Source organism: Mucilaginibacter hurinus, assembly GCF_003324525.1.
In the GTDB taxonomy this organism is placed as follows: domain Bacteria; phylum Bacteroidota; class Bacteroidia; order Sphingobacteriales; family Sphingobacteriaceae; genus Mucilaginibacter; species Mucilaginibacter hurinus.
Genome location: NZ_QGDC01000003.1, coordinates 1 through 57,671 on the forward strand (window position 1 = coordinate 1; position 57,671 = coordinate 57,671).

At 43.2% G+C, this 57,671-nt stretch carries 44 protein-coding genes (1 of these 44 running past the window's edge); 26 read left to right on the top strand and 18 right to left on the bottom strand.

From position 1 onward, the window contains the following. The first annotated feature begins 645 nt into the window (after positions 1–645). The 9 genes from DJ568_RS05795 to cdaA all read left to right on the top strand — a co-directional run bounded on the left by DJ568_RS05795 (position 646) and on the right by cdaA (position 10,285). Positions 646–1,578, top strand: a complete 933-nt coding sequence (locus DJ568_RS05795) for an outer membrane protein assembly factor BamD (RefSeq protein WP_114004320.1) — start codon at positions 646–648, stop codon at positions 1,576–1,578. A gap of 7 nt (positions 1,579–1,585) precedes the next feature. Then, entirely contained in the window at positions 1,586–1,918 is a 333-nt protein-coding gene (locus DJ568_RS05800; RefSeq protein ID WP_114004321.1) for a DNA-directed RNA polymerase subunit omega, read from the top strand. A 122-nt stretch (positions 1,919–2,040) separates the two neighbouring features. Continuing rightward, positions 2,041–3,243: a bifunctional phosphopantothenoylcysteine decarboxylase/phosphopantothenate--cysteine ligase CoaBC gene (gene coaBC, locus DJ568_RS05805; RefSeq protein ID WP_114004322.1), complete on the top strand. Its 1,203-nt coding sequence runs from the start codon at positions 2,041–2,043 to the stop codon at positions 3,241–3,243. Further along, a complete protein-coding gene (gene porD / locus DJ568_RS05810; RefSeq protein WP_114004323.1) occupies positions 3,240–4,136 on the top strand; it encodes a type IX secretion system protein PorD in 897 nt (298 codons plus the stop codon). The genes coaBC and porD overlap by 4 nt, the downstream gene beginning before the upstream one ends. 107 nt (positions 4,137–4,243) lie before the next feature. Beyond that, positions 4,244–4,627: a BlaI/MecI/CopY family transcriptional regulator gene (locus tag DJ568_RS05815; RefSeq protein WP_114004324.1), complete on the top strand. Its 384-nt coding sequence runs from the start codon at positions 4,244–4,246 to the stop codon at positions 4,625–4,627. A 4-nt stretch (positions 4,628–4,631) separates the two neighbouring features. Next, the gene (locus DJ568_RS05820) at positions 4,632–6,638 is read left to right on the top strand and encodes a M56 family metallopeptidase (protein WP_114004325.1); all 2,007 of its coding nucleotides are present in this window, start codon (positions 4,632–4,634) and stop codon (positions 6,636–6,638) included. A gap of 79 nt (positions 6,639–6,717) precedes the next feature. After that, positions 6,718–8,379 (top strand): DNA repair protein RecN, encoded by a 1,662-nt coding sequence (gene recN / locus DJ568_RS05825; RefSeq protein WP_114004326.1) that lies wholly within the window; start codon positions 6,718–6,720, stop codon positions 8,377–8,379. Between the two features lie 143 nt (positions 8,380–8,522). Then, positions 8,523–9,335, top strand: coding sequence for an enoyl-ACP reductase FabI (locus tag DJ568_RS05830; protein ID WP_114004327.1), 813 nt, complete (start codon positions 8,523–8,525; stop codon positions 9,333–9,335). A 158-nt stretch (positions 9,336–9,493) separates the two neighbouring features. Continuing rightward, positions 9,494–10,285, top strand: a complete 792-nt coding sequence (gene cdaA, locus DJ568_RS05835) for a diadenylate cyclase CdaA (RefSeq protein ID WP_114004328.1) — start codon at positions 9,494–9,496, stop codon at positions 10,283–10,285. Positions 10,286–10,379: 94 nt separating this feature from the next. On the opposite strand, the gene DJ568_RS05840 is transcribed toward cdaA, so the two are convergent. After that, positions 10,380–10,745: a hypothetical protein gene (locus DJ568_RS05840; RefSeq protein WP_114004329.1), complete on the bottom strand. Its 366-nt coding sequence runs from the start codon at positions 10,743–10,745 to the stop codon at positions 10,380–10,382. Positions 10,746–10,831: 86 nt separating this feature from the next. Beyond that, positions 10,832–13,315, bottom strand: coding sequence for a M1 family aminopeptidase (locus tag DJ568_RS05845; RefSeq protein ID WP_114004330.1), 2,484 nt, complete (start codon positions 13,313–13,315; stop codon positions 10,832–10,834). A 188-nt stretch (positions 13,316–13,503) separates the two neighbouring features. On the opposite strand from DJ568_RS05845, the gene DJ568_RS05850 reads away from it, so the two are divergent. Together DJ568_RS05850 and DJ568_RS05855 are read left to right on the top strand one after the other, a co-directional pair. Next, on the top strand, positions 13,504–14,826 hold the full coding sequence (locus DJ568_RS05850) for a Gfo/Idh/MocA family protein (protein ID WP_114004331.1): 1,323 nt from the start codon (positions 13,504–13,506) through the stop codon (positions 14,824–14,826). 151 nt (positions 14,827–14,977) lie between these two features. Further along, positions 14,978–16,327 carry a 3-keto-disaccharide hydrolase gene (locus tag DJ568_RS05855; protein WP_233496639.1) on the top strand — a complete coding sequence of 450 codons (1,350 nt, stop codon included), beginning with the start codon at positions 14,978–14,980 and terminating at the stop codon, positions 16,325–16,327. 149 nt (positions 16,328–16,476) lie between these two features. Here DJ568_RS05855 and DJ568_RS05860 read toward each other — a convergent pair whose 3' ends face one another. Next, the gene (locus DJ568_RS05860; RefSeq protein WP_114004333.1) at positions 16,477–16,887 is read right to left on the bottom strand and encodes a BrxA/BrxB family bacilliredoxin; all 411 of its coding nucleotides are present in this window, start codon (positions 16,885–16,887) and stop codon (positions 16,477–16,479) included. 77 nt (positions 16,888–16,964) lie between these two features. Further along, positions 16,965–17,288 (bottom strand): hypothetical protein, encoded by a 324-nt coding sequence (locus DJ568_RS05865; RefSeq protein WP_114004334.1) that lies wholly within the window; start codon positions 17,286–17,288, stop codon positions 16,965–16,967. Positions 17,289–17,504: 216 nt separating this feature from the next. Between DJ568_RS05865 and DJ568_RS05870 the strand changes: the two genes are divergently transcribed. Together DJ568_RS05870 and ahcY are read left to right on the top strand one after the other, a co-directional pair. Next, entirely contained in the window at positions 17,505–17,939 is a 435-nt protein-coding gene (locus DJ568_RS05870; protein ID WP_114004335.1) for a hypothetical protein, read from the top strand. 198 nt (positions 17,940–18,137) lie between these two features. Then, positions 18,138–19,454, top strand: a complete 1,317-nt coding sequence (gene ahcY, locus DJ568_RS05875) for an adenosylhomocysteinase (RefSeq protein ID WP_114004336.1) — start codon at positions 18,138–18,140, stop codon at positions 19,452–19,454. 93 nt (positions 19,455–19,547) lie between these two features. Here ahcY and DJ568_RS05880 read toward each other — a convergent pair whose 3' ends face one another. From DJ568_RS05880 to DJ568_RS05890, 3 genes are all read right to left on the bottom strand, one after another. After that, a complete protein-coding gene (locus DJ568_RS05880; RefSeq protein ID WP_199560884.1) occupies positions 19,548–20,966 on the bottom strand; it encodes a hypothetical protein in 1,419 nt (472 codons plus the stop codon). Positions 20,967–21,050: 84 nt separating this feature from the next. Next, on the bottom strand, positions 21,051–21,794 hold the full coding sequence (locus DJ568_RS05885) for a heavy-metal-associated domain-containing protein (RefSeq protein WP_114004338.1): 744 nt from the start codon (positions 21,792–21,794) through the stop codon (positions 21,051–21,053). Between the two features lie 80 nt (positions 21,795–21,874). Further along, entirely contained in the window at positions 21,875–22,393 is a 519-nt protein-coding gene (locus DJ568_RS05890; RefSeq protein ID WP_199560887.1) for a helix-turn-helix domain-containing protein, read from the bottom strand. A gap of 154 nt (positions 22,394–22,547) precedes the next feature. Between DJ568_RS05890 and DJ568_RS05895 the strand changes: the two genes are divergently transcribed. Next, complete coding sequence (locus tag DJ568_RS05895; RefSeq protein ID WP_114004340.1) at positions 22,548–23,234, top strand: DUF421 domain-containing protein; 687 nt, start codon at positions 22,548–22,550, stop codon at positions 23,232–23,234. Positions 23,235–23,287: 53 nt separating this feature from the next. On the opposite strand, the gene bglX is transcribed toward DJ568_RS05895, so the two are convergent. The 8 genes from bglX to DJ568_RS05935 form a co-directional block, all read right to left on the bottom strand. After that, complete coding sequence (gene bglX / locus DJ568_RS05900; protein ID WP_114004341.1) at positions 23,288–25,558, bottom strand: beta-glucosidase BglX; 2,271 nt, start codon at positions 25,556–25,558, stop codon at positions 23,288–23,290. 15 nt (positions 25,559–25,573) lie between these two features. Beyond that, a complete protein-coding gene (locus DJ568_RS05905) occupies positions 25,574–27,301 on the bottom strand; it encodes a family 43 glycosylhydrolase (protein ID WP_199560889.1) in 1,728 nt (575 codons plus the stop codon). Positions 27,302–27,329: 28 nt separating this feature from the next. Next, positions 27,330–28,682 carry a glucoamylase family protein gene (locus DJ568_RS05910; protein ID WP_114004343.1) on the bottom strand — a complete coding sequence of 451 codons (1,353 nt, stop codon included), beginning with the start codon at positions 28,680–28,682 and terminating at the stop codon, positions 27,330–27,332. Between the two features lie 17 nt (positions 28,683–28,699). Continuing rightward, positions 28,700–30,340 carry a glucoamylase family protein gene (locus tag DJ568_RS05915; protein WP_114004344.1) on the bottom strand — a complete coding sequence of 547 codons (1,641 nt, stop codon included), beginning with the start codon at positions 30,338–30,340 and terminating at the stop codon, positions 28,700–28,702. Between the two features lie 90 nt (positions 30,341–30,430). Further along, a complete protein-coding gene (locus DJ568_RS05920; protein WP_114004345.1) occupies positions 30,431–31,261 on the bottom strand; it encodes a LamG-like jellyroll fold domain-containing protein in 831 nt (276 codons plus the stop codon). Positions 31,262–31,274: 13 nt separating this feature from the next. Further along, positions 31,275–32,753 (bottom strand): RagB/SusD family nutrient uptake outer membrane protein, encoded by a 1,479-nt coding sequence (locus DJ568_RS05925; RefSeq protein ID WP_114004346.1) that lies wholly within the window; start codon positions 32,751–32,753, stop codon positions 31,275–31,277. Between the two features lie 14 nt (positions 32,754–32,767). Next, entirely contained in the window at positions 32,768–35,815 is a 3,048-nt protein-coding gene (locus DJ568_RS05930) for a SusC/RagA family TonB-linked outer membrane protein (RefSeq protein WP_114004347.1), read from the bottom strand. 256 nt (positions 35,816–36,071) lie between these two features. Continuing rightward, the gene (locus DJ568_RS05935) at positions 36,072–38,951 is read right to left on the bottom strand and encodes a triple tyrosine motif-containing protein (RefSeq protein ID WP_114004348.1); all 2,880 of its coding nucleotides are present in this window, start codon (positions 38,949–38,951) and stop codon (positions 36,072–36,074) included. Between the two features lie 415 nt (positions 38,952–39,366). On the opposite strand from DJ568_RS05935, the gene DJ568_RS05940 reads away from it, so the two are divergent. Then, entirely contained in the window at positions 39,367–43,671 is a 4,305-nt protein-coding gene (locus tag DJ568_RS05940) for a hybrid sensor histidine kinase/response regulator (protein WP_114004349.1), read from the top strand. Between the two features lie 59 nt (positions 43,672–43,730). Here DJ568_RS05940 and DJ568_RS05945 read toward each other — a convergent pair whose 3' ends face one another. Then, positions 43,731–44,156 (bottom strand): SRPBCC family protein, encoded by a 426-nt coding sequence (locus DJ568_RS05945; RefSeq protein WP_114004350.1) that lies wholly within the window; start codon positions 44,154–44,156, stop codon positions 43,731–43,733. Positions 44,157–44,269: 113 nt separating this feature from the next. Then, positions 44,270–45,229 carry a hypothetical protein gene (locus DJ568_RS05950; RefSeq protein ID WP_114004351.1) on the bottom strand — a complete coding sequence of 320 codons (960 nt, stop codon included), beginning with the start codon at positions 45,227–45,229 and terminating at the stop codon, positions 44,270–44,272. A 96-nt stretch (positions 45,230–45,325) separates the two neighbouring features. On the opposite strand from DJ568_RS05950, the gene DJ568_RS05955 reads away from it, so the two are divergent. After that, positions 45,326–46,030 carry an SMUG2 DNA glycosylase family protein gene (locus tag DJ568_RS05955; protein WP_114004352.1) on the top strand — a complete coding sequence of 235 codons (705 nt, stop codon included), beginning with the start codon at positions 45,326–45,328 and terminating at the stop codon, positions 46,028–46,030. Positions 46,031–46,116: 86 nt separating this feature from the next. Here the strand turns inward: DJ568_RS05955 and DJ568_RS05960 are convergent, their stop codons facing one another. Beyond that, positions 46,117–47,172, bottom strand: coding sequence for a hypothetical protein (locus tag DJ568_RS05960; protein ID WP_114004353.1), 1,056 nt, complete (start codon positions 47,170–47,172; stop codon positions 46,117–46,119). Positions 47,173–47,454: 282 nt separating this feature from the next. On the opposite strand from DJ568_RS05960, the gene DJ568_RS05965 reads away from it, so the two are divergent. The 10 genes from DJ568_RS05965 to DJ568_RS06010 form a co-directional block, all read left to right on the top strand. Continuing rightward, positions 47,455–49,842 (top strand): heavy metal translocating P-type ATPase, encoded by a 2,388-nt coding sequence (locus DJ568_RS05965; RefSeq protein WP_114004354.1) that lies wholly within the window; start codon positions 47,455–47,457, stop codon positions 49,840–49,842. Further along, positions 49,839–50,000, top strand: a complete 162-nt coding sequence (ccoS, locus tag DJ568_RS05970) for a cbb3-type cytochrome oxidase assembly protein CcoS (RefSeq protein WP_114004355.1) — start codon at positions 49,839–49,841, stop codon at positions 49,998–50,000. Before DJ568_RS05965 ends, ccoS begins: the two co-directional genes overlap by 4 nt. Positions 50,001–50,087: 87 nt before the next feature. After that, positions 50,088–52,214, top strand: a complete 2,127-nt coding sequence (gene ccoN, locus DJ568_RS05975) for a cytochrome-c oxidase, cbb3-type subunit I (RefSeq protein ID WP_114004356.1) — start codon at positions 50,088–50,090, stop codon at positions 52,212–52,214. 11 nt (positions 52,215–52,225) lie between these two features. After that, entirely contained in the window at positions 52,226–52,414 is a 189-nt protein-coding gene (locus DJ568_RS05980) for a hypothetical protein (protein WP_114004357.1), read from the top strand. After that, entirely contained in the window at positions 52,411–53,334 is a 924-nt protein-coding gene (locus DJ568_RS05985) for a cbb3-type cytochrome c oxidase N-terminal domain-containing protein (RefSeq protein ID WP_114004358.1), read from the top strand. The genes DJ568_RS05980 and DJ568_RS05985 overlap by 4 nt, the downstream gene beginning before the upstream one ends. Continuing rightward, entirely contained in the window at positions 53,334–54,713 is a 1,380-nt protein-coding gene (gene ccoG, locus DJ568_RS05990) for a cytochrome c oxidase accessory protein CcoG (RefSeq protein WP_114004359.1), read from the top strand. Before DJ568_RS05985 ends, ccoG begins: the two co-directional genes overlap by 1 nt. 13 nt (positions 54,714–54,726) lie before the next feature. Continuing rightward, entirely contained in the window at positions 54,727–55,149 is a 423-nt protein-coding gene (locus DJ568_RS05995) for a FixH family protein (RefSeq protein WP_158534881.1), read from the top strand. Beyond that, positions 55,146–55,832, top strand: coding sequence for a sulfite exporter TauE/SafE family protein (locus DJ568_RS06000; RefSeq protein ID WP_114004361.1), 687 nt, complete (start codon positions 55,146–55,148; stop codon positions 55,830–55,832). Before DJ568_RS05995 ends, DJ568_RS06000 begins: the two co-directional genes overlap by 4 nt. Positions 55,833–55,938: 106 nt before the next feature. Then, positions 55,939–56,286: a hypothetical protein gene (locus DJ568_RS06005; RefSeq protein WP_114004362.1), complete on the top strand. Its 348-nt coding sequence runs from the start codon at positions 55,939–55,941 to the stop codon at positions 56,284–56,286. Between the two features lie 70 nt (positions 56,287–56,356). Further along, on the top strand, positions 56,357–57,671 hold the 5' portion of the coding sequence (locus DJ568_RS06010) for a hypothetical protein (RefSeq protein WP_114004363.1). The gene runs 458 nt beyond the window's last position; only the first 1,315 of its 1,773 coding nucleotides appear in the window; its start codon is at positions 56,357–56,359; its stop codon lies off the right edge, out of view.

A 57,671-nucleotide genomic window follows, 5' to 3' on the forward strand; every position in this document is an offset into this window, starting at 1 on the left:
TATTGCTAACTTTCTCTTCAGCTAAACTACTCTTCCATTATTCCGGTCCGCCTAAGCTTCCCTCTTTAACTCCCAAGTAGCCCGCTGTACTACATGATCTATTTTCTATTTCCTTAAAGAACTTTGTCTCCTCGCCTCGCGGTTCGGATTATGTGAAACCATTATTACATGGTAACTTTTCAATGTTGATACTGAAAATCGCTTTCAGCATTTGCTCTCTGTTGAGCTCCCTTGTTTTGGGACTGCAAAGGTATGAACCTTTTTTAATTTTGCAAACTTTATTTTTATTTTTTTGTTTGCTGTATTTCTTCAGAGAACGTCCCGCTTTCCTTATTTGCGGGCTGCAAAGGTACGATTTATTTTGACACTTACCTACTAAAGCCCACTAATATGTCTCCTAAAAACATAACACTATGTAAATCAATGAGAAAAATTTGAAATAAATTTTAAGGAGCCATTACTCAGATATCCATCGCCGCATCAGTAAATAAAACTATACTTTATATTAGGTTAATTGTATCCAAACACGCGTTAAGTTAAAAGATGTTAAATACCGCAGTTACATATATAGTATACAAATACGCGCGTTATATTTAGCGCTTAAATAATAATTGACTGATTTATAATATTAACTATCTTTGCAAAATGTTTAAAAAACAACTATCGTTATTGGCGGGCTTGCTGGCATTTTTAATAATTGCCCTGGGAGGTTGTAAAAGCAAATTTGAAAAACTTAAGGCCAGTAATGATAACACCAAGAAGTATAAGGAGGCGTTACGTTATTATAACAGTAAAAACTACGATCGTGCTCTGGAGCTTTTTGACGACCTGGTTCAGCGTTACAGGGGCCGCGCCGAGGCTGAGGATTTATTTTATTACTACGCTTATACCAGCTACAAGCTGAGAGATTATACATCAGCGCGCTACCACTTTAAAACCTTTGCTGATACTTATCCATCCAGCACACGTGCGGAAGAGTGCCGTTTTATGTCGGCTTATTGCTATTACCTCGATTCGCCAATTTATTCATTAGACCAGGAGAACACCACTAAGGCTATTGAGGCATTACAGCTTTTTATAAACCTGCATCCTAAAAGTGACCGTGTGGCCGAAGCCGGCAAACTGATACAAAATTTGCGCGATAAGCTTGAAGAAAAAGCATATGCCAACGCCAAGTTGTATTATACTATAGGTGATTATCAATCTGCAGTAATTGCTTTCAACAACACCCTGCGCGACTATCCGGATACCAAATACGCCGAAGAGCTGGAGTATTTAACCATAAAGGCACAATACTTATTTGCACAAAACAGTTTGGAAACCAAGCAGGAAGAACGTTATACACAAGCTATTGAATATGCCGATCAGTTTACCGAAAAATATAACGAAAGTAAATACCTGGACGAAACAGCTGATTTACGCAAAGACAGCGAAAGAGGTATAGTAAACGCTAAAAGAATACTGGCCCAGGCTGCTTTTAATCCTAAAAAAGCAAAGGAAATAGCAGAGAAAGACACTACTGTTAATACAACACCTCCGTCAATTAAAACGGAACAAGCACCTGAATTAGCTAATTAAAAAAGATATGAGTACCGTTAACACGAATAAACAAGCTGTTGCAAACAGCACCGTTACCCGCGACCTGCGTGAACTGGACAAAGGGACAGATAATATTTATGAATCGTTGGTTATTATGTCAAAAAGGGCAAACCAATTATCAAACAACATAAAAGAAGAATTGCACCAAAAACTATCAGAGTTTGCATCTTCAAATGACAACCTTGAGGAAATTTTTGAAAACCGCGAGCAGATTGAAATATCTAAACATTACGAAAGGTTGCCAAAACCTACACTGGTAGCCGTTCAGGAATTTTTAGATGATAAGGTATATTACCGCAACCCTACAAAGGAGCAGTAAGCTTTACTTTAACCTAAAAGTTAAAATTCAAAATTCAAAAAAAGGGCGTTTAGCCTGTGTAGCGCTTGCTTTACATATGCGCTGTTTTTGAATTTTGAATTTTTATTTTTTACTTTAACTCAATGCTTGAGGGTAAAAACATTATCGTAGGAATTTGCGGAAGCATTGCTGCTTATAAATCGGCTATGCTTGTACGCTTACTGGTTAAGGCCGGCGCTAATGTACAAGTAGTGATGACGCCGGATGCGGCAGAATTTATCACGCCGTTAACACTTTCTACCCTCTCAAAAAATCCTGTACATATTAATTATTTTGATCGTTCTACAGGCGAATGGGATAATCATGTAGCATTGGCTTTATGGGGTGATATTTTCCTGATAGCCCCGGCAACCGCCAATACGCTGGCGAAAATGGCTAACGGGTTATGCGATAACCTGCTTACCGCGATATATTTATCGGCCAAATGCCCGGTTTACTTTGCACCGGCTATGGATCTTGACATGTGGAAGCATCCGGCAACTGTGCAAAACGTAGCTAAGCTACAGGCATACGGCAACATATTGATACCCGCCGGTACCGGCGAACTGGCCAGTGGATTATACGGTGAGGGTAGAATGGCTGAGCCTGAAGAGATTGTGGCTCTATTATCAGATCAGCTAAAAAAAAAGCTACCTCTGGCTGATATAAAAATACTGGTTACTGCCGGCCCCACCTTTGAGGCGATTGATCCTGTACGGTTTATTGGGAATCATTCGTCGGGCAAGATGGGTTTTGCCATAGCCGATGAACTAGCCCACAGGGGAGCTGATGTAACGCTTATTGCCGGACCTACGTCGCAAACGTTAAAAAATCCTGCAATCAAACTTGTTAATGTAACTACCGCTGCCGAAATGCTGGAGGCTTGCACACATTACTATCCGCAGCATACGGCCTGCATAATGAGTGCAGCCGTAGCCGATTATACACCGGTTACCGTGGCGCCGCAAAAAATTAAAAAACAGGATGCAGTGCTAAATATTGAGTTGACAAAAACAACCGATATTTTAAAAACACTGGGCGAAAGCAAGCGCGACGATCAATTGCTTATAGGGTTTGCCCTTGAAACTGAAAAAGAGGAAGAATACGCGGTAGAAAAGCTGCGTAAAAAAAACCTCGACCTTATTATATTAAATTCGATGAATGACGAGGGTGCCGGTTTTAAAGGCGATACCAATAAGATCACGATAATTGATAAGCATCTTCAAAAAACTATATTTACACTGAAAACGAAAACCGAAGTAGCGCGGGATATCTGCGAAAAAGTTATCCAATTACTTAACCCATGAAGAAACTGTGCCTGTATATCCTGTTTATTTGTTTTAGCTGCAGTGCCGCCGCGCAAGATTTAAATGCGCGTGTGCAAGTACTTTCGCCCAGGATACAGGTTACTAACAAACGCATTTTTGATGTTCTTGAAACTGCTATGCGCGATTTCTTAAATGGGCGCAAATGGTCGCCCGATGAAATTTTGCCCGGCGAGCGTATAGATTGTACCTTTGTGTTAACTATAACAGCATGGGACAACTCAAGCAATTTTAGCGGCGAATTACAAGTGCAGGCTTCCCGCCCGGTATATAATTCGGCCTATACCACAACATTACTTAATATAAACGACCGCGATTTTGACTTTACGTATACCGAGGGCCAGACTATTGATTATACCGACCAGAATTTCCAGGGCAATTTAAGCGCGGTGATGGCATTTTATGCTTACATGATATTGGGCATGGATTATGATAGTTATTCGCGTTATGGCGGCTCGCCGTTTTTTGCTGCTGCTCAAAACATCGTTATAAACGCGCAAACCGGCTCGTTCAGAGGTTGGAAGGCGTTTGACGGAAATGTTAACCGATACTGGATGGCCGAGAACATGAATAACAAGATTTATGCAAATCTGCGCAGCTTTATGTATGATTATCACCGTAACGGACTCGACGTAATGAGTGATAACGTGGTTAAGGGCCGTACAGCTATAAATAAAATATTACCCACCCTCGCTGAGGTAGACCGTAAGCGATTGGGATCAATGTTTCCGCTAGTGTTTTTTACTACCAAAAGTAACGAGCTGGTATCCATCTTTAGCAAAGCCAGTCCACCCGAAAGATCGGCCGCGTACAATATACTTACCCAAATTGATCCGGCAAATGGCATGAAGTATAAAGAGCTGCAGGGCAATTAGCCTTCATATTATACTCCGCACAAAAAACTGGATTTCCAAAAAAGTTCGAAAAATATTTGTTAATACGAAATCTATCGTAGATATTTGTACGAAGGAATTCGTATAATATGAACACAGAGGTAAAACCAACAGAGAGCGAACTTGAAATTTTGCAGGTTCTGTGGAAAAAAGAATACACATCAGTGCGTGAAGTGCATGAGGAATTGGCAAAGAATAAAGATGCCGGCTATACCACCACCCTGAAACTGATGCAGATAATGTATGAGAAAGGGTTGGTTGAGCGCAACACCGATGCTAAAACCCATTTATATAAAGCGCTGGTTACGCGCGAACAGGCGCAAAAAACGGCGCTGGATAAAATTATTGCAACAGTATTTAAAGGATCCGCGTCTGACCTGGTTATACAGGCGCTTGGCCAGCATACCACGTCAGAGGCAGAGATTGATGCTATCCGTAAATATTTAGACCAATTTAACCAATCCAAAAAATAATCACATGGAAACGTTAACAAATAACATTAGCCAGATTTTAGGGATTACTATCCTTCACTCCCTGTGGCAAGGCCTATTGATTTACCTGCTATTGACTATCATACTATCCGGCGTACCAAGACTTTCATCCGCTAGGCGACATAACATCAGCCTTGCAGCTGTGGCAGCTATGGCTGTTTGGTTTGTTGTTACCTTAATTGCAGAAGGAGGCAAACTTACGTGGCTAGCGGGCGCTGCCCGGCCTGTAACGCCCTTAACAGCACAAGATATAATACCGCCGTTAACGTATTTGCCTGCTGCCGAAAACGTTTACTATTATGTAATAAAAGAATACCTGCCATATATATCTGTAATTTATCTTACCGGTTTCATACTAAATTTTTTAAAGCTATGCTTTGGCTGGCGTAACATAAGCCTGGTAAAACAATCGCTTACCCCGGCCCTGCATTTCGAAAGCACGGTTAAGCAAATGTGCCTGCAACTTAATATCAAAAAGAATGTGTTGGTTAGTTATAGCCGCATGGTTGATGTACCCGGCGTAATAGGTTTTTTTAAACCAATAGTGTTGCTCCCGCTTTCCATTACAACAAATTTGTCGGTTGCGGAGGTTGAGGCCATTTTATTGCATGAACTATCGCATATTAAACGGAACGATTACCTGCTTAATTTGATACAGCAAGTAATATCGGTACTGCTGTTTTTTAACCCGTTCGCGCTGCTGATCAACCGCATAATTAACAGCGAACGCGAAAACTGCTGTGATGATGCCGTAGTGAACATTACCGGGCAGCCGCTTATATACGCCCGGGCATTGCTAACACTTGAGCAAACAAAGCAGCGAAGCTTACAATTGGCGCTTGCAGCCACAGGAAAAAAATACCACTTGCTTAATCGTGTCGAGCGGATCATGACATCGAAAAACCTGAATTTTAACGTACGCCATCTGTTAGCGGCAATTTTACTGTTTACCTTCAGCGCAGGTAGCATTGCCTGGCTAAATCCTGAAATAAAGGGCGACCGTATTAAATTGAAAGTACCTCACCAGATATTAAACGCGTATTTTTACAATGATACACTTCCGACCAGGAAACCCGGGAAAAAACAGGTTACAAAAATAAGCAACACTAAGGTAGTTTCTAACAGCCAGGTGAATAATGTTGAAGACGCGGAATTTGAAAGATTATCAAAAGAAGTGGAAAACCATGGTAAGGCTGTAGAAAAATATTACGAAAGCGCCGCTTATCAAAACATCAATAAAGCAATTGAAAACAACCTTAATGAGCAAATTTTGACTGACGAGAGTCCGAAAGTAAAAGATTTACTAAAAAGACAAGAATTAGCAGCAGCGGCTTTTGAAAAATACTTTGAGAATAACAGCGAGTTGCAGAAACTGCACGAGCAAATGGACAAAGCAGGCAATGAACTCGATCAGCATTACAATTCGCCCGAAATGAAAAAGCTTGAAACAGAGCTAAACCAGGCAAGCGAACGTCTAAACTCTTTAAAAACTAATTCAACCGCTTATAAAAAAGAATTAGAAAAAATAAGGACTGCAAGCGCACAGTTAGGCCGGTTGCACGCAACCCAGCAATTGCAAGCGCAAAAACAGAACCTCCAACTTATAAGTCAGAAAATAAAACAGATACATGAAAGCGAGGATTTCAAGAAGAAACAAGCGGAGTTAAGCAAAATCAGTGACAGTATAAGTAAAACGATTAACAATGCTGTTAATGTTAAAACAAGGGAATACACTAAAAACCTGAATAAACGCCTGCAGGCACTAAACAACAGTCCCGAAATAACAAGAGCCAAAAAACAGCTGCAGGAAGCCAGTGCTAAGTTAAGCGCCTATGTTAACAGCAGTGATTTTAAGAAACGGGTGCAAGCCGGAACCGAGATGCATGACGTAGAAGAACCTGTAGTGGTTGAAGAGATAACCCTCCCCGGTAGCCCGGCACCGGCAGTACCACAAGTGCCTGATGCCACACCACCTGCCGAGCCCGCTAACTAACATAAAAAGCTATTTAGTTTAGCATTTACAAATAGCTAATTGTAATTTAGTATCCTCGATAAACAGGGGATACTTTTTTATGCTTCAAAAGCTCACCATACACAACTACGCGCTTATAGATAACCTGGAGATTGGTTTTGATGCCGGTTTAAATATCCTTACAGGCGAAACCGGTGCCGGTAAATCTATAATATTAGGTGCGCTATCACTCATTTTGGGGCAGCGTGCAGAGAGCCGATATTTTTTCAACCAGCAAAAAAAATGCATTATTGAAGGCCTGTTTCAAATAGATGCATTGCACCTAAAAGCGTTTTTTGAAGAAAATGATCTTGACTATGAAACCAGCACTGTTTTAAGACGTGAAATAAGTATTGACGGAAAATCAAGAGCGTTTGTTAATGATACCCCGGTTAATTTAACTACGCTTAAAATGTTAGGCGAAAAGTTAATAGACATACATTCGCAGCATGCTACTTTGGAAATAAACGATCCGGAGTTTCAGTTATTGGTGGTTGATTCTGTTGCTAAGCACTCAACCCTGCTTGATGAGTACCAGGCTAAGTTCAGGCTGTATAAAAATGAAACTGCCCGTTTAAAACAATTAACTGAGGAAAGCCAAAAAGCCAAAGCCGATCTCGACTACTACCAATTTCAGTTTGATGAACTTGAAAAGGCCGCGCTATCTGCGGATGAGCAAGAATTGCTTGAAAAAGAATTATATGCCCTGAGTAATGCCGAAGAAATTAAACGCAGCCTGCTAAATGTTAATTATTTACTACAGGAAGGCGAGGCAGCGGCACTTATACAATTAAAAGAAGCCGGGCAACAGCTATCAGCGTTAGAAAAATATAACCCTGCTATTGAAGATTTACATCAACGCCTTGGCAGCAGTATTATCGAGTTGAAAGATATAGCAGCCGAAATTGAAAGCATCGAACAAAAAACTCATACCGACGAAGTTCGTGCGGAAGATGTAAACAACCGCCTGAGTATCATTTATAATCTGCAAAAAAAACACCGCCTTACCACAAATGCGGAGCTGCTTCAATTGCAGAACGAACTCTCTGACAAAATACAGCAGGCATTATTTAGTGATGATGCGATAGAAAAGCTTGAAAAGAAAATTGCCGCTATAAAAGAAGACTTGGTGCAATTGTCGGGGAAACTTTCCGCCAGCCGTGCCAAAGCTATACCAACAATTGAAGAGCAGGTAATAAAAGCGCTTGCGGAAATGGGTATGACAAGCTCGGTATTAAAAATAGAGCTTACTTCAACAACAGAGTTTACCAGGTACGGGATGGATAGTGTTCGCTTCCTGTTTTCGGCAAATAAAGGCCACGCGTTAGGTGAAATGAGCAAGGTAGCATCAGGCGGCGAGTTGTCGCGGGTAATGCTCAGTATTAAATCATTGATTGCACAGTACACCGCTTTGCCTACTATTATCTTTGACGAAATTGATACCGGTGTATCCGGAGAAGTGGCTAATAAGGTTGGGCACATTATGGAGCGCCTGGCTAAAAACTTGCAGGTGATAACTATAACCCACCTGCCGCAAATTGCAGGCAAGGGCCAAAGCCATTATTTTGTTTACAAAGACGACGGCGAAGCAACCACTTATACCCGTATTAAAAAGCTGGATAAGCAGGAACGGGTTACTGAAATAGCCAAGATGCTAAGTGGTGATAAACCCGGCGAAAGCGCACTGCAAAATGCCCGGGAATTACTTGGCGTTAATAGCTGAATTGTATAGTATATGAAATTTAGTCTTGCCTGAATGTTAGCCATTTTTACAGGCATTAAAATGCAATTAACAATCACAACCGTGCTAACTAGTACAACTATTAAACAATAAATAATAACTTTACCGCACTTAAAAACTTAACTATGGCTTATAACTTATTAAAAGGCAAAAAGGGTATCATTTTTGGTGCACTTGACGAGAAATCAATAGCCTGGAAAACTGCGCAGCGCTGTCACGCAGAGGGTGCAGAAATTATATTAACCAACGCGCCTATCGCTATGCGTATGGGTGCCATTAACCAGCTTGCTGCAGAAATAAATGCTCCTGTAATACCTGCCGATGTAACGGTAAACGATGACGTTGAGAACCTTTTTGTGAAAGCTAAAGAACATTTTGGCGGCGGGGTTGATTTTGTTTTGCACTCCATAGGCATGAGTGTTAACGTGCGCAAAAGCATCCCATATCCTGAAAATAACTATGAATTTACCCATAAGGGTTTTGATATATCAGCATTGAGCCTGCATCGTGTGTTGCAATACGCCATGAAACACGATGCTATTAACGAATGGGGATCAGTTGTAGCACTTACCTACATAGCGGCACAACGTGTATTTCCGGATTACAATGATATGGCCGATAATAAAGCAGTGCTTGAAAGCATTGCCCGCAACTTTGGCTATTTTTACGGTACTAAGAAAAAAGTAAGGGTAAACACGGTATCACAATCGCCAACGCGTACTACAGCAGGCTCGGGTGTTAAAGGCTTTGACGGCTTTATTAATTATGCCGAAAAAATGAGCCCGCTGGGTAACGCCAGTGCTGATCAGTGCGCAGACTATTGTGTAACGCTTTTTAGCGATCTTACACGTATGGTTACCATGCAAAACCTTTTCCACGACGGCGGTTTCTCATACACGGGAGTTACTAAAGACGTTATTGAACAAATGGAAAAATAATTTATTTGCTTAAACCAACCACGCGTAATTGCGGGAACCGGGGGCATCGCGTTATTATATAAAAGAGCTGGCTTCGTTTCCCGCAATTATTTTTAGGTACCGCCACCAGGCACAAGCTCTTATTAACTTACATTAACCCGAAACTTCCTATATCGTAAATGCAGTCGTTTGATTTTAGTCTTTTTAACTTCACGGTATTTGACGTGCTGGACGTACTGCTGGTAGCCTTTATAATTTACCAGTTATATAACCTGATACGCGGCACCATTGCAGCTAATATTTTCATCGGTTTGGCTGTGGTTTGCGCATTATATTTTGTAGTTGAGGCGCTTAAAATGAAGTTGCTTACCGGCATCCTTGGCAATTTCATGAGCGTTGGGATTATTGCCATTGTGGTAGTTTTTCAGCAAGAAATACGGCGGTTTCTATTGCTTGTAGGTAAAAACGCTTCCCTGCAGCGCAACAGGGCATGGTGGCAGTATTTTTTTGGGAAAGCCGAAGCCGAAAAAAACAATTACGCGCGCATTAAGCCGATTATTGATGCCTGTAAAAGCATGAAACAAACACGCACGGGCGCGTTGATAGTATTTGCCAAAATATACGACGAACAGTTTTACCAGAACAGCTGTGAGTTAATGGATGCGAAAATCTCTAAACGCCTGCTTGAAAGCATTTTTCAGAAAAACAGCCCGTTGCATGATGGCGCCGTTATCATCTCTGAAAATAAAATTAAATCGGCCAGCTGCATATTGCCATTAACCGACAAAACCGATTTGCCCGCACAATTTGGCCTGCGGCACCGTGCAGGCATAGGTGTAACCGAAGCCAATGAAGCTACCGCATTGATTGTATCTGAAGAAACAGGTGAGATATCCTACGCTAAACATGGCCGCGTTAAAATGAATATCAGCTTTGCCGAGTTAGAAAAGCTACTAAATAAAGATTTTTAATGTTGGGAAGGTATACGCTGTAAAACCAGTCAATGATGGCGGACCCGGTATTAACACCCGGACTACTTAAATAAACCTAATCGGCGCTATACTATTAATCGAGGTCTAATTTTTCAATCGCCAAGGTACCTGGTTTGATGTTATCTATTTTAACGACCGGCATACTGTGCTTGAAGTCACCACTAAGATCTGCCACCGGCATACTATTACGTGATTTGGAGGGCTGGGCTACAGGCATATTGCTATAAAACGCTAGTGCGTCTTCTCTCTTCTTTTTAAATAACCACGGTCCGGCGCTCTTTTCGGGTTTAGTTTTGAACAGGCTATCTTTTACCCATAATTGGGGCCAGGCTTTATCATCAACTAAACGCGGCGCAGACCGGGAATATTTTAGCGGTTGCTGCGCATTTGCATGGGCAGCTGCACTAACGCTAAGGACAATAAGGATAAACTTTTTCATGGTGTTTAATTATAATTTTTTACAAAGAAGGTTGCCTATAAATATAGGCAACCTTCTTTGTATCAATATGTAAATAAATGTTAAATCTATTTGGCATCTTCAATAGCTTTCAGGGCCTCATCGGCTGCCTTAACCGATGCATCATCATTATGTTGCGCCCGCGCTGATTTAACTAATGAGATGTTACTGCTTACATAATCTCCCACGCCAAACTTTTTATATTGAACGCCAAGGTCTTTTAGCAATATAATACCTTGCTGGGCATATGCCGGATTATCTACCCTGCCCGCCATCTCAGCAAATTTTTGCATTGAGGCAAATTTTGCATTGGGTGTAAGCTTGCTATACTCTTTATATACAAACGGCCATTCGGCAGACCCTCCCTGGTTTGAATACACGCTAATTACTGCTGGCGTTAAAGCGCCTGCATTATCAGCTTCAAAAGCTTTAGCCTGTTTTAACGCCTCGGCCGGTTCCAATACGGCTAACGCGGTTAAAGCAGCACCTTGTACAGCGTATGACCGGCTTTTTAATGCTTCACGGTATAATGGCAACATGGCGGATGTTTTTAGTTTACCCAGCACCTTTATAGCCGCCGCGCGAACCAGCGTATTATCGTCAGTACGGGCAAGCTGCGTAATAATGGGCTGTGCAGCGTTACGTATCCTGTCATTTTTCATGTCCGCAGCTTCAATAGCTTTTATGCGCAGGCGGTAGTACTTGTCTTTCATAGCCGCTACCATAATTTTTTGCGCAGTGGCATCGCCCTGTTCTGTTTTAGCCGCCTCCATAGCTTCAAAACGGTCAAGGTAGAGCGGCGCGTTAGCGTATTGAAAGGCAAATTCCGCCAATGATTTCCGGTCTGTTTTTTGGGCAGGCAAGGCCTTTTCGGCATCTACGTTTACAAGGTCCGGTTTAGATGCTACTTTAAAGCTAAGGGTATCTGCCTTATTACGCAGCCACACCTTATGGCGCTGCTTTTTTCCTCCGGCATAAATGTCAACCGCAACAGGCAAGGTAAAGGCGTTGCCATCCTGACTTTGGCTTACATACACTGTTTGCGTTTTTGACGCTTCATCCCATTTATAAGAAATATCGAGTATAGGATGACCAGAACTGAAGTACCATTCATTAAAAAACCAATTTAAGTCACGTCCGCTGGCCTCTTCAAATGCCAGGCGCACCTGGTGTGCTTCGCCGTTTTTGAACGCGTTGCTTTTAAGGTAAATGTTCATGCCTTTGTTAAACGCGTCTTCACCTAAATAACTGCGCAGGTAATATAATATGGCGCCACCCTTTTGGTAAGTGACTACATCAAACACATCCTCCTTATCATGATAATGAAAGCGTGCCAGGTTTTTAGTTTTTGCATCGGGTGTTTTAAGATAAGCCTGCAGGTCGTCATGTATATGCGCTCCGCCTTCGTCTTTTCCGTACTTATATTCGGCCCACATGGTTTCACTAAAGTCAGCAAACGATTCATTTACGGTAAGGTTGCTCCAGCTTTCGGCCGTTACATAATCACCAAACCACTGATGAAAAAGCTCGTGTGCTATGGTACTGCGCGCCTGGTCATAATAAGCATCTACCAATTCGCGTGATGTTGCCTGAACATACTCACCATGCAGTGTGGCAGTGGTGTTTTCCATGGCGCCGCTCACGTAATCACGGCAAACAATTTGCGCATATTTCACCCACGGATAATCTATGCCTGTTGTTTTTGAGAAAAACTCAATAGCCTCGGGCGTAAACCCGAATATCTCTTTGGCGTAAGGGGCATATTTAGGCTCGAGGTAATAACTCACCTCTTTATTCCGCCACTTATCTTTATATATTTTGAAATCTCCAACGGCCATCATAAACAGGTACGGCGCGTGCGGAAGCTCCATTTTCCAAACGTCCGTGCGTGTGCCGTTACCATTTAGCTTTTGCGAGGCAAGGCGGCCGTTAGAAAGCGTTACATACTTAGCCGGAACGGTCATGCTGATCTCCTGGGTGGTTTTTTGATTCGGCCTGTCAATAGTTGGAAACCACGCTGACGAAGCCTCAGTTTCGCCTTGTGTCCATATCTGCACAGGTTTGTCTTTATCGGTTCCGTCCGGGTTGATAAAATACAATCCTTTAGCATCATTTATTGCTGCGCTACCTTGGGTTTTTAGTTCATCCGGTTTAGCAGTATAGTCGATGTAAACAGTATAGTTCTCATAATTGCGATACACCCTGTCCAGTTTAATTCCCAGGCTAAGGCTGTCGTAAGTGAATTTAAGCGGCGTATTTTTACCATTTTTCACTATCGAAACATTGTTAATATCCATCCCTTTAGCGTCAAGCCTAAGAGAATCTGTAGGATAAAAGTGAGGTTTTATAGTTACCCATTCTTTACCATACAAATACCGCTTTTTATAGTCAAACCTAACGTCGAGCTTGGTATGTACCAGGTTATTAACTTTTGCCGGTGTTTCGCGGTATATTTTTAAAAGGGGATCTTCGGCAGTAGGGTCTTGCTGGGCCATAGCCGGTAAAGTGCATACAGCGGCTAATAATGCCCCTGCAATAAGGAGTTTTTTCATATACTGAGGTTGTTAACGTCACAAATTTAAAAGTTTACCACAGCAATGCAACTCAATATATACTTGTTAGCAGGATATTCACCCCAATGGGGTGATGTGGTTCGGTCAAAATAGCCAATTTGTTACATAACGTAATTTGTAATAACATATATTTATCTGCTCATACTACAACCAATATTTTAACCCAAATGGAAAGAAGAAGATTTATAAAAAATGTATCCGTTGCGGGAACTAGCTTTCTTGTCAGTTCCTCACTTTCAGCTTCGGGCATATATAAAGGCTCGCCGGGCAATAAAGTAATTATTGGCTTAGTGGGCGTTAATGGCCGCGGCGGCTTTTTAGCACAAAAGTTGGCCGGACTTAAAGATGTTGAGGTAGGTTATATTTGCGATGTCGACAGTACTGTATTGGCCCGCGTAACGGCCGAAATGGAAAAGCTCACCGGCAAAAAACCGCAAGGAATAAAAGATATACGCAAGCTGCTTGAAAGGAAAGACCTCGATGCCATTGTAGTAGCCACCCCCGATCACTGGCATGCCCCTGCAACCATACTGGGTTGCCAGGCGGGCAAGCATGTATATGTTGAAAAACCCTGCAGCCATAACCCCAATGAAGGAGAAATGGCCGTTGCGGCAGCGGCCAAATATAAGCGCATAGTACAAATGGGCAACCAACGCCGCTCATTTGATAATGTGCAGCGCATGATTAAAGAATTACATGATGGTATTATTGGCCGTGCCTACTTTGCACGCGGATGGTACACTAACCGCCGCCCTAGCATAGGTAAAGGTAAGGCAGCAGCGGTACCGGCTAACCTTGACTATGACCTTTGGCAAGGTTATTCGCCGCGCCGGCCCTTCCAGGATAACCTGATACATTATAACTGGCATTGGTTTTGGAACTGGGGAACCGGTGAAGCCCTAAACAATGGCACCCACGAAATTGATGTAATGCGCTGGGGACTTGGCGTTGATTTCCCTAACCAGGTAACCTCATCGGGCGGTCGTTTTGCTTTTAAGGACGATTGGGAAACCCCTGATACACAAACAATACTGGCTAGCTTTGATAATAACACCGCATTATCATGGGAAGGCCGCAGCTGTAACCAGTACTACCAGGGTGATGGCCGGGGGGTTATTTTTTATGGTGAGAACGGCAGCATATACTATGGCGGCGGCAACGCCTATAAAGTATTTGACGGCAATAACAAGGTGGTAAAAGAGGTTGCAGATTCTACAGTAGTTGATCCTACCAACAAACTTAGCCCTACCGAAATGCTTGATGTTGTGCATCTGCAGAATTTTGTGAATGCCATACGCGGCACCGAAAAGCCTAATGCTCCTATAACAGAAGGACATATATCAACCACCATAGGTCAATTGGGCAATATAGCGATACGCGTTAACAGGGTACTGAACCTAGACAGCAAAAACGGCCATATATTGAATGATGCAGAAGCTGTTAAACTGTGGAGCCGGGAATATGAAAAAGGATGGGATTTGAAGGTGTAACCTGTTCCACCCGACTCGTTAGGTAGTTGCGACATACGAACCGAAAGGGATTGCTTCGTATTTCGCATCGGCGCTTAGCTTGTTTATTCATTTAAATTTTTCGAATACATTACTGATGATATACATAAAAAAAACACTTCTTACCATCACCATGGCTGCATTATTAACAGGGCCTGCCTCAGCACAACTCAAAAAGGGCTATGTGAGCCTGTTTGACGGAAAAACACTTAATGGCTGGAAACGCCTTGCAGGTACGGCTGATTATAAAGTTGTAGACGGCGCCATACAGGGCACTACTATAATGGGTTCAGGCAATACTTTTTTAGTAACTGAAAAGGAATACGGCGACTTTGTGCTGGAACTGGATGCCAAGCTAGAGAGTGAGGTGAGCAACTCAGGCGTACAAACCCGCAGTCACTTCGACCCGGCAGGATACGGAGGGAAAGGAAAGGTATACGGTCGTCAATATGAAATAGACCCTACGCCGCGTGGCTGGACGGGCGGCATCTACGACGAAAGCCGCCGCGACTGGATATACCCTCTCGACTTAAATCCAAAAGCGCGGGCGCTATTTAAGGTTGGTGAGTTTAATCATATTAAAATTGAATGCATTGGCAATGAAATGAAGACATGGATAAACGGTGTTGCGGCCGCTTACGTAGTGGACACCGTTGATGCCAAAGGGTTTATTGGCCTGCAAGTGCATGGCATATTAGCCGAATCGCAAGCTAATAAAAAGGTATGGTTTAAAAATATTCAAATAAAAACAACCAACCTTAAGCCTGAGCCGTTTGATAAAGGTGTTTATGTAATGAATTTTAATGCCAACAGCTTGAGTGCATACGAGCAAAAGAATGGCTGGCAACTTTTATTTGATGGCAAAACCGGCGCAGGCTGGAAAAGCGCAAGAGGAGGTGACAAGTTTCCTGAAAAGGGCTGGACAATCAGCAACGGAATAATCAGTGTATCCCCCTCAAACGGCGGGGAGTCCACTAATGGAGGCGATATTATTACGGTTAAACAGTACAAAGCCTTTGACCTTTCGTTTGATTTTAAGCTCACTGAAGGTGCTAACAGCGGTGTAAAATATTTTGTAACGTTAAATGAAAAAACGCAGGGGTCGGCTATTGGGTTGGAGTACCAGGTACTTGACGACGAACGGCATCCGGACGCTAAAATGGGCCGTGAGGGCAACCGTACCCTTGCCTCATTGTATGACCTGATAAAAGCCACTAAATTGCCGCGTTTTGTTCATCCGCCAAATCAATGGAACACTGGCCGGATAATAGTGTACCCTAACAACCATGTGGAACATTATTTAAACGGCGTAAAAGTGCTGGAGTATGTACGCGGCTCAAAAGAATTCAGAGAATTGGTGGCTATCAGTAAATACAAAATATGGGAGAACTTTGGGGAAGCTGCCGAGGGCCACATCCTGTTGCAGGACCACGGCAACGCGGTAAGCTTTAAAAGTATAAAGATTAAAACGCTAGCCCCTTAAGATAAACCCGGAGAGTCGAGAGCCAAGAATTAAGATCTTTTGACTCCCACTGCAGGGGCGGAACCAAAAAGAAAAGTCCGGCAAAACCGGACTTTTTACTTTTATAGGGTTAGCAACTAATCCCTGGTCTCCAATCACTGATACCTAACCTAACAATACTGGTCAAATGCGCCAATCAAATTGTCAGCAATCATTTGTGCCGGGCGGCCTTCAATTTGCCTGCGCTCAATTATATGCACCAGCTTACCATCTTTAAACAGTGCCATTGAGGGCGATGATGGAGGATAAGGCAGCATGTAGTTACGGGCTGTATCAACAGCATCCTTTTCCATACCGGCAAACACCGTTACTAATTTATCGGGGCGTTTTTCATTTTTCGCTGCAGCGCGTGCAGCCGGGCGTGCATTAGCAGCCGCGCAACCGCAAACAGAGTTTACCACAACAAACACAGTTCCTTCACTTTCAATAGCAGATTTTACGTCTTCAGAAGTTTTCAGCTCTTCAAAACCGTCGTTAGTGAGTTCGGCACGCATAGGGGCCACTAAATATTCGGGGTACATCATTTTATCCTAAATTTATTGATACAAAAATATCAAATCATCTGTAAAATAAAGTTTACCGTTTGTAATATTAAAAGTTAACTGTGCTTCTCATCATGCGATTTGCAAAGAGCATCTTTAATATCAATCAGCAACACTGATATTACGCTAAAGCCGCTGGCTGCGGCCACCGTAAGTAAACCATTTACAAAGGATACGTTAAAAAATAACAGGTAAATTACAGCACCATAATACGGCGTCATACAGATAGGGCAGCCATACAGGGGCTTGTATAAATGACCCTTAGGTTCAACTATTTTTTTAATTCCGTCAAAAATCATCCCCTTCCAGGTGCAGGCATGTATAAACAATACAATCAACGCGATGATAAAAGCCTGTTCTATTATTTTTGATGTTTCCATATAGCTTATTGTGATTAATAAGATTTGAACGGTTTTGTTTTTGATTATCAGTAATTCCCATTAACGATGATTAAAAAACATCTATATTAAAATCTTCCAGGAGCGGATCAGGTTTCATATTAGTTAAAAGTAACTTTATAGTTACAAGGCGGCAATAGTGATTTAACTGTTTACATTCGGAATAATAAACCAAATTATTCCATTTAATCAACCATTATGAAAAAGTCATTAAACCTCCTGTTAGGGATCCTATTCCTTGCGGTTACTTGCTCAAACGTTTTTGCAAGCACAAACCCACCCTCAAAAGATTACAAAAAGGCGGCTACATCACAATCAATAACCCATCGCTTTTTTTACTCAGCTATCGCCTCAGGATCGGGTTATAACATAACTGCCTATTTGTTTGCTGTAAATTACAGTAACAATACCTATTGGCTTGTCAACAGTCCGCAAAATTATTCAATAAACATAACCAGCGGGCCGTTTTCCGGGTATACTCTTAGCTTCCCTGTAGGAGTTTCAAGTCATAATTATGGCATTTTTAGTACCCATCCGGGCACATCGATGAATGTAACCATTACGCCTACCACATCAATAATTGGTGTGGCTTCAGACGTAACGACGTTATCGGGTTATACGTATATACCTTAATATTACCTGAAAAAGCTTAACCGCTGAGCCCCATATCTTTACTGATGTGGGGCTCAGTGGTTATATGAATGATACAACCTGCACGGCATTTATAATTGATGTAGCGTTAATCCATAGCATGCAGGCTAACCAGGCTGCCCAACCTTTTGATATTGGTAAAAGTATTACGTAATTTTACCAACTTAAAATAATGCAAATATGTCATCAGTAGAAACCGCCTACGTAAAATATAAAGTAAAAGACTTTTCGCTGGCCGAGTGGGGCCGTAAGGAGATAGAACTTGCAGAGGCTGAAATGCCCGGATTAATGGCTCTTCGCAAGGAATATGGCCCATCAAAAATATTAAAAGGCGCACGCATAGCGGGTTGCCTGCACATGACCATTCAAACCGCTGTTTTAATTGAAACATTAATTGAATTGGGCGCCGAAGTTACGTGGTCATCATGCAATATATTCTCGACACAAGATCATGCTGCCGCCGCTATCGCTGCCGCTGGCCATTCGGTTTATGCCTGGAAGGGTATGAATGCCGAAGAGTTTGACTGGTGTATTGAGCAAACTTTGTTTTTTGGCGAAGACCGTAAGCCATTAAACATGATACTGGATGACGGCGGCGATCTTACCAATATGGTTTTAGACAAATACCCCGAACTGATAGCCGGTATAAAAGGCCTTTCTGAAGAAACCACTACCGGCGTGCACCGCTTATACGAACGTATGAAAGCCGGCACATTGCCAATGCCTGCCATTAACGTGAATGATTCTGTTACCAAATCAAAGTTTGATAATAAATACGGCTGCCGCGAATCGCTGGTTGACGCTATACGCCGTGCTACGGATGTAATGATGGCCGGAAAAGTAGCCGTTGTTTGTGGTTATGGCGACGTGGGCAAAGGTTCTGCAGATTCATTGCGTAATGCGGGGGTACGCGTTATTGTAACTGAGATAGATCCGATATGCGCTTTACAAGCGGCTATGGAAGGCTTTGAAGTAAAAAAACTGTCAACTGCTATAGCCGAGGCTGACATAGTGGTAACTGCAACAGGCAATTTAAACATTGTGCGCGAAAGCCACTTTCGCGCCTTAAAGGACAAAGCTATTGTTTGTAACATAGGCCATTTTGACAACGAAATTGATATGGCGTGGTTAAACGGAGCTTATGGCAGTACCAAAGTTGAAATTAAACCGCAGGTTGATAAATATACTATAGATGGTAAAGATGTTATTGTACTTGCCGAAGGCCGTTTGGTAAATTTAGGCTGTGCTACAGGGCATCCTAGTTTTGTAATGAGCAACTCGTTTACCAACCAAACACTGGCTCAGATAGAGCTTTGGACAAACGCAGATAAATACGAAAATAAAGTTTATACCTTACCTAAACATCTTGACGAAAAAGTAGCCCGCCTGCATTTGGAAAAAATAGGCGTGGAACTTGAGGTATTAGATCAGGAGCAGGCAGAATACATCGGGGTGACTGTGGAAGGACCGTTTAAGCCTGAATATTACAGATATTAATTAACCCACTAAAATGTTAAAGAAGCCGGTTTTTACCGGCTTCTTTAGTTTAAAGCCCTGTACAAACAACATTAATTAATGCGTTTATGGTACCTAATTGTGCTTCATCAATGCGGGACGAAGTTGAATATATACCTGGCCGCTAACAGGAGCCCGGCCGTACAAACTATGCAAACGGGTTGGCGAAAAATTAACTGAGGCTTGTACGCCGCCAATCAATTCAACCGGGCCCATTTTAAAAAGTTTTCGGTTTGTACCTAAGGTAAGCTTGTGCACGTTAAACAAAGCGTCGCCAAATTGTTCCTCAAGTGCCAGTTCATGTGCCGACTTTTGAACAAATTCATACCTGCCGTAAACTGCCTGCCTGGTAAACTGCCTTGTGCCTTCGGCCAATAATGAATGTTCGACCGGCCCGTGCTGCCCGTCATTCATACCCCAAACCAACGATCCGGTAAAGTACCTGCCACTGTTAGTAACCTTTGATGCATATATAGCAGAGGCGCTGTACCGCCATACATTGTTGTGCGGGTGCAACAATTCGGGGCTATTGATATAAGCCTGCGAAACCTGGAAAACCCATGATGCATCAGGATTAAAAGAGGTTCGCCATGAATAGCTATCAAAACGCATCTTATCAAAATCATACCGGTTTTCATCAGGTTCGCGACCTGTGAAAACCGAGCCTTCCACTTTAAATTTATCCAAACGCACGCCCATGGTGGCTACACCATAAGTGATGTGGGTAGCATCCTGCCAATGATGCCCGAGCGGTGCGTCCGGGTCATTCATCGCAATAATACGGTGCATAAACGCGGGCGCCCCCAATGCCGGTTCCCCGGGATAACCAAAATAACCAAAAACATCAATCTTACTATTTAAACGCTGTGTATATGCAATGGATAAGCCCGAGAACAAGTCATGCGGGTGCTGCCGATCAACCAAGGTTTGTCCCTTGTAACTTTCACCTGATTGAAATAGCAAAGGGTAACCCCTCTGCGTAACCGTTAAGGGGTCGGCGCTTAGCATAGCGCTTACGTTAAGCAAGCCGTTGCCACCTATCCGTTTATTATACATAGCCATAAACCAGTTAGGGGCATCGAATTGCGCGCCGCTGCGTGTTGTTTTTCCATTAATTTGCTGGTTATTATACCGCATAAATACACTGCCGTGAAACATCCATGTACCATTTTTGGCGGGCGCCATAAGCATATACATTGGCGAATTATCCGGGAGCCACGACGTTCCGGAGCCATTGCGGGTCATGGGCAACGATAAGGAGTAAGCATGGGTTGCACCAGAATGCTTGTGCTGATGGTGTTTTTCTAACGAATCCTTCCTGCCATCCTCCTGATGCTTGCCTCCATCCGTTGTACGAGTATGGTTATCATGAATGGGTGTCGCCGTACTGTCTTTAACCGGCGCCTGCGTTTCAGGCTGATGATGCACATGCTGTGCGAGCAACTGCGTATTTACTGCCACAGAAACTATTAAGGCACAAAATATTGTTTTCATAGAAATAGTAAATTGTGTTGTAACGGACTTAAATATTTAACCGAGCGCACAGTTAGTGCGAACCACGTGATAAATGTTTGCCTGTTACATCATCCAGATAATACCGGCGGCACTCATTACTATCATCAACGCATCTTCAATAATAGTAACGGTACTCATGGGGAGGTTAAAAACAGCGCCCAGGCAAGCACATTGGATCTTCCGTTTATTCAGCACACTTTGCAAAACCCCTATAATGCTTACCGTCATTACAACAAACGTAATTATGTTGGTTGCCAGCGGCTGAAAATCGGTAGCATAAGCCAGGCCCAGGAAAAGTTCTACAAAGGCATATAAATAACCCCATCCCTTGAATTTTTTTGCAACGATGTCATACATGGCGTAACTGTCGGCGAAAGCCGTCAGATCAAGCATTTTAAAGAATGAAAAGGTAATAAAGAACCCGGCCATAAATACACTCATCGCCTTCATGCCATCAAACGTGCCATTATACGCTGCACCTATCAGCGAAATAATTGTTATGTAAGTAAATACAAGCAGGATTGGCTTATATGTGGCAAACCACGACCGGCCATCTTCTGAATCTTCAAACGTGGCTGAATATAGCGGGGCATGTGTTAAATGCTCGCTTAGCTGGTATTTAGGGTAATCTTTTAGCGCTTCCTTTAAAACTGATGTTGCAATGTGTTCATTCATGGTAACATCAGCTGTGCCGTTGTCTAAATTTACGTCAACCTGGGTAACGCCGGGTATTTTTGATAACAGGCCTTGTACCTTGTACTGGCAGCCGGAACAGGTCATACCGGTGATATTATATGTATGTGTCATTTTCAAGCAGATTTTATAATACAAAATTAAGGTCTGCCTGCTAACGCTTATTACACAATTTTTGTAAAGAGTTGTAAGATTTACAGGTCTTCGATATTTAACCTTTTAGTGTGCTTTTGCGATTTAAAGAAAGAGGGTGTTAACCCTGTTTGCTTTTTAAACTGGCTTGACAGGTATGCGACGCTACTGTAACCCAATTTATCAGCTATTTGTGACAGGGAAAGTTCATCGTAACGAAGCAGCTCTTTTACTTTTTCTATCTTTTGCGTGATAAGGTACTTCTCGATGGTAGTACCTTCTACTTCTGAAAACAAGTTACTCAAATAGGTATAATCATAATTTACCTGTTGCGCTATATAGTCCGAGAGATTAACGTTGATATTGCCTTCGGTGTGATGGATGAGCGTAATAACAGCGTTTTTTATTTTTTCTATTAGCCGGCTTTTCCGATCGTCAATAATCTCAAAACCGAGCGACAGTAAATTGCTGTTTAGCTTTTCTATACTTTGCATCGACGGGTCACCCTTAACTTCAACCTCTCCCAATTCGACATGTATCGGTAGCATACCCGCTTTTTCGATCTCACTTTTCACCACCATTTTACAGCGGGAACAAACCATATTTTTAATATAGAGCTTCACAACAACAAATATAACTTTAAAAATCTTAGGTACAGGATCGTCAGATCACCGCTTATGTTATAACATGGTTTAAAACATTTTAACAGTAAAATACTTTACCTTAAAAGTTATAATGAACGGTTTTTGGAAAGACATACTGTTAGGCCACGAAGAGCTTAAATTTTTGCCGGAAATTTTACTGCGTACACTGGTAATGTATATACTTATACTAGTAAGCCTGCGCTTGCTGGGCAAACGCGGCGTAAAGCAGTTATCAGTGTTTGAGTTAGTTGTTATTATCAGTTTAGGCTCGGCCGCCGGCGACCCTATGTTTTACAATGAAGTGGGTTTACTTGCAGCGGTTGCAGTATTCCTGGTTGTAATCGGCGCGTACCGTTTAACCACTTACCTGGTTGCCAAAAGCGATGTGTTTGAAAAAATGGTTGAAGGCACTTGCACGGAATTGATACGCAACGGTTGTTTTTCGGTACGTAATTTTAAAAAGGAACCATTGGCCTACGATGAGTTTTTTTCAGAACTTAGGCAGTATTCTATTTCGCATTTGGGGCAAGTTGAATTGGCAATAATTGAAACTTCAGGCAATATCAGCGTCTTTTATTACCCTGACGATAAAGTGCAGTATGGCCTGCCTATTTTGCCTCATTTATTTGCTGAAAAAACAGCAGATATTACTAAAAAAGGCAGGTATGCCTGTGCATTTTGCGGCTGCACCTTTGTGCTTGATAAAGGCAAGCATAAATGTGAGGTATGTAAAAAAGACAGTTGGGTAACCGCAATTAACACCCCCCGAATTACATAAAAATGCCCCGCGTAGCAGGGCATTTTCCTTAATTAAACCAATACACAGTTAAATCACATTAATTTAAACTCTGTCTCTTTTACATCCGCCGAACTGCCTCCTATAAATAATTTATAGTCTCCGGGCTCAGTGGTATATTTCATATTAATGTCGTAAAACTTCAAGTCAGCGGCACTGAGTGTGAAAGTCACGTCGCGGCTCTCGCCCGGCTTTAGCATTACTTTTTGAAAGCCCTTTAGTTCCTTTAGCGGACGTGTTACCGAACCGGTCATATCACGGATATAAAGTTGTACGGTTTCTTCACCAGCCCATTCGCCGTTGTTGCGCACATTAATGGTAGCCTGCAGTTTATCATTGGCCTTAATGGCTATTTTGTTTAGTACTATATCGCCGTAGGTAAATTTGCTATAGCTTAGCCCATGCCCAAATGGATATAACGGTGTGTTTAATACATCAAGATACTTTGATGTATATTTCTCGTTACTCATAGGGCGGCCTGTGTTTTTAGCACTGTAATAGATAGGTATTTGTCCAACGTTTCGGGGGAAGGTCATGGTTAACTTGCCCGATGGATTGTATTTGCCAAAAAGCACGTCAGCTATGGCATCACCGGCACGTGTACCGGCATACCATGTTTCAACTATGGCAGCCATATTATCATGTTCCCATTGCAGTATTAATGGCCGGCCGTTCATCAGCACTAATATTACCGGTTTACCTGTAGACCTTAAGGCCTTTAATAAATTTTGCTGGTTAAGCGGCAAACCAATATCACTACGACTGGCGGCTTCGCCGCTCATGCCAAAAGGTTCGCCTAAAAAAGCTACAACTACATCGGCATCTTTGGCATGGTCAACGGCCTCTTTGATCAAATCAGAGGGCGATTTTGCGTCGAGCGCAATTTCGGCTCCATGTGGGTTTAGTTTACTTATCAGGGCCTCGTCATCAAGCAAATTACAGCCTTTAGCATAGGTAAATTTGTTTTCGGGATATTGCGCCTGCAAGGCACTCCATAAGCTTACTGCTTTTTTCCAATCGCCTGCACCGCTCCAATTTCCTATCAGGTTACGCTGATCTTTCACCATAGGACCAACAAATGCTATTTTACGGCCAGCCTTTAAGGGCAAGGCGCTACTGTCGTTTTTTAACAGCACTATGCTCTTCAATGCCGCCTCTTTAGCTAATGCAAGTTTCTCAGTATTCATTAATTCCTTTTCGGCGCGTGCGGTACTGATATTTCGGTAAGGATCGTCAAAAAGGCCAAGCCGGTACTTGGCTTCCAGCACGCGGCGGCAGGCCAGGTCAATTACGGCCACATCAAGCTTTTTCTCGGTTACCGATTGCTTTAATGTAGTAAGAAACAACTCGCTCACCATATCCATGTCATTACCGGCATATAAAGATTTACGGGCAACTTCCGCCGAGTCGCCCACGCCATGATTAACAAGTTCCATCACGGCCGTGTAATCAGTAGCCACCATGCCATTGAAGCCCCATTGCTTACGTAGTAAATCAGTTAGCAGCCAACGGTTAGCTGCTGCGGGCACACCGTTTATCTCGTTAAACGAACTCATTACAGTGGCAGCACCAGCATCTATAGCGGCTTTGTAGGGGGGCAAATACGTTTCCATCATCCGGCGCTCGCTCATGTCTACCACATTGTAATCCCGGCCGGCTTCTGAGGCGCCGTATAAAGCGAAATGCTTTACACAGGCCAGTACAGCGTCTTGCCGGCGCAAATCGCTACCCTGGTAACCGGTTACCATTGCCCTGGCAATTTGCATGCCCAGCCAGGTATCCTCACCGGCGCCTTCAGACACGCGGCCCCAGCGCGGGTCGCGGGCAATATCTACCATGGGCGAAAACACCCAGTTCAACCCATCGGCAGTGGCCTCCACAGCAGCCGCACGCGCGGTTTTTTGTATCAGCGGCATATCCCAGGTTGCCGAAAGTCCGAGCGGAATGGGGAATATTGTGCGATGCCCGTGTATAACATCATAACCGAACAGCAGTGGAATTTTAAGGCGTGTTTTGGTAAGGGCCAGTTCCTGCAGCTTGCGCACAGCGTTAGGGGTGTACGTGTTAAAAACCCCGCCTACCTGGCCTTTTTGTATCTTTTCCTCAACCCCTTTGCTTAGTATGGGCCCCGTAACATCAAAACCTATTGAGGGCAAGTTTAGCTGACCGATCTTTTCATCCAGGGTCATTTTAGCCATCAGGTTCCTGATATAGTTATTCATCTTAACATCAGCCGGCTTTTGAGCAACGGCCTTAAAACCTGATAATAATAAACACGATGCAACGACTATTTTAGCTACTCTCATTATATATATTGTATTTTATTCGGACTTTAACACGGGCGTGCGCTGCGACACTCCATTCTCATTTATTGCTTCAATGGTGAAATAGTAAGGGAGGTCTTTATCCATCGCCTTAAAAAAGTATTGATTGGCGTTGTGCACCATAATGCAGTTGTACAACTTATCGGGCGCTATGCCGGTGTAAATGTTGTAGGCGTAAGCATTATCAACCGCCTGCCATTTTATCCAGGCGTCGCGCTTGTCTTTATCAGTACGTAACACTACAAACTCCTTAACCATCCCGGGCTTTGCACCGTTACCGTTGCCAAATACCCGAAGCCCGCTAACAGCGAATTTACCGGTAGGCATGTGCACGTTTACCAGCTTGACAAATCTTGCTTGTACCGGCGACGACAGTTCTACATAGTCATGCGGCACATCAGTGTTATTATTGCTTTTATCAGTTAGTACCTTCCAGTTCTTATTATCAACAGAGTAAAGCAATTTATACTGATGATAGATATCTTGTTTTTTACCGAGAAACGTCGCGTCCTGATCAGCGTAGTTGATCTGCACTGCGTTAACTGTGCTTACATGTCCAAGGTCAGTTTGGATCCATTCGCCTGCAGCAGCTGATGCCGCGCTCCAGTAAGTTTTTATATCTTCGTCAACAGCATTATTAGCCGTATATCCACCAAGTGTGGACGATACCGTTACGGGTTTGTTATAATTTAATAACATCCAGCCAGTAAAAGCCCCTTTGGCGTGATTGGCTTTACCATCCGGCAGGTACATCGGATAATCGCCAAAGGCTGTATTGCAATACATTGTGCCGTCTTTGTCAAAACCTGCTGGCCAAATGCCTATGCGCCGTTCAAAGTTATTTTTTACTGATAAGACGATGGTGGACACATGCCAGTAATTATTCCATTTATCCTGGTAAGTGGCGCCATGGCCTGCACCACGGGCAAAGCCACCGGGTTTATAGCTAAAAGGCATTGGCTGTGGCTTAAATGGCCCGAGCGGATTATCGCCTACTACAACCCCATCGGCATACCCGCTGAATTCGGTCCCGGGGGCACCATACTGCAGGTAATATTTGCCGTTATGTTTGGTCATCCATGCACCTTCAATAAAAGGGTCGAGGAATATATTGTCCATGTTTTCACCAAAACGTTGCCAGCCGTACTTGTGCGGCTGCAGCAGGTACATCTCTTTACGGTAACCTTTCAGATGAAACGTAGACGGATAGACTTCAGCACCATACAGCGGAAACTGGTTGCTGCTGCCGTTGTACATATACAGTTTACCGTCATCATCACTAAAGAAAGCAGGATCCCAACCGCCGGGCTCAAATTTGTGGATAGCCTCTTTCCATTCGTTAGCTTTAGGATTGGTGCTCATCCATATTGGAAAATCAGGCCCGTAAGTTGACCCAAACACCATCAACGTATCGCCCTGTACCCATGCGGCAGGCGCGCATAAGTCATCATATACTTTATGTTCGGGCCGCAGAAAATGTCGGAATACGAAATTCCAGTTTACCATATCAGTGCTCCACCAATATCCCCACTGGTTGGTGCTGAAAAGATAGTAATCGCCTTTGTAGGTAACAATAACCGGATCTGCCGTGGCGCGGTGCTTGCCTGCAGTGGCAAAGTTGGGTATAGGTGTATACCCATAATCAATATTTATTGGGTTACAGTAGGTACGCTGTTTTTGCTGCGCCCGTGTAACAGCAGGCAGCATACACCCCAGGATTACCATACATGTATATAACCAAATTCGTAGCATATTATTTAGGTAAAGCCGGACTTTCAAATCCTAATTTTTTCAATCCTGATTGCACAGCAGGGGCACTCATAAAAAGTTTCCACAATAAACCGGTTCTATGGTTCTCAATCATTACTACAATAGGCCCCTGGTCAATGGCCAGGTATGATTTGGCATACCAGTTTTTGCTTTCGTTAAAGGCATCAACAAATCCATACTCCCCCCAAATTTTATCACCCAAACCATAATAAAAATGACGCAATGCCTGCATCGAATATTCAGGCGTATAAGGGAAGGCTGATAGCGCCGCCGTTGGGGTTATTACCCCTAAATCGTTTGTGGGTGAGTGCGCGTTATAGCCCTCATGGTTGTCACTCGCGGTAAGTCCCCAGCAGTTTGGGCCATAACCCTTAAACTTATTTGGATTCCGTACACTATGTTCGCGGTTAATAAGCGTGTGGTTCCGGTTCTGCTCCCAGTAATCAGCGTAACGGTCTTTCAACCCTTTGGGGTTAAGCCCTAAAAATGAGTAATGCGAAAAAAACAACGGGCCACCATAATCAAAACCGAGCGGCAGCTTTATACCATAAAAAGTTTGGCCGTTTTTGAAAAAGTCGCTTTGCGCCCAGCCACGGTGGTAAACATCGGCACTAACCGGATATCGCTCTGCAGATGCGGCGAGCACATAAGTAATTAAACATTCATTAAATCCACGTATCGGAAAATTCATGGCCCAGCCGTTATTAGGGCTCCAGTGCCAGTACAGGTTATCCCGACCCTCGCGTGTATACCAATCCCATTCAATTTCGCTCCATAGCCAACCCATACGGTCACGTAATTCACGCTCTTTAGGATTGTCAGCATTGTAGTATTGACGAGCAGTTATTAATCCCTGAAACAAAAAGGAAGTTTCTACCAGGTCCCCGCCATCATCCTTACGGCCAAACGGTATGGTTTTGCCGGTAGCACCATTCAGCCAATGCGGGAATACGCCGTGGTATGCATCCGCCTTCTGCAAAAACTTAACCATCTTCAGCATACGTTTTACCGCTTCTTCGCGCTTTATCCATTTGCGTTCAACCGCAACTATCATAGCCATAATGCCAAAGCCTGTGCCGCCGGTGGTTACTACCTCGCCACCATAATCAAAAGCCTCATTACTGCGCTCGCGGGCCAGGCCGCTCACCGGGTGCGCAAAATCCCAGAAGTAGCGAAATGTTTGCCGCTGCACCACATCAAGTAACGCGCTATCAGTTAAATTTTTTATTATGCCTACCGGCTTTATAACCGTTTCGGTTGATTTGATCGCTTTGTTTTGCGCTAAAACAAACGTAGTTGAGGTAACAAAAAGGCAGATTAAAAGTAATTTCTTCATAAATATTCTGGTTAGGATTACAGGTTCGGGCCGCTAAATCCCAAATCCTTCATTCCTTTTTTTATTTCAGGACAACTCATAAATAAGTTCCACAACAGTCCGGTTCGGTAATTTTCTGTCATTACGATAATCGGCCCCTGATCAATTGCCAGGTATGAGGTTGCGAACCAGGGTTCATGAAGGCTAAAGGCATCGTAAAATCCGTAATCGCCCCATAGCTTATCACCCAGTTTGTAATAAAAGAATTTCAGTGCTTTCATCGACTCGTCCGGCGTATATGGCATTGATGATATCGCCGCCGTAGGCGCTATAACCCCAACATCGTTGGTGGGGGAACTTGCGGTATATCCGCCCTTTATATCACTGGCCGTAAGGCCCCAGCAGTCGGCGCTGTACCCATAATATCCTTTAGGGTTTGCTACACAATATTTTTGGTTGATGAGGGTATGTGCCCTGGTTTGCGTTTCATAGTTGGCATACGCATCTGTGAGGCCTGTAGGGTTGATACCCATAAATGAATAATGTTCAAAAAAAAGCGGGCCGCCTTGGGGCGGGCCAAGCGGTAATTGCACACCGTAGTAAGTGTTACCATTTTTCATGGCGCCATTGCTTGCCCATCCGTTAGTGTATACCTGCTTTGGTATAGCGTGGGTGTTAGATGACGCCGCCAATGCATACACAATCAGCGCCTCGTTCCAGCCCTTAATCTGCATGTTCATTGCCCAGCCCTTATCAGCGCTCCAGTGCCAATACAAAACATCCTGGGCACCCTGCCTAAACCAATCCCACTCTATGCCGTCCCAAATAGCGTTTATATCATTACGCAGGTTTGTTTCGGCTGCGCCTGCACCATTGAAATATTGGCGTGCGGTTAGCAAACCCTCAGTTAAAAGTGCTGTTTCAACAAGATCGGCGCCATTATCGTTGGCACTAAAAGGCACCACTTTACCAGTTGCACCGTTAAGCCAGTGCGGAAAAGCGCCATGGAACTTATCGGCAGTGTTTTTAAGAAAGCCAACAATCTTTTGCATGCGCTCCAATCCCTGGCTGCGACTGATAAATCCACGGTTTATACCAGTTACAATGGCCATTATACCAAAGCCGGAACCACCTGAAGTTACCACGTCTCCGGATGTATTGCGCTCGCGTGCCAATCCGCTAAACGGATGCCCGAAGTCCCAAAAATATTTAAACGTTTGCTGCTGTACTTTATCAAGCAAAGCAGCATCACTTATCACAGGAAATTTGTTAGCCGAATCAAGCGTTGTGAACAACTGTACGCTCACTGCCGAAAGAAGGCTGCCGTCTTTAACGGACTTTAACCCCGTACCTGCTAAAACTGTGTATCTTGTTAAATGCGATAATGCTGCAGTTGGTTTAATGATAACTGTTTTATCGCCGTCGGCATACGTTGTATTAAAAGCAACGGCTTCACCGGTTGTACTTTTAAAAGTAATATTGCTGTTTACCGATGCCTTTTTAAGCGCCTCCGAAAAGGTGATGCTGATTTCGGGCGAAGTATTTATGCCGTTATGGCTGAAACCTGAAACGCCGTTTACGTTTAACGCACTAAAGCTGAACGATGCCGGCGTGGTAACAGGCGGCGTAGGGTCAGGCGCTTTTTTGTCCTTACTGCATGCTGCCAGCACGAATAACATAACCGCATAGTATCTTCTCGTAATCAACATCACACAACTTTATACAGGCTACCCACCCTTTTCGAGGTGGGTAGCCAAATTAATTATATATTATTTGCCCCGGCCTTCAAGTTTTACAATTGCCCCTACCTCTACATCGCTTAATGCTTTGTTATAAATGCGCACTTCGTCAAGCCGGCCTGTTAAGTAGCTCGCCCAACCCTGTTTACCTGTAGCGGTTGTTTGGCTCGGTTCAGTTTGGAACTGCACACATCCGAATACTAAGTTGCCAATATCCTGGAAGTCAAGGGGACCGGTAAGTCCGGCAAGAGTTCCAGCTGCCACACGTGAGCCGGCTATATAAACTTTATATTCCGATGTTTCTTCATTATATGACACGGCAAGATTAATCCAGCCATTAAACAAATTCTTTACACCGTTAACCTCTATCGTATTGTCAGCAGCGCCTTTGGCAATATGAATTCGCAACTTTCCATCGTCGTTGGTGCTGCCGTTTTCTATAAAAATTTCGATATTTCCCCAAAAGGCGGTTGTTTTAGCTAAACTGAATATTCCTATTATACCAGTTGTCGGTGGTGCAGTGTTTATCCATTCAGTAATGGTAAAACTCTTCATACCGGTGATACTGGATGATGGATCGGCGATTACATAGCTATCCAAAGCACCTTGCATTGCCTCTCCTTTTACGCCGGTACTAAAAGAAGTACCTGTGTTGACCCCATCTGATCCAGAGGCGGCATCTTTTAAATCGCCATTGAAACCCCAGTAGCCTATAAGATTAGAAGTGGCTACCTCGTCAGCACTTGTAAAGCCCCCAATGTTAAGGGGAGGTGCATAAGTGGAGGGGTCAAAATCTTTCTGACATGATGATGCACCAATTATAATTGACGCCATCGTTATATATTTTAATATTTTTTTCATGGTTATTTACTGATTAATACCCTGGATTTTGAGTTAAAACACCAGCACTTAGGTCAATTTCGTTTTGTGGAATCGGCCACACCTCATTTTTATTGGGCTTCCATCCCTTAGGTCCAAATATTTCGGCAGCACGCCCCTGGCGTATCACGTCGAAATAACGATCAAACTCCATCGCTAACTCAACATGACGTTCATGCCATATTGCTAAACGTAACTGGCCCTGGTCAGTGGTTGTTACCTCAGGCAGTATAGCGCTATTACCGCCCCGCGCACGAGCTCTTACTAATTCCAATGATGACAACGCCTGTGCTGTATTACCTAATTCATTAGCTGCTTCAGCATTCATTAACAGCACTTCAGCGTATCTAATAACCCGAACGTTTTGTGCCTCGCCCTCGTTTTGCACAAAAGGTGTAGAGAATGGAACATATGATTTTTGGTTATAACGGGGATTATCTCCCGTAGCCGCTACCGGATCACCCTGCGGAGTAGTTTCGCCTCTAAATATTATAGTAGCATCCCGACGGGGGTCGCCCGGCTCAAAAGCATCAGCCAATTCTTCGGTAGGCACATTAAATCCCCAACCACCGCCTGACTGTGCACGCACACCCTGAACCTGTGAATATTGACTATTAGATGCCCCCGGTATACCTGACAAAGTTTCGGCCTGGATTTCGAATATTGATTCGGAATTGTTTTCATTTGGAATTCGAAACTGCCCCTCAAAGCTGGGGAACAATGTATAACCCATACCCATTACCTGGTTAGTGTAGTTTAGTACGTCTGCCCACTTTTTTTGATACATAGCAACTTTTGCATGCAAAGCTAAAGCAGCTCCCTTTGTCGCTCGGCCAATGTCAGAAGCAGGGTAAGTTGGAGGCAACACGGCAGCAGCGTCTGTGAGGTCCTGCTCAATTGCAGCATACACTTCAGCTTTTGGCGACCGCGGAAGGTTGTACTCCGATGCATCTTTAGGTAAATGCAGCCTCAATACTACATCTCCATATGCACGCACAAGTCTGAAATAATTGTAGGCTCTCACAAATTTCGCCTCCGCTATATAACGACTTTTCAAAGAGGCATCCATTTCAATAGCAGGAATTTTGTCTATTACCTGGTTACACAAGTTAATACTTTGATATTGGCCAAGCCAAAAGTCGTTTAACTGTCCTTCTGAAGAGCTAACTGTGAAGTTATCGTAAGCATTAAAGAAAGTAGCATCTGTTGCCGAACTTCCTTTTTCAGCGTCGTCAGAGCCAACGCTTTCAATAGCAATCGGCGCAAAAGCTGTCTGTTTCCACTCGCGTAAATTAGCGTATATGGAACTAACCGCCCGGGTAGCATCTTCCTGTGTCACAAAAAATTCTTCGCTTTTTTCCAATGCCTGCGGAGGCACGTCAAGAAAGCTCTTTTTGCAGGCAGGCGTTGATAAGATTAACATTGCAAACGCACTTATACTCAATGCTTTTGCTATATATTTTTGATTACTCATTTGTTTACTTTCTGTTAAAATGTAACGTTTACACCAAAGTTGTAGGTTGCATATATCGGATATACTCCGTTGTCAATTCCGAAGTTGCCCGGAGTGCCGCCTGATACTTCCGGGTTGAAACCCTTATATCCAAAAAAGTTGAATGCATTTTGGGCGTTAGCAAATACACGCAGCCTTTTTGCAAATATTTTAGAAGTAAGGCGTTCAGGCAAGTTATAGCCCAACTGAAGGTTACGCACCCGTATATAACTACCGCTTTCTACAAAATAGCTGTTTGGCAAATAGTTACGTCCGCCACCGATAGCGGCAGAAGGATATGAGTTTGATGTACCTTCGCCATGCCAGCGGTTGTCAAAAAAATCTTTAGTGAAATTTTCGGCGCCGAAGCGTAAGCCTTTAACGGCATTATAAACATCAACACCTGCAACGCCCTGAATGTCGACAGTAAGGTCAAACTGTTTGTAATTAAATGTTGTATTTAAGCCGAACAGATACTTAGGATTTGGGTTGCCGATAACGGTCCTGTCATCTTTAGGGTCGATTTTGCCGTCATTGTTTAAATCAGCATACCTGAAATCGCCCGGTTTTGCATCGGAAGATTGAGGTGAAGATGAAATCTCGGCAGCATTTTGAAAGATGCCTTCAACAACATAGCCATAAAACTGCCCGATAGGTTGGCCTACTATAGTCCGTGTGGCTAAGCCGCCACCTGTGGACGCTGCGCCGCCCCCATATATCGGGTTTGCTCCTGTAACAGTACTGCTAACTTTGTTGTTATTTATGCTGAAGTTGCCGCTGATGCTGTAAGAAAAATCTTTGCTTTTTGTGTCTCTCCAGGTAGCAGCAAACTCAAAGCCCCTGTTGCGATAGGTTGCCTGATTGCCAATCAGGAAGCTGTTTGATGTTCCTAAAGAAGCCAGTATTGGCAAATTAAATATTGCCTGTTCGGTTTCTTTGTTGTAAAAATCTGCTTCAAAAGTTAATCTGTTATTCAAAAAAGCCATCTCAACGCCTATATCCGTACCTACGCCCCTCTCCCAATATACATAGGGAGGAACAATTGTAGTAAGGTTGGCGCCGGTGAGAGGTACTCCGCCTATAATGGCCACAAAGCTGCCATCTTGCTTTACAGTTTGGGTAGCAAGGTTGTTGGGCACCGATGCGTTACCAATTTTGCCCCAGCTTCCGCGCAGTTTCAAATTATCAAATATTTTCTGGTCTTTCATAAAGTCCTCATTCGATATTACCCAGCCTGCACCTATTGAAGGGAAGACGCCGTAGCGCTGGTCCCCAATAAACTTGGATGACCCGTCACGGCGCAATGATACGTTCAACAGATATTTATCTTTAAAAGCATAGTTGATCCGGCCAAAAAACGATTGAAAAGTTGTGATGTCACCACCGTCGGCAACGGTTTTAGCAGGCATATCCTTCCCGTCAGGTCCCTTAATTGTTGCAGGTCCTAAGGTTAAATAAAGATCCGCGTCAGTAGTGTAAGGCACACCCATTGCAGTTGCGTTAATAAAGTACGACTTATACCGTTGGGCTGAATGACCTGCAAGTGCAGTTATTCTATGGTCGCCAAAGGATTTCTCAAATGTTAAGGTATTTTCCCAAATGATATTTCGTACGTCTGACCGGCTAACGCTCAAGTCACTTACTTCATTAAACTGGGTTGCCGTTGCCTTATAAACAGGGTTGTAGCCTAATACCTCATTTTGGCCAAACTCGCCACCGAAGCTGGTGCGGAATTTTAAATAGTCAGTAAATTTTGCTTCGGCATATATATTACCCGTAGCGCGATAATTACGCGACCGCTGATTGAAAAAATCTAAAGCTGCCTGTGGATTGTTAGTAGATGACCCAATGGGGAAGTCATTTGGATCGCCATAACTTCCATCATCGTAATAAACCGGCACAATAGGCGCTGCGGTAAACGCTTTGTATATCATGTCACCAGGTACATCTTTGGATTTACTTCCTTGCAATACTACGTTGTATCCCAACTTAAGGAAATTGGTCGCTTGCACATCTTGCTGCAGGTGGGCTGTAATACGGTCATAATCATTACCCCTTACAACGCCCTCTTGCTTGAAATAACCGCCAGAGAAACTATAACTTGATTTATCGCTGCTACCGCTTACTGTTACATCATGCTTTGTGGTGAATGCGCTTCTCAAAACTACGTTCATCCATTCCGTGCCCCTTCCAAAAGAAGCAGGGTCGGCAAATGTAAGGGGAGCTGTAGGAGCGCTTACGCGGTTCAATTCATTTATAAGTGTAGCGTATTCAGTGCCGCTGGCCAGTTTCGGTTGGTGCGTAACCGTTTGCCATCCCGCGTAACCGCTATAATTGATGCTTGGCTTACCTTTACCTTTGCGGGTAGTTACCAGCAATACGCCATTGGCAGCCCTTACACCGTAAATTGCCTGGCTTGAAGCATCCTTTAAAACACTAATGCTTTCAATGTCATTGGGGTTTAAAAAACTTATGTCATTAAACCAAACGCCATCAACAACATACAGAGGGTTAGGATCTCCATAAACTGTACCTACGCCGCGAATGCGAACTTGAGGAGACGCACCCGGCGCGCCTGAATTGGTAATTTGCACACCAGCTACACGGCCTTGCAATGAGCTTACGGCATTGGTAGACGGCTGCTTTGCTATGTCGTCGCCGCTCACCTGTGCAACCGAACCGGTTACATCCAGCTTGCGTTGAGTACCGTAGCCTACTACAACCACCTGCTGCAGTTCATTGGCAGCGGCGGCCAATTTTACATCAATAGTAGTGCGGCCGTTAATTGCTACTGTTTGTGTAGTGTAACCTATGTAGCTGAAGGTTAATTCGCCGTTTGCCGGCGCGGAAATACTGAAAGTTCCGTCGGGCCCGGTTTGGGCTCCTGTTTGGGTAGATTTTACTGCTACACTTACACCGATCAGGGTTTCGCCGGTTGTTGCATCAGTTACTGTGCCACTGACAGTAACATTTTGCGCATACGCCCTGTTGATGAGAAGCAGACACAATACCCCATACAATGAGATAGTAATAATTCTCTTCATAAGAAATGGTTATTAAGTTAGGTGTACAACAATTGATTTATGTTGTCAAAAGTGAAAAGAGAAAGCAAATGTTTCAATTATTGTCACTCTACATTACTACATCAGCCCAAAAATACTTTCTCAACAACTTATCAAGTTGAGCATAAGTATCTGTATATCAAACATATAATTAATCGCTAAAGTTACTCAGTTGCCAGGAAATATACGCCAGGTAATAAAACCAGTAAATCGGTTTATGAGAGGTAATGATGTAGTGTTAAAGCTCCATGAGAAACTCTACGAGATTTTTATCGTGCTCTAAATTTAGCTTTTTACGGAGCCGGTATCGTCTAATTTCAATACCACGTAATGTGATGTTCAATAACGATGCCATTTCTTTGCTATTCATATTCATACGCAGATAGGCGCATAATTTTAAGTCATTCGGTACGAGGTCGGGATGTTTAGCTTTTAACTTTTTAAAGAAGTTTTCGTGTGTTTCGTTAAAGCTATTTTCAAATAATATCCAATCACGTTCATCGTTCATCCCCTCATCTATCACCTTTTGTATTTTACGCAGCTGCTCCGGCGCGAGCTTTTTGCCGTTCGAATCCTTTAATTCAGCTATTTCATCATGTATCCGTTGCAGCAACTCATTTTTATAAACAATATTCATGGCCGAGTTAGCTAGCTCACGCCCTTTCCTATCAAGGTCAGCCTGCAATTGTTCGTTTTGTATTTTAGCGAGACGTTGCTGTTGTACGATAGATTCACGTTTTAAAAACTCATCCTTTTCGTGCTGTAGCTTTTCGCGTAAACGTACCTGGTGTTTGGCCAGCTTATATTTATAATAGCGTTTTATTGCATAGTATAGAAGTATAGCCACAACCACATACACCACAAATGCCAGTTTAGTAAGATACCAAGGTGCCAGTACGGTGAAATTTAACGTAGTAATGGCCGAAACCTGGTTGTTTACCCTGGCGCGCACCATAAACCTGTACTCGCCATGACTAAGGTTGGTAAATTCTTTTTGCACATAAGGTGTCCATTCAGACCATTGCTTGGAGTAACCTTTTAGCTGATACTGGTACTCTACTTTTGCCTGCCTGTAATATGGCAAAGTAAAATTAATGCGTATACTATTTTGGCTGTAAGGTATTTGTATGTCATTAAGGTTACTAACTACGCGTATCCTGTCGGCAAATTTCTCAAACTTTCTAATCAGCACCGCAGGCAGGTCCTGTTTGCCGGTGCCAGAAACATTACTGTCGTTATAAATAGCAAAGCCGTCGTCAATACTTATCAGGTAAATATCATTGTTAATCCGGCTGATATTTTCGTAATACTTTACCATCCGGCCATTAAGAATACTGAATTTAGTTGAATCGATATCTAACCTGCCCGATACTGAAAAGTCTGCCAAAGCAACCCTGCCGCGTTCAATAAACCAGTACTTATTTCGGCCGGCAGGTATTATTTTATTGGACGATGCAAATGATCCCAGCATTTTGTTCAGGTGATCATATTTAAAAAACCTGTCGGCAATATCATCATAAATGTAAAACCCGGCTTTGCTCGAAAAAACAATACGGTCATTCAGTTTAAAAACATTAATGTTATAACTGCCAGGCAAGCCGCTTTTTTCATCATAATATTTTAAAGCTGTTTGCTTGCGCCCATCATTGCTAAGGGTTATTTTATAGATGCCACGGTAGGCGTGACTTACCCAAATGCTCCCTTTACCATCAGGTTCAATATAGCGCGATGGAACGAAGTTTTTTACTTCATACCCCAACATCCAATTTCCCTGGGGATTTTTATTGTAGAAAGCGAAGCCTGTGTAAGTACCCTGTATGAGCCAGTTACTATTGAATTGCTTTAGTATCCATCCGCCGCTAACCGACGATATCTTAGTAATACCGTCATCATTGATCTGAAAGGTACCATCGTTATGGCCACACAGCAATTTACCGTCAAACAATGACAACTCCCATACCTGACCTTGTGTGCCCGGTATCAATTTAAAATCAAAGGACTGGAATGATTGCTTGCTACCAGCAGGTGCCCACTCGCTGTAGAACAATCCCTGATTGGTACCCAGGTAAATTTTATTGTTATGAATGATGCTGGAGTATACCGTACCAAACTTACCCGCTTTATCAAAATAAAAATACAGGGGGGATATAACCTCTATCCGATCGATGCCATTGTCAAGTCCGGCCCACAAGTTCTGCCGATCATCCAGGTACAGACTTAGCACGGTATTATTTTGCATCCCGCTGGATTTATTGAGATGCTGTATTATGTTTCCGCCAGCATCAATAATAACAATACCGTTTAAAATGGTTCCGAAGGCGAAGTAGTTACCCGGAATTTTTACGCCATTGTTAAGTTGATAACGTTTCAGAAAATCGTCGGCCGGGGTTTTCCAGGGCACAATAGTCTTACCGTCATATAAATATAATCCGTTTTTCGAGGTGGCCAGCAGATACCTTGTCTTGTCGAAAGGAAGTATGGACAGCACCCCTGTTTGCAACACCCGGCTGCCGGGAATAAGTACAAGCTTATTACTATCCGTTAACTCATACAGACCTTCATTTAGCTTTTCAATCAAAAACCTGTCACCCACTTTAAATAAAAACAAGTAGGGTGCCTGGTCTCTTATCCCCTGTATTTTACCGTCTTTGTAGATATATATCATCCCAAATGACTGAAAAATTATGCGGTCTTTATCGATGTATATTTTCCAAACCTCCTCGTTCAGACGAAATTCATTTGGTATTAGTTTCACCAATGATGTGTAAGTGAATATGCCCTTTTTATTGGTTGTCCAATACCCTATTTCGCCGAAGGCACCTGTGTATACCTTACCATGCCCATCGGCTGCTACGGCACGCACTATCAAATCATTAGGGAGTTTATATAGCTGCCAGTCCCGCCCGTCAAATGACAGCAAGCCATCTGAGTTGGCAAAATACATCATGCCATTGGTATCTTTGGTTTCGGCCCAGTTTTGATTACCAGCCTGGTATACGCTTTTCACATAGTTTTGCACGTAGGGCACACCTATGCTCCGTATGTTTGCTGCGCCTGCAAACATCGGAACAAGAAAGATAGCCAGTAAATAACAGTATGACCTGAAAAAAGCGGGCATATATTGTTTAATTGGTTGATGAAGCTTTCAGCAAGCGTAAGTTATTGGCTTAATATGTTTCAAAAGTATATATTTTAAACTTATTATCGTGATTTGCCGAAATACACGTCCGCTTGCACGTTAAAACCATGTTGCCATGTGCAGTGCTCATAGTTAGTGGTGGCGACGATAAAACTGTAGACGCTAAAACAACGCTATCTCTACCCAAAAATATTATTCAGAAATATAATAGTTTACTATAAATAAATCTTAATATAATTCCTGCGTTTCTACTGTTATGTCGCTGCTGAAATTTATATTTGGGGGATAATCTTTGTGTCCGGTCCTTCCGTATAACAACCAATTTAGCCGGAATCGATTTCTGTTGTGTTTGCCTCAACGCGTAACTGCTACAGGGGAGCCTTATTAAATAAGTATGAAAAATTTATACCGGTATATTATTTTCATTCTCGTTCAACTTATTCCATCGATTACTTATTCGCAAAAATTACAATTGCGTTTTGAACATATTGGCGTTAAGCAGGGACTTTCGCAGGCTACTGTTACCTGTATCCGCCAGGACAGCAAAGGGTTTATATGGATAGGCACGTTTAACGGCCTTAATCGGTATGACGGATATAACTTTAAAATATTCAGGCATGTTGCTAAGGATACGGGCAGCATAGCGCATAATGCTATAAAGGACATTATTGAAGATAGCAAAGGTAACATATGGGTAGCGACACTTGGTGGCGGCATTTCAAAGTTTGATAGAAAAACCAACCGCTTTAAAAACTTTGTTCACCATCAAAACCGCAACAGTATCACCAGCAACCATATTAACAATATTGTTGAACATAACGGGCAGTTGTGGATAGGCACACGGGAAAACGGATTGGACCGGATGGATATTAAGACCGAAAAAATAACACATCTTCCTCAAATTCAAAACGATACCACCACACTTAGTGATAAATATGTTACAACTGTTTATAAAGACAGCAAACAAAATATTTGGGTAGGTACGTATTTAGGCGGGCTTAACCTTTACAACCACAAAACAGGGAAATTTACGCGGTTCCAAAAATTCGGCAACAAAAAAAACATCATTTCATCCAGCACAATAAACAGTGTTTTTGAGGATAGCAAGCACCGTATTTGGGTAGGTACCTCAAATGGGTTAAACCTGTTTGTTAAAAAAGACAGTAGTTTCAGGCATTTTTTTAATAACCCAAAAGACAATACATCGCTGCCACACAACACCATTTTTGCCATTGGTGAGGATAATGATAACAATTTGTGGCTCTCGCTGGAAAACAGCGGCATTGCACTGATGAATACTAAAAATCAAACTTTTAGTAGTTACCGGCATGATTTGATTGACAACTTAGGATTAAGCGGCGATACTTTTTACGCCATCACCCGTGATAAAACAGGCAACATGTGGTTAGGCGGTTATTTAAGCGGAATTAACCTGCACAAGCCTATCACTCAAAAATTTAATCATCAGCGGCACACCTCAGCTAATAGCCTTGCAAGCAGTATGGTTACCGCTATCCGTGAAGATTCGGACGGAAACCTCTGGCTGGGTACCGATGGCGGCGGCTTAAATTATTACGACCGCAAAAAAGGCCAATACAGCGTTTATACCCCAAAAGACAAAAATGCCGATCCGGGTAAAATCATTAACTCGTTACATATCGACGATAAAAATAATTTATGGATAGGCACCTACTTAAAAGGTGTTACCGTATTAAACCTGAACACAAAAAAAGCCCGGTCATTTAAAATGGATGGTGCCGATCCGGCAGCTTTAAGTAATAATATTATATATGCTATTGCGCAAACAACTGACCGAAAAATATGGATAAGCACATTTGGCCAGGGGTTAGACCAGTATGACGAGTTAACCGGAAAGTTTAAACACAACAGGCATAATAAGGCCGACCAGCACAGCATTAGCAGCAACAACATAGTTTCATTATTGGCCGATAAGCAAGGGAATCTGTGGGTGGGCACGGCAGATGCCGGGGTTAACCTGCTGAAGGCTGGCACTAATAAATTTATACGGTACGTACATACCGCTGGTGATAATACCTTAAGCGACAATGAGGCGGCCAGCATGTGCGAAGACTATTTGGGTAATATTTGGATATGTACCGGCACGGGTTTAAACAGGTTAAATCCTAAAACAGGGAAAATCACCGTTTTTACCACCGAGAATGGCTTGCCCAGCAACTATGTGCGCGCGATAGCGGAAGACAATGAACGGCGGCTGTGGATTACATCAGACAAAGGTTTATCTTGTTACGACCCTGTGAAAGGCACATTTATAAATTTTACTGTGGATGACGGCTTGCAGGAAGATGAATTTAAAGGTAATTCCATTTTTAAGAATGAGAGAGGAACATTGTATGCCGGCGGCACCAACGGCCTTAATATAATTCAACCTAACCAGCTGTTAAGGCAAAGCCATCATCCTCCTTTGGTATTAACCAACTTTCAGATATTTAATAAAACCGTTAATATTTCCGGTTATGGCGGAGAGCCGTCGCCGTTGAAATATGATATATCTGAAACCCGCAGCATCACTTTAAATTACGACCAATCGTTTATATCACTGGAATATGCTGCGCTTGATTACGCCTCTCCCCAGAAAAAATCCTATGCATATATCATGGACGGATTTGACAAAGGGTGGAATTATGTGGGTAATAAAAATACCGCCAACTACACTAAGCTACCCCCGGGCAATTACATTTTTAAGGTAAAAAGTAAAAACAACCTTGGGCAATGGTCACCTAACGTTTTGCGGGTAAACATTAAGGTTATACCACCATTTTGGTTAACGTGGTGGTTTAAAACCCTGGCGTTTATAACGGTTGCCGGCGCTATTTATGGTATATATTTATACAGGGTTAGCGCTATAAAAAAACAAAAGAAAGTACTTGAAGAACAGGTGATAGAGCGAACTGCCGAAGTAGTCAAACAATCAGAGCAATTACAGGATATTAATAGTGAATTGCAGGCTCAGGCCGAAGAAATGCAGGCCCAGTCAGAGGAACTGCTTAGCCAGTCAGAAGAACTGCACCACCGTACACGCGAATTGGAAAAGCTGAACCAAGCGCTGCAAAAGCAAAAACAACAAGAGCAGCATACACGTGAAGAAGCAGAAAAGGCAAACCAGGCTAAAAGTGTTTTTCTGGCTACCATGAGTCACGAGATACGCACACCTATGAATGGGGTGATTGGCATGTCGTCATTGCTGGCAGAAACTAAACTGGACGACGAACAAAAAGAATATAACGATACTATACGGGTTTGCGGCGAAAACCTGATTAGTGTAATTAACGATATCCTTGACTTCTCAAAAATAGAATCAGGTTCTATCAATATTGAGAATGAAATCTTTGACCTGAGGCAATGTATAGAAGATGTTATGGACGTTTTTATGCAAAAGGTTGCCGAAAAAGGATTGGAACTGATTTACGAGATAAACCAGGATGTTCCGGGGCATATTTTAGGCGACTGCCACCGCTTGAGGCAGGTACTCATCAACTTTATTAGTAATGCTGTTAAATTTACGCAACATGGCGAAATTTTTTTAAGCGTATCGGTTATTACAAAAAACAACGATGACGTACATCTTGGTTTTACTGTTAAAGATACCGGCATAGGTATAGCAAAAGATAAGATGGACACTTTGTTCAAAGCATTTTCGCAAGTTGATTCATCTATTACACGCAAATTTGGTGGCACCGGGCTGGGGTTAGCTATTAGCGAGCGACTTATTAAACTGATGGGGGGAGATATACATGTAGAAAGCGAACTCAACCAGGGCTCGTCCTTTAGCTTTAGCATCAGGGCGGGTATAGGCAAAGCGGCTACTCCTGCTGATAGTAAAGACCTGAGCATTTTAAGCGGAAGGCGGGTACTGATTGTTGATGATAATTTAACCAGCCTGGGTGTAATAAAACGGCAATTGGAAACGTGGAGTATTACAGGTGTGCCTGTTGCCTCGGCAGCAACAGCTTTAAAGGTATTAAACGGCCCTAATGCCGAGGCGTTTGACGTTGTTATAACTGACATGCTAATGCCGGGCACCGATGGTATAGAGTTGGCAACCGCAATTAAAAATAGTAAAAACCCTGTGCCGGTAATATTGCTTAGCTCTATTGGTTACGAAAACAAAAGAAAGCACACAGAACTTTTTTCTTCCATCCTTGTAAAACCAGCCCGCTTGCAATACCTTGAAAAAAGCTTGCAATCAGCACTGCTTTCCAATCAAGATACCAACGCTGCTCCGGATCTTAAACCTGCCCTTACATTGCCGGAAAAATTTTCCGAACAATACCCTTTGAAAATACTTATAGCCGAAGACAACGTAATTAACCAAAAACTGATAGAACGGATAATGAATAAGCTGGGCTACAAACCTACAGTAGTTGGTAATGGCCTGGACGCGCTAAAAATAGTTAACCAGGAGTTTTTTGATGTGATTTTGATGGACGTGCAAATGCCTGAAATGGATGGACTTGAAACCACTATAAGGATTCGTAAAACGCCGGGTTTGCAGCCCTACATTATAGCCATGACGGCCAACGCGCTTGAAAGCGATACTGTAGAATGCTATAAGGCTGGCATGGATAACTATATTGCCAAGCCGTTCAACCTTGAAAAGCTTTTAAACACCCTTATCAAGGCGGACGCCGTTGTAAAAAAGAGGGGGCCGAAAGGTTAGAGGTAGGCTTATAGCTTTAGTATTTAGGATTCCAGCAGATTTTTTCACCGAAGCATTTTTTAGTTCTCCCCGGTATATTTTTTAAAACTGTTTAATATTGCCTGCCAGCCGGCCTGTTGCATTTCCAAAGAGTTCGATTGCTCAGCGTCAAAGGTTTCTGTAACGTGGGTGAAGTCTCCTTCAGAAGTAAAAGTTATTTGCACCTTACGGCCGTCGCTCATAGTATAAGCTATCCTTTTATACTGCTCTACATCAGTATACTCTCCGCCGAAATCAAAGCTGAAACTGCCGTCCTTTGCTGCCATAGTGGTGAAAAATTTCCCGCCGATACGCAGGTCGTTCTCTGCCGCAGGTGCTTGCCAGTCATCAGAGGCCTGACACCACTGCGTAATGTGCTCTGGGGCGTTCCAATAATCCCAAACTTTGGTAATTGGAGCATTTACCGTTGTTTCTACAGTTAGCAGTGTATTGTTTGCTGTTTCCATATAATGGTTATAGTTGATTTACAATACAAACATACCAAGCTCACCATTATGTAGTATAGGGCAAAACCGACAATTTACGGGTGTACTTACGACTGTATCAGCCCATTCACGCATCATTTCTGTGGCACGCCTTTTATATTTACGGTTATCCTACTGGCATGGGGCATGCCCAATGTGCTACCGGGTTTAACATGTAGGTATTTTGCAAGATAGCCCTCCATAATCAATGTTGAATTTTTTATATAAGACGCTTCCATATCCTTGTCGTCTAAAAAACTAACCAACGGTTTGCCATAATGCATTTTGCCGGTTTGGTCAACTATTATAGTAAAGGTGTAAAAGAAATTACGGGAGGTATTGTTGATGGTAATATCATAAACAGGATCAAAATAATCAGCTGATACGTTGAAGTTGTTAGCCAAAAAATCGGGTACTGATTTTCTTTGAGCAACTTGTATAAGCGTAGTTGCGCTTACAAATTCAACCGGATTGCGGGCAGCAAAAGTACTATCATGGTTTTTGGTAGCTTTATCAACCAACGATTTTATAAACAAACTGTCCTTTCGAGTGGGTCGCTGCAATATCTCTGGCGTGGTGTGCAATACATTTTTAATATAGTTATCGGCATATAGGGTCATATAAACATCTTCACCCCTGGTGTCTAATTCATTATTTTTTGCGCTAAGCAACTGGAATACCAGGCTATCCTTACTTATCTTTTTCATTTTAAGCCATGCCCGGGCCGTGTTGAACACTGAATCGTAACCACGGGACAATAAGAAATTAAGATACCGCTTTTTGTCAGGACTATAAATGCTCACTGAGTCGTCCGACAAAAAACGCATGCGCCATTGCGGCTCCTGCTGGAAACCATATTTATCAAAAGATAATCCATTAGCCGAGCGCCGGTGAACCTCGGTAAAATAAATACCATTTACCTCTTTAAAAGAAACAAACTCATGTAAATAGGTTTTTTGGGGCTGGTTGCAGGCTGAATAAAACAGCCCGATTAAGAAAATAAAAAATATCCGAAACAGGTTCACCCGTTTAAGAAGGTTAAGATGCAACTCCATTATAGCAAAGTTAACAGATTTTTAGATGATGCTGAGTACGCTGATAAGCTCGAATGGTATCACTTGTCAAATACAATGTTTCGTTAACTTAGCAGCATGACCTTTGCGGAAAAAATAAACCGGTTTAACCAGCACCTAACGTATTCCGGGCCGGCATTGCCGCAAGGTATACGCATCATGAATCCGTTTAAGGAATCGGACCAGGCTCCGGTGATTGCCGGGGCCTTTTATAATAAATATTACAATGATGCCGGATCAAGGCATCTTATCCTGGGTATTAATCCTGGCAGGTTCGGCGCGGGTTTAACAGGTATACCTTTTACCGATCCCAAACGGCTAATGTCGGAATGTGGCATAAGTTATACCGGCAAAGTTACCCACGAACCTTCGTCGGTTTTTGTATATGAGGTTATCAAAGCTTTCGGCGGACCGCAGCCTTTCTATAAAAAATTTCATATTAATTCATTGTCGCCCTTGGGATTTACCAGTATTGATGATAAAGGCCGCGAGAAGAATTATAACTACTACGACAGTAAATTGCTGCAAGATACCGTAACCAGCTTCATTATTGACAATATATATAAGCAAATTGCCCTGGAAGTTGAAACCGATGTATGCTTTTGTTTTGGCACAGGCAAAAACGAAACATTTTTGAGGCGTCTTAATGATAAGTATAACTTTTTTAAGAAGATTGTAGCTTTAGAACATCCAAGGTTTATCATGCAATACAAATCAGCATATAAGCAGTTTTATATAGATAAATACATAGCTGCTTTCAGCGTCGTAGATAATTTGCTGTAACAGATGAAGAGTGGTATAATGAGTTAAATAAAAAAAACAGGGCCACCCTTCACAAAGAGGCCCTGCCGTAAGGTTTAGGCAAAAATTTACTTTCGACCATTTAAAAATTCCGCAGTATGAAAGTCGATAAACTTTTTTGCTGCGGCATACACGCCATCGGCGTATTTTTTTCCGTCAACCTCCACTACTTTGGTCGCTTCGTTCGAACGGTCTTCGGTATTAAAGTACTTGCCGTAAACGGTTTTTACCCCCACCATATCAGTTTTTCCACGTGCAAAGCTGGTTACTTTGGTATCCTCTATCACACCACCTATAGTTAATGGTTTGCCTAAAATGCCGGTGTACATGCTGGTAGCCCCCATGCCCATTTTTCCGTGCGCGAAAGTAACAGCGCTGCTGATTGCGGTAACGCTGTTTTGCCCTTTAAATCTTATGGCCGATTTATGATCAGACATCATAATGGCTTCCTGATCGGCAATGCGAAGGTTTGTAGTAATTTTAACTTTGGCGCCGTCGCCCTGGAAAGTATTTTTATCCTCAACGAACATTACGTAGATATTCACATCCGCAATAATCGCATTGTCAAGCTGCTTTGACAGCTTTGGGTATAGCATACCGGCGTTGCCTAAAAAACCTCCACTTTTAGTTTTGCCCGATTCGTCAACTTTTTTCACATAGTGTTCATAGCCGGTTGGTACCGTGGTTACCGTGCCCGGAAACTGCGCATAGTTTAATGTGCCGCCCTGTAGCTTTACATAGTCCTGGTAAGTTTCTATTCTACCCGCTTCATCAGCGCTAACCAGCGTTAAGCCTGCAGCCTTTATCTGATCTACAAAATCCTGGTAAAGCTTATCGGTAACCTGTTGTATGTCCGCGTCGGTAAGTCCTGCAAGGCCTATTGATGCCTCGGCATGGGCGTCGCCCTTTTGCCCGCCACCTAACTGGTACCCGCCCTGCTTAAACTTTTGCCGCTCGTTGTAAATCTGGTAGCTAACAGAGAAATTTGAAATGTAAAGGCGTGTAGCATTCTTTGTTTTACCAATGCCATAACTGGTGTCTTTAGGCTTAAACTCGCCGAGGGTTTGTGCCTGGATGCTTACTGACCATACAGCAAGCAATGCCATACTTAGTAGTTTTTTCATTGTTTAATAAGTGTTTTAGTTTGTAATAGGCTTACTTTCAGATTATTGATAAACAAAATCTGCCTAAAACTAACAGCAAACACACGCCCTTCCTATCCCCCCGTTTACGGATATTTATCTACGTGGTAGCACGGATAAGCGCGCTCACGTCACTTAAAACACAACGTCACTCCGATCCGCTGTTGGTTTTCAAAAAAAGTGACGGGCATCATATATTATCGAAATCAGCGTCATTTTACAGGCCACTTGTATAGCAGATTTTTGTGCGGTTAAACTTTTTATATGACACCGGCAACGCTAACTAAAGCCACCTGCTATCACTGTGGCGACGAGTATACAGGTACCACCTACGAATTTGAAGAAAAGCATTTTTGCTGCGTTGGCTGCAGGGGTGTGTACCAGGTACTATCACAAAGCGGTTTGTGCAATTATTATAATTTCAACGAGCATCCCGGTGCTAATCGCGCCCGTTTAGATAAAAGGTTTGAGTACCTGGACGAGCCCTCCATCATTAGCGAACTTGTAGACTATACCGACGTAGATATAACCATAGCCACGTTTTACCTGCCGCATATACATTGCAGCTCATGCATCTGGCTATTGGAACAATTAAACAGGATAAACCCTGCGATATACTATAGCCGCATTGATTTTTTAAAGAAACAGGTAAACATTCGTTTTGCTAACCATGAAATAAACCTGCGCCAAGTTGTTGAATTACTTTATGACATTGGTTATGAACCACTCATAAGCCTTCATGATGTTGTAAAAAAACAGACGACCGGCCAAAAGGACAACCTTGTGAAAAGGATTGCTGTGGCGGGCTTTTGTTTTGGCAATGTGATGTTATTCAGTTTTCCTGAATACCTGGGTTTATCTGCAAACGAAAGCAATTTTAAAGATGTGTTTGGTTGGCTTAACATCCTGTTTTCAATACCCGTAGTTTTTTACAGCGGAGCTGAATACTTTACTTCGGCTTTTGCCAACCTGCGTAATAAGATATTAAATATTGATTTCCCGTTAGCGTTAGGTATTGCTGTTTTATTCATACGCACAGTTGCCGAAATAGTAACCCGCACCGGTGCAGGCTTTGCCGATACACTGTGTGGCCTGGTGTTCTTTCTGCTTGTAGGCAAATTTGTTCAACGTAAAACTTATTATCACATTTCATTTGAGCGCGACTACCGGTCATTTTTCCCGGTAGCCGTACAGGTAATTGAAAATGATGCCGAAAAACCCGTTCCGCTATCAAATATCCAAATCGGGCAGCGTATACGCATCCGCCACAACGAGATTATACCGGCCGACTCAATTTTGCTGAAAGGCAATGCACGCATTGATTTTAGTTTTGTTACAGGTGAATCAATCCCCGTTGACAAAGTATTGGGCGAAGTGGTTTATGCCGGCGGACGGCAAACCGGCGAAGCGATAGAACTTGAGGTGGTTAAACCGGTATCCCAAAGCTACCTTACACAGTTATGGAACAACGAGGCTTTTACACGCGTGCAAAATAACCGCATGCGCACTTTTAACGATACCGTTAGCAAGCATTTTACCATCGTATTGCTTATCATCTCATTCGCATCACTACTGTATTGGCTCCCGGGCGACTGGCAACGCGGGATTTCGGCATTTACGGCTGTATTGATTGTGGCTTGCCCATGTGCGTTAGCCTTAAGTACGCCTTTTACTATGTCGGCGGCATTAAGCGTATTTGACCGCAACCGCTTTTACCTTAAAAACACCGCTGTAGTTGAACAATTGGCACGTATAAATACCTTGGTATTTGATAAAACCGGCACCATAACAGTTGGCGGCAGCAACGGCATTGCCATACATGCCGGGCTTAATGATTTTCAAAAGAGTATTGTATATACGGTTTGCAGTAACTCAGGCCACCCTTTAAGCAGACAAATATGCGATTACCTGGGCAAACAGCCACGGCTTGAACTCTCCGACTATTTTGAGTCGGCAGGTAAGGGCATTTCTGCGGAAGTACACGGACACATCATTTGTATAGGGAGTAGCGCATTTGTTAAGATTAGTGATGAGCACGTAAAAGGTACATCGGCGGTGCACATATCTATAGACGGAACTTACTTGGGTTATTTCAGTTTTAAGCACAACTATCGCGACGGGTTACACAACATCATTTCACCCGGTAACGGTTATGAGGTTTACCTTTTATCAGGCGATGACGACCATGAGCGTGCAGAACTGCGGCCCTACTTTAAGGATGATGCCCGTATGTTATTTAAAAAAACGCCACAGCAAAAAATGGACATTGTGAATTTATTGCAATCAAACGGCAACAAAGTGATGATGCTGGGAGATGGCCTTAACGATTCCGGCGCATTACGGCAAAGTGACCTTGGCGTTGCTGTAACTGATAATGTAAATAATTTCTCTCCCGGCAGCGACGCCATACTGGACGGAAGGTCTTTTAGTAAACTACCTGCGTTTTTACGCTTTTCAAAAGACACGGTTAACATCATACACTTGTCTTTCCTTATATCGCTTACCTACAATATTATCGGGTTAAGCTACGCTGTAACCGGGCTGCTATCCCCGCTTACAGCAGCCATATTGATGCCGTTAAGTACCGCTACCATTATATCATTCACCAGCATAGCTACACACATAGCTGCTAAAAAAAGACGTTTATTATGAGCATCATTTATTTTTTAATAGGGTGCAGCATTTTGTTGGCCCTTGTCTTCCTGGGCGCTTTTTTCTGGGCTCAGCGCAACGGCCAGCATGATGATCTGTACACGCCGTCGGTACGGATATTACTGGACGAAGACCAAACCGATCAAACCAAAAAGTGACGTATGTCACGCTTTTGCTTAACCTGCGTCACGGCGTCTCTCTGACACCCTTGATAATTTTACACCAATATAAAAACGACACGATTTATGCAGTCCGAAAAATTTTACTACGATAATAAAATAGTACGCGATTTTGGTATAGCAACCGTAATATGGGGTATCATCGGCATGACGGTGGGCCTTTTGGTAGCCATACAACTCTTCTCGCCAGCGGCTAACCTTGATAACCAGTATACCACCTACGGACGGATAAGGCCGCTGCACACTAACGCCGTTATATTTGCTTTTGTAGGGAACGCCATTTTTATGGGTGTTTACTATTCATTGCAGCGCCTGCTTAAGGCCCGTATGTTTAGCGATACGCTAAGCAAGATACACTTTTGGGGCTGGCAGCTTATTATCCTATCAGCCGTTATTACCTTACCGCTGGGGCTTACCACATCGCATGAATATGCCGAACTTGAGTGGCCAATAGATATAGCCATCACGCTGATATGGGTAGTTTTTGGCATTAACATGTTTGGCACTATTTTTAAACGCCGCGAGCGGCATTTATACGTTGCCATATGGTTTTACATCGCTACGTTTGTTACTATAGCAGTGCTGCATATTGTTAACTCATTTCAGTTACCCATCTCTGCCTTTAAAAGCTATTACCTGTATGCCGGCGTTCAGGACGCGCTTGTACAGTGGTGGTATGGCCACAATGCCGTGGCCTTCTTTCTTACCACCCCGTACTTGGGCATGATGTATTACTTTTTGCCCAAGATGGCTAACAGGCCCATATATTCATATAAACTAAGCATACTGCATTTTTGGGCGCTGATATTCATCTATATATGGGCCGGTCCGCACCACCTGCTATATACCACCCTGCCGGGCTGGGCGCAATCATTGGGCGTGGCATTCTCCATTATGCTGATCGCACCAAGCTGGGGCGGTATGATCAACGGATTGCTAACGCTGCGCGGCGCATGGGATAAGGTGCGCGATGATGTGGTGTTAAAGTTTATGGTGGTAGCGCTTACAGCTTACGGCATGGCCACTTTTGAAGGCCCGCTGCTATCATTAAAACAAGTGAATGCCATCGGGCACTTTACCGATTGGATAGTTGCCCACGTGCACGTTGGCGCGTTAGGCTGGAATGGCTTTTTAACCTTCGCCGTGCTGTACTGGTTAATTCCGCGTATCTATAAAACCGGCCTGTACTCTACAAAGCTGGCTTCTTTTCATTTTTGGATAGGCACACTGGGCATACTGTTTTACGCGGTGCCAATGTACTGGGCCGGTTTTACTCAGGGCCTTATGCTAAAGGAATTTACACCTGAAGGAATGCTTAAATACCCCAACTTCCTGGAGAGTACACTGCGGATTATCCCAATGTACATGATGCGGTCAATAGGCGGAGCTATGTACCTGGTAGGGGTTATCGTGATGGCTTATAACCTGCTGCGTACCATGAAACAGGGTAAACTGATAAGTGACGAGGCAGCCGAAGCAATGCCTTTGGTACCGGTGAATACCGAAGATCACACGCAAGAGAAATGGCACCGCCGACTTGAGCGCCGCCCCATACCTATGCTGGTACTTTCACTTATAGTTATACTGATAGGCAGTGTAATTGAAATTATGCCTACACTAACCATATCGTCAAATATACCAACCATTGCCAGTGTTAAACCTTACACGCCGTTAGAGTTGCAAGGCCGTGATATATATATCCGCGAAGGCTGTGTGAACTGCCATTCGCAAACTGTCCGGCCTTTTCGTTCAGAAACAGAAAGGTACGGCGAGTACAGCAAAGCCGGCGAATTTGTTTACGACCATCCATTCTTGTGGGGTTCAAAACGCACCGGTCCGGACCTGGCACGCCAGGGCGGCAAATACGGCAACTCGTGGCAGTATAATCACCTGATGGACCCACGCCTGATGTCGCCGGGCAGCATAATGCCTGCTTATGACTGGTTGATAGAGCAGGATTTAGACACTACGACCACCGCCGCTAAAATAAATGCTATGCGCAGCCTTGGCGTACCGTATGCGGCAGGATATGAAAAAATTGCCAACAGCGACCTGAACAAGCAGGCGACAGAGATTGCGGACAACCTTGCCAAGGACAAAATAAAGGTGGCGAGTAACAAAGAGATCATAGCCATTATAGCTTACCTGCAACGCCTGGGTACCGATATAAAAGCAAATAAAACTGACAACTAACAAATAGAAACATGTTTAAGCAATTTATTAAAGATATAAATGGGGACCAGGTATATCTTATCATATCACTGGCGATGTTTATGATGTTTTTTTTAACAGTAGCGTTTCTGCTTATCCGTATAAAAAAGAACCATACAAATTACATGAGTGACCTGCCTTTGGCAGATAGTATTACCCAACCGGAAAACCAATTATTATGAACGCCTTACGATCAATTTTTATTCTATTTATTGTAATTGTTGCCCAACCAGCGTTTGCAGAAGAAGGCACCATGATACCTGATGATATAAAAAATTACATAGGGTATGGTGCCATTATGCTAGTGCTGATAGTACTTTTAATTACCGTACTGATGTTATTACGCACCTTCAAAGTATTGAGCGATATACTTGCGCCGGTAACGGATGATAAAGGTACTGTTGTTGTTTCCGCCGTTGTGCCTGAGGCAGCAAAGCCCAAGCCCACTATTGTTGAAAAGCTATTGTCATTAAAACCGTTATCTGAAGAAAAATCACTGATAATTGAACATGATTATGACGGCATACAGGAACTGGACAATCCTACTCCGGCCTGGTTTATGGGCCTGTTTTACATCTCAATTGCTTTTGCGGTTATTTACATGCTAACCTACCACGTTTTTAACCTTGCACCATTGCAGGACCAGGAGTATGTTAACGAAATAACCGTAGCCAATAAAGAAAAGGAAGCCTACCTGGCTAAATCAGCCGACAGGGTTGACGAGAATACGGTGAAAGTTTCGGCTGATCCGGCCGTACTTAGTGCGGGGCAAACCATTTACGCTCAAAATTGCATGCCTTGCCACGGCGATAAAGGACAGGGAATGGTAGGGCCTAACCTTACAGATGATTATTGGCTGCATGGCGGCACTATAACAGACGTTTTTAAAACAATAAAATATGGCGTGCAAGCTAAAGGTATGCCTAACTGGGAAAAACAACTGTCTCCTAAACAAATTGCTGACGTATCCAGCTTTATCATGTCATTACATGGCACAAACCCGGCGAACGCTAAAGAAGCGCAGGGCGAAAAACAGCAGGACAATCCAGCCGGCGGCGCAACTGCCATGGTTACTACTGATAAATCACCAACAGTTAATTAATGCTTAGTACACCAATAGCTTCGGAACCAGCTGCAACTGAAAACGGCAGCCGCAAATGGATATATCCCGCCGTTCGCAAAGGCAGGTTATACCATTACCGCAACTGGCTGAGCTATATTTACCTGGTAGTTTTTTTCACCGGTCCGTTTATCCGTATAAACGGAAACCCGCTATTACTGCTTAATTTTATCGAACGGCGGTTTGTGATCCTGGGCCAGGTATTTTGGCCGCAGGATACATTTTTATTTGTATTAGCCATGCTGGTTGGCATGGTATGCATTATACTATTCACCATTGCTTTCGGTCGCATCTTTTGCGGGTGGATATGCCCGCAAACCATTTTTATGGAAATGGTTTTCAGGAAAATTGAAATTTGGATTGAAGGCGATGCACGCAAACGCCGCAAATTAGATGAAGGCGATTGGACCGCCGAAAAAATAGCTAAGAAAGGAGCCAAGCATATCATCTTTTTACTGCTGTCCTTTATTATTGCCAATACTTTTTTGGCTTATATTACCGGCAGCGAGAACCTTTTAAAAATTATCACCGAGCCGGTGGCACTGCATTGGGCAGGTTTTATAAGTATATGCGTATTTACTGTGGTTTTTTACCTGGTTTACAGCCAGGTGCGCGAGTTGGTATGCACGGTTATATGCCCTTATGGCCGCCTGCAGGGCGTGTTGATGGATAAGCACACGTTAGTGGTGGCATATAATTTAATAAGGGGTGAGCCACGCGGAAAAATAAATCGCAGAGAAGACCGCACTATTGGCGACTGCGTTGACTGCGGATTGTGTGTGGATGTATGCCCTACCGGTATTGATATACGCAATGGCACCCAATTGGAATGTGTTAACTGCACCATGTGCATTGATGCCTGCAACCAGGTGATGGAAAAAATACACAAGCCACTCAATCTTATCGGTTTTTACTCCGAGGAGATGATCCGCGAAAAAAAGAAAATCACTTTTAATACACGGATGATAGCCTATAGCGGTGTTATTGTGGCGCTGCTTAGCACGCTTACCTACTTCGTATTACGCCGCAGCGTTATTGATGTAACCGTATTGCGTTCGGCAGGTATGCTGTACCAGGAGCAGCCTGGCGGGTATATCAGCAACCTGTATAATGCAGAGATTAACAACAAATCAAATATGAACCAGCAAGTACAATTGGTTGCCGAGGATCCGGCTGTTAAGATAAAATACATACAAGCTCCCGGTATCATCGAAAAAGAAGGGACTACTAAAATTGTTTTCTTCCTGCTGATGCCAGGTAACCACATTCGCAAAGCAAAAACAAATATCAAATTAAAAATAATGCAACAGCAAAATGTGCTGGGCACCATCAATACAACTTTTATAGGACCGATAAATTAACAAGGTGATGCAAATGAATTGGGGAAAAGGATTAATAACGGGCATGGCGATTTTCATGCTGTTTATATTAACGCTTGTAATAAAAATGTTTAACCAGCCTGTAGATGATTACGATAGGGAATATTATGAAAAAGGGCTTGCCTACGATAGTACGTACAATAAAGAAAAACAAGTAGTAACGGATAAAGCGACACCTGCGCTAAGCGTTGCAAATGACTACGTACAATTGCAATTTGTGGCGCCGGCTAACGTCCAACTGCTTTTTACCCGGCCGTCTGACCGAAAAATGGATGTAATTTTTACCCTGGACACTGATAAGTACAATCGGGTAAAAATACCCCTGAACGGATTAACCGCCGGGCAATGGCTGCTGACAATTGATTGGGAAAGCTACAAAAAGCAATACCTGTATAAGCAGCAAATTACTATTCCATGAACAACTACCAGTTAGCTTTTGCAATAGGCTTATTTGGCAGTATACACTGTATTGGCATGTGCGGGCCACTGGCTTTTGCAATACCTTATACGGGTAACAGCAGATGGTTACTGGTATGGGATAAGTTTATTTATCAGTTGGGGCGGGTTACAAGCTATACATTATTAGGTATTATTACGGGCATTATCGGCAAACAACTTTGGCTGGCAGGCGCACAGCAGGGCGTCAGCCTTGTAAGCGGTGTATTAATTATAATGGCAGCATGCTCGCGTTTATTCCGTGTGTCATTGTTTAAAAGTAGCGGCGCTTTAAACGTCACTGCGTTGTTTACCAGGTTTTTAAGTTATGCATTAAAGCAACACGCAGGACATTTCTTTATCGGGGCTTTAAATGGTTTTTTGCCATGCGGTTTCGTTTACCTGGCGTTGGCAGGCGCGGTTAATACCAGTTCGGCAGCAGCATCGGCGCAGTATATGTTTTGGTTTGGTATAGGCACTTTGCCACTGATGCTTGTCGCTTCACTTGGCGCGGGCTTTTTTTCGGCAACTGTACGCGTACGTTTAAATAAGGTTGTGCCTTACTTTATGCTATGCCTGGGCATATGGTTTATTTTACGGGGGTTAACGCTTGATATCCCCTACCTTAGCCCGGCCAAAACGGACGCTGTTAGTATTTGCAAATAATGTTAAAATGTGCGTAACATCACTTTTTGAGCTGATAAACGTCATGACGGGCTGGTGTTTTTAGGGCCATATTTGTATCAATAAAAGGAATTAAAAACTTACAATTATGGCAACTATAAAAGCACTCGCACCCACCCACTTTACAACTGACTATAACGTTAAAGCTACCCCCGGCCTTTACACAAAATTTATTGAATTTGCTGATAAGCAAAGCACCAACCATACACTGTGGTTCTTTATAGTATTAATGGTACATGGCGTATTAATACTACCCATGCCGGCTGTGTTAATGTACTATTTTGATGCGCCTGCCTGGGTTTTAGGCATAACCATGCCCGTTTTTTTTATTAACATAATAGCCAATATGGCCGGCGGCAGCACGCGTACAACTATAAGCCTGTTTGGTACCAGCGTAGTATTACATATTATATTGCTCCTAATGTTCATTATATAAATTGGTTTTGGTTTGATAAAAAAGCGGTTTAACGGCCGCTTTTTTTATATACTCTATTCTCCCTTATTTTATGCCACACACATTTCACATCCCGGTTTTAGGCCTGGGCTTTTCTATTGATACCCCCTTGAAGGTAGCGCGTTATGGTATAACATCAACCGTGTCTATTGTTGATGATGAACTTACTGAGCGTATGCGACGATACCACTCGGAACAAAATAGCCTGCCATACATACCTATTAATAAGCAGGACCCAGATGCGCGCGCGCGCCGAATAACCGCCTATCTTAATTTACTTAATGATCTGGTAAATAAACAATTTGCTGAGCTAACCCAGCAATCAATCGGGCAGGGTAATGACATTGATAAATATTTTGGCCTGCTGCCCGACGGTTCGCCACTTAAAAATCAATATTTGGATTTGCTTGTTTGTAGTCCGGCCGAACGAATAATAGCCGAGCACAACCTTAGGCGGCAAATGCGCCCTGGTTGTATAGATGTGAATATCATGTCGAAAGTTGATAAGATAAATTATAATAGAGAGGGCGATTCTACAGGGGACGAGAATACCGACGCGCTGGCCGCTTTACGGGGCTTTGCAATAAGTAACCTCCAGTCGTCAGTCATACTGTCTGCCGGCATGAATCCGCGGCTATACAGTTACCTTGAGGCGTTCCCTGATTTTAGTCCGGACAGTAATGGCATAGTACGTAAGCAGGTAATACTTAAAGTGAGCGATTTTCGTTCGGCTCTAATCCAGGCAAAATTTTTAGCTAAGAAGGGTATATGGGTGCATGAATTCCGTATCGAATCGGGATTGAATTGCGGCGGTCATGCTTTTGCAACAGAAGGTTTATTACTCGGTCCTATACTTGAAGAATTTAAGCAAAAGCGACAAGAGATGGTTACTGAACTGCACCAGATGTATACCACAGCACTTGAGGGACGTGGATACAGCTTTATAGTTAAACAACCACAGCGCGTGAGTGTACAGGGGGGCATTGGCACAGCCCATGAGCATGATTTTTTGATACAGAATTACAACCTGGACGGAGCTGGTTGGGGTAGTCCGTTTTTACTTGTGCCCGAAGCCACTAATGTTGACGACGCAACCCTGAAATGTATTGCAACGGCCGATACCAGCGATTTTTATGTAAGCGCGGCGTCGCCATTGGGCGTTCCGTTTAATAATTTTAAAAAAAGCACTGCCGAGCAACAGCGTGCCGAGCGCGTGGAGCGTGGCAGACCGGGCAGCCCATGCACCAAAAAATACCTGTGCAGCAATACCGAGTTCACCCAAGAGCCTATTTGCACTGCATCGCGCGAGTATCAGCACCTGAAGATAGATCAACTTAAACACGCCGGGCTTATAGAGGAGTTAATTG

Excerpts from the sequence above, each read along its gene's own strand:
- DJ568_RS05795 (WP_114004320.1), top strand. The coding sequence starts at position 646 with ATGTTTAAAAAACAACTATCGTTATTGGCGGGCTTGCTGGCATTTTTA.
- DJ568_RS05800 (WP_114004321.1), top strand. The coding sequence starts at position 1,586 with ATGAGTACCGTTAACACGAATAAACAAGCTGTTGCAAACAGCACCGTT.
- coaBC (WP_114004322.1), top strand. The coding sequence starts at position 2,041 with ATGCTTGAGGGTAAAAACATTATCGTAGGAATTTGCGGAAGCATTGCT.
- porD (WP_114004323.1), top strand. The coding sequence starts at position 3,240 with ATGAAGAAACTGTGCCTGTATATCCTGTTTATTTGTTTTAGCTGCAGT.
- DJ568_RS05815 (WP_114004324.1), top strand. The coding sequence starts at position 4,244 with ATGAACACAGAGGTAAAACCAACAGAGAGCGAACTTGAAATTTTGCAG.
- DJ568_RS05820 (WP_114004325.1), top strand. The coding sequence starts at position 4,632 with ATGGAAACGTTAACAAATAACATTAGCCAGATTTTAGGGATTACTATC.
- recN (WP_114004326.1), top strand. The coding sequence starts at position 6,718 with ATGCTTCAAAAGCTCACCATACACAACTACGCGCTTATAGATAACCTG.
- DJ568_RS05830 (WP_114004327.1), top strand. The coding sequence starts at position 8,523 with ATGGCTTATAACTTATTAAAAGGCAAAAAGGGTATCATTTTTGGTGCA.
- cdaA (WP_114004328.1), top strand. The coding sequence starts at position 9,494 with ATGCAGTCGTTTGATTTTAGTCTTTTTAACTTCACGGTATTTGACGTG.
- DJ568_RS05840 (WP_114004329.1), bottom strand. The coding sequence starts at position 10,745 with ATGAAAAAGTTTATCCTTATTGTCCTTAGCGTTAGTGCAGCTGCCCAT.
- DJ568_RS05845 (WP_114004330.1), bottom strand. The coding sequence starts at position 13,315 with ATGAAAAAACTCCTTATTGCAGGGGCATTATTAGCCGCTGTATGCACT.
- DJ568_RS05850 (WP_114004331.1), top strand. The coding sequence starts at position 13,504 with ATGGAAAGAAGAAGATTTATAAAAAATGTATCCGTTGCGGGAACTAGC.
- DJ568_RS05855 (WP_233496639.1), top strand. The coding sequence starts at position 14,978 with ATGGCTGCATTATTAACAGGGCCTGCCTCAGCACAACTCAAAAAGGGC.
- DJ568_RS05860 (WP_114004333.1), bottom strand. The coding sequence starts at position 16,887 with ATGTACCCCGAATATTTAGTGGCCCCTATGCGTGCCGAACTCACTAAC.
- DJ568_RS05865 (WP_114004334.1), bottom strand. The coding sequence starts at position 17,288 with ATGGAAACATCAAAAATAATAGAACAGGCTTTTATCATCGCGTTGATT.
- DJ568_RS05870 (WP_114004335.1), top strand. The coding sequence starts at position 17,505 with ATGAAAAAGTCATTAAACCTCCTGTTAGGGATCCTATTCCTTGCGGTT.
- ahcY (WP_114004336.1), top strand. The coding sequence starts at position 18,138 with ATGTCATCAGTAGAAACCGCCTACGTAAAATATAAAGTAAAAGACTTT.
- DJ568_RS05880 (WP_199560884.1), bottom strand. The coding sequence starts at position 20,966 with ATGAAAACAATATTTTGTGCCTTAATAGTTTCTGTGGCAGTAAATACG.
- DJ568_RS05885 (WP_114004338.1), bottom strand. The coding sequence starts at position 21,794 with ATGACACATACATATAATATCACCGGTATGACCTGTTCCGGCTGCCAG.
- DJ568_RS05890 (WP_199560887.1), bottom strand. The coding sequence starts at position 22,393 with ATGGTGGTGAAAAGTGAGATCGAAAAAGCGGGTATGCTACCGATACAT.
- DJ568_RS05895 (WP_114004340.1), top strand. The coding sequence starts at position 22,548 with ATGAACGGTTTTTGGAAAGACATACTGTTAGGCCACGAAGAGCTTAAA.
- bglX (WP_114004341.1), bottom strand. The coding sequence starts at position 25,558 with ATGAGAGTAGCTAAAATAGTCGTTGCATCGTGTTTATTATTATCAGGT.
- DJ568_RS05905 (WP_199560889.1), bottom strand. The coding sequence starts at position 27,301 with ATGGTAATCCTGGGGTGTATGCTGCCTGCTGTTACACGGGCGCAGCAA.
- DJ568_RS05910 (WP_114004343.1), bottom strand. The coding sequence starts at position 28,682 with ATGAAGAAATTACTTTTAATCTGCCTTTTTGTTACCTCAACTACGTTT.
- DJ568_RS05915 (WP_114004344.1), bottom strand. The coding sequence starts at position 30,340 with ATGTTATTCGTGCTGGCAGCATGCAGTAAGGACAAAAAAGCGCCTGAC.
- DJ568_RS05920 (WP_114004345.1), bottom strand. The coding sequence starts at position 31,261 with ATGAAAAAAATATTAAAATATATAACGATGGCGTCAATTATAATTGGT.
- DJ568_RS05925 (WP_114004346.1), bottom strand. The coding sequence starts at position 32,753 with ATGAGTAATCAAAAATATATAGCAAAAGCATTGAGTATAAGTGCGTTT.
- DJ568_RS05930 (WP_114004347.1), bottom strand. The coding sequence starts at position 35,815 with ATGAAGAGAATTATTACTATCTCATTGTATGGGGTATTGTGTCTGCTT.
- DJ568_RS05935 (WP_114004348.1), bottom strand. The coding sequence starts at position 38,951 with ATGCCCGCTTTTTTCAGGTCATACTGTTATTTACTGGCTATCTTTCTT.
- DJ568_RS05940 (WP_114004349.1), top strand. The coding sequence starts at position 39,367 with ATGAAAAATTTATACCGGTATATTATTTTCATTCTCGTTCAACTTATT.
- DJ568_RS05945 (WP_114004350.1), bottom strand. The coding sequence starts at position 44,156 with ATGGAAACAGCAAACAATACACTGCTAACTGTAGAAACAACGGTAAAT.
- DJ568_RS05950 (WP_114004351.1), bottom strand. The coding sequence starts at position 45,229 with ATGGAGTTGCATCTTAACCTTCTTAAACGGGTGAACCTGTTTCGGATA.
- DJ568_RS05955 (WP_114004352.1), top strand. The coding sequence starts at position 45,326 with ATGACCTTTGCGGAAAAAATAAACCGGTTTAACCAGCACCTAACGTAT.
- DJ568_RS05960 (WP_114004353.1), bottom strand. The coding sequence starts at position 47,172 with ATGAAAAAACTACTAAGTATGGCATTGCTTGCTGTATGGTCAGTAAGC.
- DJ568_RS05965 (WP_114004354.1), top strand. The coding sequence starts at position 47,455 with ATGACACCGGCAACGCTAACTAAAGCCACCTGCTATCACTGTGGCGAC.
- ccoS (WP_114004355.1), top strand. The coding sequence starts at position 49,839 with ATGAGCATCATTTATTTTTTAATAGGGTGCAGCATTTTGTTGGCCCTT.
- ccoN (WP_114004356.1), top strand. The coding sequence starts at position 50,088 with ATGCAGTCCGAAAAATTTTACTACGATAATAAAATAGTACGCGATTTT.
- DJ568_RS05980 (WP_114004357.1), top strand. The coding sequence starts at position 52,226 with ATGTTTAAGCAATTTATTAAAGATATAAATGGGGACCAGGTATATCTT.
- DJ568_RS05985 (WP_114004358.1), top strand. The coding sequence starts at position 52,411 with ATGAACGCCTTACGATCAATTTTTATTCTATTTATTGTAATTGTTGCC.
- ccoG (WP_114004359.1), top strand. The coding sequence starts at position 53,334 with ATGCTTAGTACACCAATAGCTTCGGAACCAGCTGCAACTGAAAACGGC.
- DJ568_RS05995 (WP_158534881.1), top strand. The coding sequence starts at position 54,727 with ATGAATTGGGGAAAAGGATTAATAACGGGCATGGCGATTTTCATGCTG.
- DJ568_RS06000 (WP_114004361.1), top strand. The coding sequence starts at position 55,146 with ATGAACAACTACCAGTTAGCTTTTGCAATAGGCTTATTTGGCAGTATA.
- DJ568_RS06005 (WP_114004362.1), top strand. The coding sequence starts at position 55,939 with ATGGCAACTATAAAAGCACTCGCACCCACCCACTTTACAACTGACTAT.